Source organism: Paraburkholderia sp. IW21, from assembly GCF_041321145.1.
Lineage (GTDB): Bacteria > Pseudomonadota > Gammaproteobacteria > Burkholderiales > Burkholderiaceae > Paraburkholderia.
The window spans coordinates 115,343-171,966 of record NZ_JBGGWA010000009.1 but is presented as its reverse complement, the minus strand read 5'-3'; the positions used below and the strand labels follow the sequence as shown (position 1 = coordinate 171,966).

General features: G+C 62.5%; 52 protein-coding genes and 1 tRNA gene (2 of these 53 running past the window's edge). 23 read left to right on the top strand and 30 right to left on the bottom strand.

The features are described 5' to 3' along the window. Positions 1–612, top strand: partial view of a chromate transporter gene (locus tag ACAX43_RS21750; RefSeq protein ID WP_370710482.1) — the 3' portion only. The gene continues 597 nt to the left of window position 1, outside the view; 612 of the gene's 1,209 nt are visible here — the last part of the coding sequence; its start codon lies off the left edge, out of view; its stop codon occupies positions 610–612. A 28-nt stretch (positions 613–640) separates the two neighbouring features. On the opposite strand, the gene ACAX43_RS21745 is transcribed toward ACAX43_RS21750, so the two are convergent. From ACAX43_RS21745 to ACAX43_RS21725, 5 genes are all read right to left on the bottom strand, one after another. Further along, on the bottom strand, positions 641–1,099 hold the full coding sequence (locus ACAX43_RS21745) for a CopD family protein (protein WP_370710481.1): 459 nt from the start codon (positions 1,097–1,099) through the stop codon (positions 641–643). Between the two features lie 251 nt (positions 1,100–1,350). Next, positions 1,351–3,675: a DNA topoisomerase IV subunit A gene (gene parC, locus ACAX43_RS21740; protein ID WP_370710480.1), complete on the bottom strand. Its 2,325-nt coding sequence runs from the start codon at positions 3,673–3,675 to the stop codon at positions 1,351–1,353. A 66-nt stretch (positions 3,676–3,741) separates the two neighbouring features. Further along, on the bottom strand, positions 3,742–5,727 hold the full coding sequence (locus tag ACAX43_RS21735; RefSeq protein WP_370710479.1) for a DNA topoisomerase IV subunit B: 1,986 nt from the start codon (positions 5,725–5,727) through the stop codon (positions 3,742–3,744). Between the two features lie 420 nt (positions 5,728–6,147). Then, positions 6,148–8,070, bottom strand: coding sequence for an ATP-binding cassette domain-containing protein (locus ACAX43_RS21730; RefSeq protein ID WP_370710478.1), 1,923 nt, complete (start codon positions 8,068–8,070; stop codon positions 6,148–6,150). Positions 8,071–8,243: 173 nt separating this feature from the next. Beyond that, complete coding sequence (locus tag ACAX43_RS21725; RefSeq protein ID WP_370710477.1) at positions 8,244–8,645, bottom strand: DUF4399 domain-containing protein; 402 nt, start codon at positions 8,643–8,645, stop codon at positions 8,244–8,246. 326 nt (positions 8,646–8,971) lie between these two features. Between ACAX43_RS21725 and ACAX43_RS21720 the strand changes: the two genes are divergently transcribed. Both ACAX43_RS21720 and ACAX43_RS21715 read left to right on the top strand, forming a co-directional pair. Beyond that, complete coding sequence (locus tag ACAX43_RS21720; protein WP_370710476.1) at positions 8,972–9,163, top strand: rubredoxin; 192 nt, start codon at positions 8,972–8,974, stop codon at positions 9,161–9,163. A gap of 230 nt (positions 9,164–9,393) precedes the next feature. Further along, positions 9,394–9,468: transfer RNA gene (locus ACAX43_RS21715), tRNA-Arg, on the top strand. 178 nt (positions 9,469–9,646) lie between these two features. Here ACAX43_RS21715 and ACAX43_RS21710 read toward each other — a convergent pair. The 9 genes from ACAX43_RS21710 to ACAX43_RS21670 form a co-directional block, all read right to left on the bottom strand. After that, positions 9,647–11,092, bottom strand: a complete 1,446-nt coding sequence (locus ACAX43_RS21710; RefSeq protein ID WP_370710475.1) for an NAD-dependent succinate-semialdehyde dehydrogenase — start codon at positions 11,090–11,092, stop codon at positions 9,647–9,649. Between the two features lie 189 nt (positions 11,093–11,281). Continuing rightward, complete coding sequence (locus ACAX43_RS21705) at positions 11,282–12,196, bottom strand: LysR family transcriptional regulator (protein ID WP_370710474.1); 915 nt, start codon at positions 12,194–12,196, stop codon at positions 11,282–11,284. A 9-nt stretch (positions 12,197–12,205) separates the two neighbouring features. Beyond that, positions 12,206–12,541 carry a ferredoxin gene (gene fdxA, locus ACAX43_RS21700; protein ID WP_370710473.1) on the bottom strand — a complete coding sequence of 112 codons (336 nt, stop codon included), beginning with the start codon at positions 12,539–12,541 and terminating at the stop codon, positions 12,206–12,208. Next, positions 12,541–13,314 (bottom strand): enoyl-CoA hydratase-related protein, encoded by a 774-nt coding sequence (locus tag ACAX43_RS21695; protein ID WP_370710472.1) that lies wholly within the window; start codon positions 13,312–13,314, stop codon positions 12,541–12,543. The genes fdxA and ACAX43_RS21695 overlap by 1 nt, the downstream gene beginning before the upstream one ends. Further along, positions 13,311–14,492, bottom strand: a complete 1,182-nt coding sequence (locus tag ACAX43_RS21690) for a CaiB/BaiF CoA transferase family protein (RefSeq protein WP_370710471.1) — start codon at positions 14,490–14,492, stop codon at positions 13,311–13,313. Before ACAX43_RS21690 ends, ACAX43_RS21695 begins: the two co-directional genes overlap by 4 nt. Continuing rightward, positions 14,489–15,874 carry an FAD-dependent oxidoreductase gene (locus ACAX43_RS21685; protein WP_370710470.1) on the bottom strand — a complete coding sequence of 462 codons (1,386 nt, stop codon included), beginning with the start codon at positions 15,872–15,874 and terminating at the stop codon, positions 14,489–14,491. Before ACAX43_RS21685 ends, ACAX43_RS21690 begins: the two co-directional genes overlap by 4 nt. A gap of 37 nt (positions 15,875–15,911) precedes the next feature. Next, positions 15,912–16,751, bottom strand: a complete 840-nt coding sequence (locus tag ACAX43_RS21680; protein WP_370710469.1) for an ABC transporter permease — start codon at positions 16,749–16,751, stop codon at positions 15,912–15,914. Then, entirely contained in the window at positions 16,751–17,584 is an 834-nt protein-coding gene (locus ACAX43_RS21675; protein ID WP_370710468.1) for an ABC transporter ATP-binding protein, read from the bottom strand. The genes ACAX43_RS21680 and ACAX43_RS21675 overlap by 1 nt, the downstream gene beginning before the upstream one ends. Positions 17,585–17,587: 3 nt before the next feature. Then, positions 17,588–18,619 (bottom strand): ABC transporter substrate-binding protein, encoded by a 1,032-nt coding sequence (locus tag ACAX43_RS21670; protein WP_370710467.1) that lies wholly within the window; start codon positions 18,617–18,619, stop codon positions 17,588–17,590. 527 nt (positions 18,620–19,146) lie between these two features. On the opposite strand from ACAX43_RS21670, the gene ACAX43_RS21665 reads away from it, so the two are divergent. After that, positions 19,147–20,274 (top strand): porin, encoded by a 1,128-nt coding sequence (locus tag ACAX43_RS21665; RefSeq protein WP_370710466.1) that lies wholly within the window; start codon positions 19,147–19,149, stop codon positions 20,272–20,274. A gap of 137 nt (positions 20,275–20,411) precedes the next feature. Here the strand turns inward: ACAX43_RS21665 and ACAX43_RS21660 are convergent, their stop codons facing one another. The 3 genes from ACAX43_RS21660 to ACAX43_RS21650 all read right to left on the bottom strand — a co-directional run bounded on the left by ACAX43_RS21660 (position 20,412) and on the right by ACAX43_RS21650 (position 21,913). Further along, positions 20,412–21,119: a glutathione binding-like protein gene (locus tag ACAX43_RS21660; RefSeq protein ID WP_370710630.1), complete on the bottom strand. Its 708-nt coding sequence runs from the start codon at positions 21,117–21,119 to the stop codon at positions 20,412–20,414. Positions 21,120–21,352: 233 nt separating this feature from the next. Beyond that, positions 21,353–21,574 (bottom strand): hypothetical protein, encoded by a 222-nt coding sequence (locus ACAX43_RS21655; RefSeq protein ID WP_370710465.1) that lies wholly within the window; start codon positions 21,572–21,574, stop codon positions 21,353–21,355. Between the two features lie 147 nt (positions 21,575–21,721). Continuing rightward, a complete protein-coding gene (locus ACAX43_RS21650; RefSeq protein WP_370710464.1) occupies positions 21,722–21,913 on the bottom strand; it encodes a CsbD family protein in 192 nt (63 codons plus the stop codon). Between the two features lie 167 nt (positions 21,914–22,080). Between ACAX43_RS21650 and ACAX43_RS21645 the strand changes: the two genes are divergently transcribed. The 5 genes from ACAX43_RS21645 (at position 22,081) to ACAX43_RS21625 (ending at position 26,719) form a co-directional block, all read left to right on the top strand. Further along, a complete protein-coding gene (locus ACAX43_RS21645) occupies positions 22,081–22,407 on the top strand; it encodes a hypothetical protein (RefSeq protein WP_370710463.1) in 327 nt (108 codons plus the stop codon). Positions 22,408–22,674: 267 nt separating this feature from the next. After that, positions 22,675–23,913, top strand: a complete 1,239-nt coding sequence (gene dcm / locus ACAX43_RS21640; protein ID WP_370710462.1) for a DNA (cytosine-5-)-methyltransferase — start codon at positions 22,675–22,677, stop codon at positions 23,911–23,913. A gap of 86 nt (positions 23,914–23,999) precedes the next feature. Continuing rightward, positions 24,000–24,446, top strand: a complete 447-nt coding sequence (locus ACAX43_RS21635; protein ID WP_370710461.1) for a very short patch repair endonuclease — start codon at positions 24,000–24,002, stop codon at positions 24,444–24,446. A 185-nt stretch (positions 24,447–24,631) separates the two neighbouring features. After that, positions 24,632–25,135: a YbhB/YbcL family Raf kinase inhibitor-like protein gene (locus ACAX43_RS21630; RefSeq protein WP_370710460.1), complete on the top strand. Its 504-nt coding sequence runs from the start codon at positions 24,632–24,634 to the stop codon at positions 25,133–25,135. A 135-nt stretch (positions 25,136–25,270) separates the two neighbouring features. Beyond that, positions 25,271–26,719 (top strand): MFS transporter, encoded by a 1,449-nt coding sequence (locus ACAX43_RS21625; protein ID WP_370710459.1) that lies wholly within the window; start codon positions 25,271–25,273, stop codon positions 26,717–26,719. A gap of 154 nt (positions 26,720–26,873) precedes the next feature. Here ACAX43_RS21625 and otsA read toward each other — a convergent pair whose 3' ends face one another. The 6 genes from otsA to ACAX43_RS21595 form a co-directional block, all read right to left on the bottom strand. Next, positions 26,874–28,310, bottom strand: a complete 1,437-nt coding sequence (gene otsA / locus ACAX43_RS21620) for an alpha,alpha-trehalose-phosphate synthase (UDP-forming) (RefSeq protein ID WP_370710458.1) — start codon at positions 28,308–28,310, stop codon at positions 26,874–26,876. A 220-nt stretch (positions 28,311–28,530) separates the two neighbouring features. Continuing rightward, positions 28,531–28,743 carry a hypothetical protein gene (locus ACAX43_RS21615; protein WP_370710457.1) on the bottom strand — a complete coding sequence of 71 codons (213 nt, stop codon included), beginning with the start codon at positions 28,741–28,743 and terminating at the stop codon, positions 28,531–28,533. A 147-nt stretch (positions 28,744–28,890) separates the two neighbouring features. After that, positions 28,891–29,133, bottom strand: coding sequence for a hypothetical protein (locus tag ACAX43_RS21610; RefSeq protein ID WP_370710456.1), 243 nt, complete (start codon positions 29,131–29,133; stop codon positions 28,891–28,893). Positions 29,134–29,286: 153 nt separating this feature from the next. Further along, a complete protein-coding gene (locus ACAX43_RS21605; RefSeq protein ID WP_370710455.1) occupies positions 29,287–30,687 on the bottom strand; it encodes a sigma-54-dependent transcriptional regulator in 1,401 nt (466 codons plus the stop codon). A 301-nt stretch (positions 30,688–30,988) separates the two neighbouring features. After that, complete coding sequence (locus ACAX43_RS21600; protein WP_370710454.1) at positions 30,989–31,258, bottom strand: hypothetical protein; 270 nt, start codon at positions 31,256–31,258, stop codon at positions 30,989–30,991. A 48-nt stretch (positions 31,259–31,306) separates the two neighbouring features. Continuing rightward, the gene (locus tag ACAX43_RS21595) at positions 31,307–31,624 is read right to left on the bottom strand and encodes a YqjD family protein (protein ID WP_370710629.1); all 318 of its coding nucleotides are present in this window, start codon (positions 31,622–31,624) and stop codon (positions 31,307–31,309) included. A 382-nt stretch (positions 31,625–32,006) separates the two neighbouring features. Between ACAX43_RS21595 and ACAX43_RS21590 the strand changes: the two genes are divergently transcribed. From ACAX43_RS21590 to ACAX43_RS21580, 3 genes are all read left to right on the top strand, one after another. Continuing rightward, positions 32,007–33,068, top strand: coding sequence for a sigma-54 interaction domain-containing protein (locus ACAX43_RS21590; RefSeq protein ID WP_370710453.1), 1,062 nt, complete (start codon positions 32,007–32,009; stop codon positions 33,066–33,068). Positions 33,069–33,411: 343 nt separating this feature from the next. After that, entirely contained in the window at positions 33,412–34,008 is a 597-nt protein-coding gene (locus tag ACAX43_RS21585) for a hypothetical protein (protein WP_370710452.1), read from the top strand. Further along, entirely contained in the window at positions 34,005–34,625 is a 621-nt protein-coding gene (locus tag ACAX43_RS21580; RefSeq protein WP_370710451.1) for a hypothetical protein, read from the top strand. Before ACAX43_RS21585 ends, ACAX43_RS21580 begins: the two co-directional genes overlap by 4 nt. Before the next feature lie 63 nt (positions 34,626–34,688). Here ACAX43_RS21580 and ACAX43_RS21575 read toward each other — a convergent pair whose 3' ends face one another. Together ACAX43_RS21575 and ACAX43_RS21570 are read right to left on the bottom strand one after the other, a co-directional pair. Continuing rightward, positions 34,689–36,035 (bottom strand): AAA-associated domain-containing protein, encoded by a 1,347-nt coding sequence (locus ACAX43_RS21575; RefSeq protein ID WP_073430735.1) that lies wholly within the window; start codon positions 36,033–36,035, stop codon positions 34,689–34,691. A 155-nt stretch (positions 36,036–36,190) separates the two neighbouring features. Next, positions 36,191–37,942: an ABC transporter permease gene (locus ACAX43_RS21570; protein ID WP_370710450.1), complete on the bottom strand. Its 1,752-nt coding sequence runs from the start codon at positions 37,940–37,942 to the stop codon at positions 36,191–36,193. A 710-nt stretch (positions 37,943–38,652) separates the two neighbouring features. Between ACAX43_RS21570 and ACAX43_RS21565 the strand changes: the two genes are divergently transcribed. Both ACAX43_RS21565 and ACAX43_RS21560 read left to right on the top strand, forming a co-directional pair. Further along, a complete protein-coding gene (locus ACAX43_RS21565) occupies positions 38,653–40,344 on the top strand; it encodes a diguanylate cyclase (RefSeq protein WP_370710449.1) in 1,692 nt (563 codons plus the stop codon). A gap of 191 nt (positions 40,345–40,535) precedes the next feature. Next, positions 40,536–40,802 carry a hypothetical protein gene (locus ACAX43_RS21560; protein ID WP_370710448.1) on the top strand — a complete coding sequence of 89 codons (267 nt, stop codon included), beginning with the start codon at positions 40,536–40,538 and terminating at the stop codon, positions 40,800–40,802. A 105-nt stretch (positions 40,803–40,907) separates the two neighbouring features. Here ACAX43_RS21560 and ACAX43_RS21555 read toward each other — a convergent pair whose 3' ends face one another. Both ACAX43_RS21555 and ACAX43_RS21550 read right to left on the bottom strand, forming a co-directional pair. Continuing rightward, positions 40,908–42,224: an ATP-binding protein gene (locus ACAX43_RS21555; protein ID WP_370710447.1), complete on the bottom strand. Its 1,317-nt coding sequence runs from the start codon at positions 42,222–42,224 to the stop codon at positions 40,908–40,910. After that, positions 42,208–42,933: a response regulator gene (locus ACAX43_RS21550; protein ID WP_370710446.1), complete on the bottom strand. Its 726-nt coding sequence runs from the start codon at positions 42,931–42,933 to the stop codon at positions 42,208–42,210. Before ACAX43_RS21550 ends, ACAX43_RS21555 begins: the two co-directional genes overlap by 17 nt. A gap of 220 nt (positions 42,934–43,153) precedes the next feature. Here ACAX43_RS21550 and ACAX43_RS21545 point away from each other — a divergent pair, with 220 nt between their 5' ends. Further along, on the top strand, positions 43,154–43,681 hold the full coding sequence (locus ACAX43_RS21545; RefSeq protein WP_370710445.1) for a periplasmic heavy metal sensor: 528 nt from the start codon (positions 43,154–43,156) through the stop codon (positions 43,679–43,681). Between the two features lie 191 nt (positions 43,682–43,872). Here the strand turns inward: ACAX43_RS21545 and ACAX43_RS21540 are convergent, their stop codons facing one another. After that, positions 43,873–44,583, bottom strand: coding sequence for a pirin family protein (locus ACAX43_RS21540; protein WP_370710444.1), 711 nt, complete (start codon positions 44,581–44,583; stop codon positions 43,873–43,875). Positions 44,584–45,391: 808 nt separating this feature from the next. Between ACAX43_RS21540 and ACAX43_RS21535 the strand changes: the two genes are divergently transcribed. From ACAX43_RS21535 to ACAX43_RS21520, 4 genes are all read left to right on the top strand, one after another. Then, on the top strand, positions 45,392–46,081 hold the full coding sequence (locus ACAX43_RS21535; RefSeq protein ID WP_370710443.1) for an ABC transporter permease: 690 nt from the start codon (positions 45,392–45,394) through the stop codon (positions 46,079–46,081). Beyond that, the gene (locus ACAX43_RS21530) at positions 46,078–46,791 is read left to right on the top strand and encodes an ABC transporter permease (RefSeq protein WP_370710442.1); all 714 of its coding nucleotides are present in this window, start codon (positions 46,078–46,080) and stop codon (positions 46,789–46,791) included. Before ACAX43_RS21535 ends, ACAX43_RS21530 begins: the two co-directional genes overlap by 4 nt. A gap of 46 nt (positions 46,792–46,837) precedes the next feature. Further along, positions 46,838–47,617 carry an ABC transporter ATP-binding protein gene (locus ACAX43_RS21525; RefSeq protein WP_370710441.1) on the top strand — a complete coding sequence of 260 codons (780 nt, stop codon included), beginning with the start codon at positions 46,838–46,840 and terminating at the stop codon, positions 47,615–47,617. A 591-nt stretch (positions 47,618–48,208) separates the two neighbouring features. Then, positions 48,209–49,360 carry a porin gene (locus ACAX43_RS21520; RefSeq protein WP_370710440.1) on the top strand — a complete coding sequence of 384 codons (1,152 nt, stop codon included), beginning with the start codon at positions 48,209–48,211 and terminating at the stop codon, positions 49,358–49,360. Between the two features lie 266 nt (positions 49,361–49,626). On the opposite strand, the gene glnK is transcribed toward ACAX43_RS21520, so the two are convergent. Together glnK and ACAX43_RS21510 are read right to left on the bottom strand one after the other, a co-directional pair. Then, a complete protein-coding gene (gene glnK / locus ACAX43_RS21515) occupies positions 49,627–49,965 on the bottom strand; it encodes a P-II family nitrogen regulator (RefSeq protein ID WP_006048444.1) in 339 nt (112 codons plus the stop codon). 141 nt (positions 49,966–50,106) lie between these two features. Beyond that, entirely contained in the window at positions 50,107–51,795 is a 1,689-nt protein-coding gene (locus tag ACAX43_RS21510; RefSeq protein ID WP_370710439.1) for an NAD+ synthase, read from the bottom strand. Between the two features lie 132 nt (positions 51,796–51,927). On the opposite strand from ACAX43_RS21510, the gene ACAX43_RS21505 reads away from it, so the two are divergent. From ACAX43_RS21505 to ACAX43_RS21490, 4 genes are all read left to right on the top strand, one after another. Beyond that, complete coding sequence (locus tag ACAX43_RS21505) at positions 51,928–53,097, top strand: GNAT family N-acetyltransferase (protein ID WP_370710438.1); 1,170 nt, start codon at positions 51,928–51,930, stop codon at positions 53,095–53,097. Between the two features lie 10 nt (positions 53,098–53,107). Beyond that, the gene (locus ACAX43_RS21500; protein WP_370710437.1) at positions 53,108–53,434 is read left to right on the top strand and encodes a GIY-YIG nuclease family protein; all 327 of its coding nucleotides are present in this window, start codon (positions 53,108–53,110) and stop codon (positions 53,432–53,434) included. Between the two features lie 170 nt (positions 53,435–53,604). Continuing rightward, positions 53,605–55,908, top strand: coding sequence for a type VI secretion system Vgr family protein (locus tag ACAX43_RS21495; RefSeq protein ID WP_370710436.1), 2,304 nt, complete (start codon positions 53,605–53,607; stop codon positions 55,906–55,908). Between the two features lie 55 nt (positions 55,909–55,963). Then, positions 55,964–56,624 carry the 5' end (the start) of a lytic transglycosylase domain-containing protein gene (locus ACAX43_RS21490; protein ID WP_370710435.1) on the top strand. The gene runs 1,304 nt beyond the window's last position, so the window shows 661 of its 1,965 coding nt (coding positions 1–661); its start codon is at positions 55,964–55,966; the stop codon falls past the right edge of the window.

The following is a 56,624-nucleotide window of genomic DNA, read 5'->3' as shown; positions in this document are numbered from 1 at the left end:
GTCGGACGCGGGGACTGGCAATTGCTGGGCGCCCTGGGCGTGTTGCTGGTGCTGTTCGCGCTGCCATTGCCGCATCGCTACGAACTGGCGCTGCTGTGGCCGCGGCTCGCCGGCGCGGGTATGACATTGTTCGGCGGCGGCTTCTCGGCGTTGCCGGTGCTCAAGACGTTGTTCGTGACGTCGGCGATCGGCGTATCGGATAACGATTTCACCTTGGCGTTTTCGCTGTCGCCGCTGTCGCCCGGGCCGCTCCTGAACGTGGTGCCGTTCTTCGGCTATCTGGTGGATGGCTGGGCAGGCGCGCTGATTGCCACCCTTGCGCTTTTTGTGCCGTCGGGTTGCCTCGTGGTGCTGGCACAACGGCATCTACATCAGTTGAAGGCCAATCCGCGTTTCGAGCATGGCATGCGTATCTTGCGCGCGGTCACCACTGCGTTTCTCGCGGTGGCCGTGCTGCGCATTGCGGGGCATGTGCCGCTCAAACCCGTTTATCTGGTGACCGCGCTGTTCTCCGGCATGTGCTTCGCGAAGCTCAAGGTGCCGGTGTACGTGGTGTACGGAACAGTGGCGATCGTGTGTGGGCTATGGCTTGCCTACGGCGCCATGGCGTAGGCTGCAACCGGCATTCAAAATGCCGATTTCAAAACCCGCGCGACAGCACCGCGACACCGATCGTCACCACGCCCAGCACGATATTGACCAGCACCAACCGCCGGATCGTGCCGACTGCCCGCGCGCCGTCCGGCCATTTCTGCGCCTGCACCGCACGGCGAATGCGCGGGAAGACGGCGAAGCGAATGTGGCCGAAGATCAGCATCATCACGATGCCGAGGCCGGCCATGGCGTGCAACGGCCATATGGCGTGACCGCCGCCGAATTGCATCAACAGAAATCCGCCGGTAAGGAGAATCACCAGCACTGACGCGGCGACCCAATTGAAGAAGCGGCCGAACACCGATTCCCACAAGGGCAAGCGCAGTTGCGGCGAAAGATCGGCAATGGCCGGCCGCAGACAGAAATGCGCGAATACCATCCCACCAACCCACACCGCGACCGCGAGCAGATGTAGAAACAGCGCGAGTTCGACAGCTTTGTTCATTTTGTTTTCCTCTCCCGACGACGCCACACCGCTTATGACGAGTGATATTAGCAGCGGCTATTGAGCGCATTCGACCGCGCGCTATGCATGCAGTTCCTGCACCCGCGATTTTCCTGCCATTCTTTGTAGCGATTATTGCAGCGCCCCCGATGCCGCGACGGCGCTGCTCCTCCTATTTTCTACTTCCCATGGCGTGCGCTTGAAGTGCAACTCAAGCTAAAGCGCACGCCGCGTTCCTACGTTCGCTTTTGTTAAGCGGCCAACACCGGACGCATGCCGTCGAGCTTCATCTTGCTCTCAGGCGCACGCCCCTTGCGCGCCCGCTTGCCGAGGTGCGGCGTGATTGCGGCGCCGCTCAACTTCTCCTCGTCGACTCGGCCACCGCGACGCGTGCCGATCAACACGACGCCCGCTTTGTTGATGGCCAGCGCCTGCACTAGCGTTTCGTTGTCGTCGAGCGCCATCAGCGTCACGCCGCGTCCGCCGCCCGAGAGCGTCTTCATCTCGTCGAGGCCGAACACCAGCAGCCTGCCGCCCGAAGACAGACACGCGATGTGCGCCGCGTCCGGCAGCATCGGCATCGGTACGAGCGGCGCGGCGCCGGCATCGATCGTCATGAACGACTTACCGGCCTTCACGCGGCTCACCATGTCGCCGACCTTGGCGATAAAGCCGAAGCCGTTGCTCGACGCGAGCAGCAACGCCTGATCCGCGGAGGCCGCGTAGTAATGCATCAGGTGGCTGCCCGACTCGAGTTCGATCAGCGACGTGACCGGCACGCCGTCGCCCCGGCCGCCCGGCAGTATCGCAACTGCAACGGAATACACGCGGCCATTGCTGCCCCACGCGACCAGCGTGTCAGGCGTACGGCACTGGAACGCTGCGTAGAGCCCGTCGCCGGCCTTGAACGTGAAGCCGGCCGCATCCAGACCGTGGCCCTTCAGCGCGCGCACCCAGCCCTTCTGCGACACCACCACCGTGACCGGCTCGTCGACCACACGCGCTTCGAACGTGGCGCGCTTTTCCTGCTGGATCAGCGTGCGGCGCTCGTCGCCGTATTGTTTGGCGTCGCCTTCGACCTCCTTGATGAGCAAACGCTTCATCGCCGATTCGTTGCCGAGCAGTTCCTCGAGCTTGGCCTTCTCGTCACGCAGTTCGGACAGTTCCTTCTCGATCTTGATCTTCTCGAGCCGCGCCAACTGACGCAGGCGGATTTCGAGAATGTCCTCAGCCTGACGATCGGACAGGCTGAACGCGGCCATCAACGCGACCTTCGGTTCGTCCGATTCGCGAATGATGCGGATGACTTCGTCGATATTCAAAAAGACGATCATCCGGCCTTCGAGGATGTGAATCCGGTCGTCGACCTTCATCAAACGATGACGCGTGCGACGCGTGACCGTCGCGAAGCGGAACGCGACCCACTCGTGCAGAATTTCGCTCAAACCTTTCTGACGCGGACGGCCATCGCCCCCCACCATCACCAGATTCAGCGACGCGTTCGATTCGAGGCTCGTATGCGCGAGCAACGTGTTGACGAAATCGGTCTGATCGATGCGGCTCGACTTCGGCTCGAAGACCAGACGCACCGGCGCGTCCCTGCCTGACTCGTCACGCACGGCATCGAGCAGGGCGAGCAGGGTCTGCCTGGTCTGCAGTTGCTCGGGCGTGAGCGTCTTCTTGCCGAGTTTGATCTTCGGATTGGTCTGCTCTTCGATTTCTTCGAGCACCTTCTGCGAGGACGTATTCGGCGGCAATTCGCTGATGACGAGTTGCCACTGGCCGCGTGCGAGATCCTCGATCTTCCAGCGGGCGCGCACCTTCAGGCTGCCGCGACCGCTTTCGTACGCTGCCGAAATCTCGGTGTCGCTCGAAATGATCTGGCCGCCGCCCGGGAAATCCGGACCCGAGATGTGCTGCATCAGTTCAGCATGCTCGATCTTCGGATTGCGGATCATCGCCACCGTGGCCGCCGCGACTTCGCGCAGGTTGTGCGAGGGGATTTCTGTTGCAAGACCCACCGCGATGCCGGATGCGCCGTTCAGCAAGGCGAACGGCAAGCGCGCGGGCAGCAGCCTCGGCTCATCTTCCTTGCCGTCATAGTTCTTCATGAAATCGACCGTGCCCTGGTCGATTTCGTCGAGCAGCAGCTTCGCGATCGGCGTGAGGCGCGCTTCGGTGTAGCGCATTGCCGCTGCGCCGTCGCCGTCGCGCGAACCGAAGTTGCCCTGGCCGTCGATCAGCGGATAGCGCATCGAAAAGTCTTGCGCGAGACGCACGAGGGCGTCGTACGCCGATTGGTCGCCGTGCGGGTGATATTTACCCAACACGTCGCCGACCACCCGCGCCGACTTGACCGGCTGCGCGTTGTTACCCAGGCCCATCTCGTTCATCGCGAACAGAATGCGGCGTTGCACCGGCTTCTGGCCGTCGCATACGTCAGGCAGCGCGCGGCCCTTGACCACGCTCACCGCATAGTCGAGGTACTGGCGTTCCGCGTAGTTGCCGAGCGTCAGGAAGTCGCCTTCCGGAGGCGGCGGCTCGGTAAAAAGGTCGAGAGTGTTGTCGTCGTCCATCTAGATTCCGTATCCGTGTTTGGCGTGAAGTGTTCGTGCGAAGGAGGCGCGCAATCTCAAGCGCGCTCAGATATCCGCTTCCACGTCATTGCCCTTTTCTTCGAGCCAGCTGCGCCGCGACGCCGCTTCGCCCTTGCCCATCAGCATCGTCATGCGCGCCACCGTGGCGTCATAGTCGAGCTCGCCGAGCGCCACCGGCGTCAGACGCCGCGTGTCGGGATTCATCGTGGTGTCCCACAACTGCTCCGCGCTCATTTCGCCCAGACCTTTGAAGCGGCTGATGGACCATTGCGTGTCGCGCACGCCGTCCTTGCGCAGCTTGTCGATGATCGCTTCGAGTTCGCCGTCGTCGAGCGCATACAGCTTTTGTGCCGGCTTCTTGCCGCGCGCGGGCGCATCGACCCGGAACAGTGGCGGACGCGCCACGCACACATGCCCACGCTCGATCAACTGCGGGAAGTGCTTGAAGAACAGCGTGAGCAGCAACACCTGAATGTGCGAGCCGTCCACGTCAGCGTCCGACAAGATGCAGATCTTGCCGTAGCGCAGATTCGACAGATCGACCTTGTCGTCCGGGCTATGCGGATCGACGCCGATCGCCACCGAAATGTCGTGCACTTCGTTGTTGGCGAACAGGCGATCACGTTCGGTTTCCCACGTGTTCAGCACCTTGCCGCGCAGCGGCAAAATGGCTTGATATTCCTTGTCGCGGCCCATCTTCGCCGAGCCGCCCGCCGAGTCGCCCTCGACCAGGAACAACTCATTACGGCCGATTTCCGTCGATTCGCAATCGGTCAACTTACCCGGCAGCACGGCGACACCGGAACTCTTGCGCTTCTCGACTTTTTGTCCGGCACGCGTACGTGCTTGCGCCTGCTTGATGACGAGGTCGGCGAGCTTCTTGCCGTGCTCGACGTGCTGATTCAGCCACAGCTCCAAAGCCGGCCGCGAGAACGACGACACCAGCTTCACTGCATCGCGGCTATTCAGGCGCTCCTTGATCTGCCCTTGGAATTGCGGATCGAGCACCTTCGCCGACAGCACGAACGACACGCGCGCGAACACATCCTCAGCAAGGAGCTTCACGCCCTTCGGCTGCAGGTTATGCAACTCGACGAAGCTCTTTACCGCCTGGAACAGCCCGTCACGCAAACCGGACTCGTGCGTACCGCCGGCAGGCGTCGGGATCAGATTGACGTACGACTCACGCATGAGCGTACCTTCTTCGCTCCATGCGACGACCCACGCGGCGCCCTCGCCTTCCGCGAACGTTTCCTCGCTGGCGCGCGAGTTTTCGACATAGCGCTCGCCTTCGAATAACGGGATCAGCAGATCGCTGCCGTTCATGCCTTCGAGCAAATAGCCGCGCAAACCGTCTTCGTATTTCCAGGTTTGCGTTTCGCCGGTTTTCTCGTTGATCAGCGTGACTTCGACGCCCGGCAGCAGCACCGCTTTCGAGCGCAGCAGACGCTGCAATTCGCCGAGCGGCAAGTTCGGCGAATCGAAGTATTTCGGATTGGCCCACGCGGTGACGCGCGTACCGGACTTCTTGTCGCCGCGCGCGGCGGGCCGCACTTCGAGTTCCTTGGCAACGTCGCCGTTGGCGAAACTCAGTTCGGCGATTTTGCCCTCGCGCCACACCGTGACGTCGAGGCGCGTGGACAGCGCGTTGGTGACTGACACGCCGACGCCGTGCAAGCCGCCCGAGAACGTGTACGCACCGCCGGCGGCTTTATCGAACTTGCCGCCCGCATGCAGGCGCGTGAAGACGATCTCGACGACCGGCACGCCCTCTTCCGGATGCAGGCCAAATGGAATGCCGCGGCCGTCGTCTTCGACCGAGACCGAATGGTCCGCGTGCAGCGTGACCGTGATTTGCCGGCCGTGGCCACCGAGGGCCTCGTCCGACGCGTTGTCGATAACTTCCTGAATGATGTGCAGCGGATTTTCGGTGCGGGTGTACATCCCGGGCCGTTGCTTGACCGGCTCCAGGCCCTTCAACACCTTGATCGACGCTTCGCTATACGCGGCGTTTGGCTTTTTCGTAGACATGGTTGACTCGGGTGCGTCGGTTCATCGTTGTCCACAGGTCCTGTGGACAGGTCCGTGGACAATGCGTTGAGTTTTCAAAAAAAGCGAAACGAAACAACGGGGTTAGGTGGAGTGCCCGCGATGCGGGCAAGCTGTTTTGCCGCCTGGCTTCCCGTTGGCGCGCTCGACGGCGGATCGTTGCCGGTTCTACAGACCGGTGTAACGACAACGCCGGTGCGAACGCCAAGGGAAGCCTGTTCGCGGGGTATTTTACTGATTTCGATACAGGCGGCAATTCACGGCGTGCGGGATTGGCCGTTTGGATAAGGGGCAGTGCTCGGATGCGGCCTGATATGAGACCGGGATGAGACCGCGGTGCAGCCCCGGCCTCCGACCTCGACGTGACATCGGCGCAACTTCGGATCGCGCCGCCCCCGCATGTCACTTGCGCTTGTTTTCCAGTTCGTCCCAACGTTCCAGCGCGATCAGCAGTTCCTCGTCGATCGCAGCGTAACGCGCGGTCAGACGCGTGCCTTCCTGCGGGTCTTTCGCGAAGACCGAGCCGTCTTCGAGTTGAGCACCGATGGTTTTCTGCTCGGTTTCGAGCGCGGCAATCTTCGCCGGCAAAGCCTCGAGCTCGCGTTGATCCTTGAACGACAGTTTGGCGGCGCGCTGCGTGTTGCGGCCTGCGCCGCTGTCCTTCGACGCCGTTTCTTTGGCCGCTTCTTTCTGCACATCCTGCGCCATCTGCTGCGAGCGGTCGCGTTGGATCTGCCAGTCGGTAAAGCCGCCGACATACTCGCGCCACTTGCCCGCGCCTTCCGATGCGATCACCGAGGTCGCGACGTTGTCCAGAAACGCGCGATCGTGGCTGACCAGCAGCACGGTGCCGTCGTATTCGGTGAGCAGTTCCTCGAGCAGTTCGAGCGTTGGGATGTCGAGGTCGTTGGTCGGCTCGTCGAGCACCAGCACGTTGGCAGGCCGCGCGAACAGACGCGCCAGCAAGAGGCGATTCCGCTCGCCGCCCGACAGCGACTTGACCGGCGAACGCGCGCGCTCCGGCGCGAACAGGAAGTCGCCGAGATAGCTCATCACGTGCTTTTTCTGGCCATTGACTTCGACCCACTCGCTGCCTGGGCTGATCGTGTCGGCAAGGCTCTTGTCCAGGTCCAATTGCGCGCGCATCTGGTCGAAGTACGCGACCTGCGGATTGGTGCCGACACGCACTGTGCCTTCGTCCGGCGGCAATTCGCCGAGGATCATCTTTAGCAGCGTGGTCTTGCCCGCACCGTTCGGACCGACGAAGCCGATCTTGTCGCCGCGCATTACCGTGGCCGTGAAGTTGTCGACCACCGTACGCGAACCGTAGCGCTTGGTGACGTCGGTCAGTTCGGCAACGATCTTGCCGGACTTTTCACCTTGGCCCACGTCGAGCTTCACGTTGCCCAGCACATTGCGGCGCTCGGCGCGCTCATTGCGCATCTGCACGAGCCGCGCGATCCGGCCGACGCTACGCGTACGGCGCGCTTCCACGCCCTTGCGAATCCACACTTCTTCCTGCGCGAGCAGCTTGTCGAACTTGGCCGCTTCCACTTGCTCGACTTCAAGCTGCTGCGCCTTTCTGGTCTGGTAGGCGCTGAAATTGCCCGGATACGACAGCAGACGCCCGCGATCCAGTTCGACGATGCGCGTGGCGACACGGTCGAGAAACGCGCGGTCGTGGGTGATGAAGAGCAAACCGGCGCGCAGCGACACCAGCAGTTCCTCGAGCCAGCGAATGCCGTCGAAGTCCAGGTGGTTGGTCGGTTCGTCGAGCAGCAGCACGTCAGGCTGCACGACCAGCGCGCGCGCCAGCGCGACGCGCTTTTGCATGCCGCCGGACAGCGAACCCACCCGCGCCTCGCCATTCAGACCGATCTGCTGCAGCGTGGTGGCCACGCGCGTGCTCCAGTTCCAGGCGTCTGAATGATCGAGCGCCGATTGCAGCGTGTTCATACGCGACATCAGCGCGTCGTGCTCCGCGCCTTCCGGCTCGTCGGCAAGCTGATTGGCGACCACGTCGTATTCGTCCAGCAGCGCGCGGGCGTGAGTCAGGCCGGCGGCGACCGCATCGAACACGGTGTCGTCCGTATCGAACTCCGGCTCCTGCGGCACGTAGACCGAAGTCAGACCCTGCTGACGCGTGACGAGACCGTCGTCAGGCTTGGTCAGATCCGCGACGATCTTCAGCAGCGACGACTTGCCCGCGCCGTTGCGGCCGATCAGCCCAACGCGCTCGCCCGCTTCGAGAGAGAAATCCGCGTGATCGAGCAACGCGACGTGACCGAACGCCAGTTGGGCCCCGGTAATGGTGTAAAGCGACATGGAGAATTGGAGAAGACAGCGATGAGTCGGAACTGCTCATTGTACCGGGCGCGCGGGCGGGTGCCTGTATGCCGGAAGAGATAGGCCGAATGGCCGGCTTGCAAAACGGATTCCGAGCGGGAAAACGCGGCCGGGCGGTGCTTGCACAGGCCCGGCCCTCGTGGGTGTGCAGGTTACTTCACATGCACCGTGATGGTCTTGCTCATCTCCGGACCATACGAACGATGCGCGCCGTCGCCGAATTGCAGTGTCAGCGTATGGTCGCCCGGCGGCAGCGTCAGATCGGTTTCGGTCTGTCCCTTGCCGAAGTGGAGCGATTTGTCGCTGGCGGGAATGACTTCGCCCTTCGCAAGCGGCTTGCCGTCGATCAGCAGATGATGATGGCCTGTGCCTTCTGTCATCGTGCCCGCCGGCGCGATCTTCATCCCGTCGACGCCGAACACCACGTGCACGGGATCGCTGACGGTTGCGCCGTCCGCCGGTTGCACGAACGACACGCTGGCGGCCTGCGCCGCGCCCGATACGGCAACCAACCCGGCCAGGACCGTACCGGCCAACCATTTGTTTTTAAACATCGTTTTTCTCCTTGTTAGGAAACGAGAGTCATGCGCGGGCGATGCAAGCGGCGATCGCGGCCCCAGTCTCATGAGGCGGATCGTCGCAACCCATGCCAGGCGCCCGGCGCACCAGTCCAAAGATGAGCTGCGGATCAGAGCATACACGGTGTGTATGGCTGGGACCGTCACGCGGGTCCGGACACGTCTCAGGCACTTTACGTGCGACGCCGCATGGGTAATTAGCGGTCCATTTGACAAATTCCGGTAATATTGCGGGTCGCCGCCGTGCCCAAAAAAGGGGCAGACTTGGCGGATCAATGCATTGAACCAAAGAAGAGTACGTCGTGAGCGAAGTCATTGAAGTGATTGAATATAAGAGCTGGGTCTGCCTGATTTGCGGCTGGATCTACAACGAAGAAGAAGGCCTTCCCGAAGACGGTATCGCCCCGGGCACGCGCTTCGCCGCGATTCCGGACGACTGGCGCTGCCCGCTGTGCGATGTCGGCAAAGCGGAGTTTGCGGTGGTGGAATTCTGAGTCAGCTCGATTGAGCCGGGGTGCGCCGCTTCAGGTAGCGCACCGGGTGGTTCGCGCGGCCCAGCGGGTAATATCCGCTGGGCCGTTTGCTTTGTGGGACGGGCTTCGCAGCCCTCCTCGCGGCTGGGCGGGTTTGATATACTCTGCGCTCGCCGGCGAATTTGGACTCGCCCGATTCTGCCTGGGGTTGTTCGTCGGCAGGAATGCAGCGATCATTTTGGTTCGGTCCTCTCCCCGTAGTTCAATGGATAGAACAAGTGCCTCCTAAGCGCTAGATACAGGTTCGATTCCTGTCGGGGGGACCAATATCAGTCTCGTACCACGTCACAACATCTCACAAGGCCCCACTAGCCTTACGCAGCGGGGCTTTGTGCAATATAGTCAGCCCATCCCTCCAACTGGCCTGAACTGACCGAAAAGGCGGCGAGGGAGTCACCTCGAATGCACCCTCTTCGGCCGTCGCGATGCCGGCTGGCTGCGCGGCTACACCGCCATCACCGAAACCGCCTTCGTGACCAGATAGCCATCCATCGCTTCCGGCCCCCCTTCCGAACCGTAGCCCGAATCCTTCACGCCGCCAAACGGCATTTCCGGCGAAGGCGTGGCAGGCTGGTTGATCCACAGCATGCCGACTTCCATCTGTTGCGACAGCAGATGCACGTTGCGGAACGACTTCGTGAACGCATAACCCGCGAGACCATACGGCAGGCGATTCGCTTCAGCGATCGCTTCTTCGAGCTTGTCGAAACCGCGGATCGCCGCGATCGGGCCGAACGGCTCGTTGTTGAACACGTCTGATTCGAGCGACACGTTGGTCAGCACGGTGGGCGCGAAGAAGTTGCCTTCCGAGCCCACGCGTTCGCCGCCCGTCTCGACCTTGGCGCCGGTCTTGCGCGCGTCGTCGAGCACTTTGCTCATCGCGGTGAGACGGCGCGCGTTGGCGAGCGGCCCCAGGGTGGTGCCTTCCGCGAGACCATCGCCAAGCTTCAGGCTCTCGGCGTGCTTGACCAGCGCGGCAGCGAATTCCTCGCGAATGCTGTTGTGCACCAGAAAGCGCGTCGGCGAAATGCAGACCTGGCCGGCATTGCGGAACTTCGCGCCACCGGCCGCTTTAACCGCCAGCGCCACGTCGGCATCCTCGGCCACGATGACCGGCGCATGACCGCCCAATTCCATCGTCGCGCGCTTCATGTGCGCGCCGGCGAGTGCCGCCAGCTGCTTGCCGACCGGCGTCGAGCCGGTGAACGTGACCTTGCGGATCACCGGATGCGGAATCAGGTAGCTGGAAATCTCCGCCGGATCGCCGAACACGAGGCCGACCGTGCCCGCCGGCACGCCGGCTTCCACGAACGCCTGCAGCAGCGCGGCCGGCGACGCCGGGGTTTCCTCCGGCGCCTTGACGAGGAACGAGCAGCCGCTCGCGAGCGCCGCGCTCAGCTTGCGCACGACCTGGTTGACCGGGAAATTCCACGGCGTGAATGCCGCCACCGGGCCGATCGGCTCCTTCAGAACCAGTTGCTGCGCCGCCAGGTTGCGCGACGGCACGATGCGGCCATAGACGCGGCGGCCTTCATCGGCAAACCATTCGATGATGTCGGCCGCGGCCAGCACTTCGCCCCGTGCTTCGGCGAACGGCTTGCCCTGTTCCTGGGTCATCAGGCGGCCGATGTCGGAGGCGCGCTCGCGTACCAGTGCGGCGGCTTTGCGCATGGTGCTCGCGCGTTCGTTGGCCGGGATCTTGCGCCAGGCTTCGAAGCCGCTTTGCGCGGCGGCCAGCGCCCGGTCCAGGTCGGCAATGCCGGCATGGGCCACCTTGCCGATGGCCCGGCCGGTGGCCGGATTGATGACGTCGAGGGTTTTGCCGCCGGCGGCGTCGCACCACTCGCCGTTAATCAGAAGTCGGGTATCGGTATAGCCTGATGTGACCATGTTGTGTTCCGGATAGTTAGAGGACGATCAACCGCGATGCGGATACGGACAGGCGGCCAATAGCGGGCTGCCGCAATGCGGTCGATCATTTAGGATTACTAGAATGTGTCCGCGGCGAAGTCGTGCAGACGCTACCGAATGCGACCTCACCGTGCCCACGTCAAAGTGCGATCGGCGGCATCAAGGAAATCAGGCGTCGCGAAGCGCCAGTTCGACATGCTTCAGGCGTCGCACAATACGTTCGATGAACTCCACCGTAACATGGGGCAGCACGCGCTGATTAGGTGCGATGACACCGACGGTGAGCGCATTCACGTTCACGTCGTCGAGCGGTCTCCACACCACTTCGCCACGCGCCAATTCGTCAAGGAAAGCCAATTTGGAGAAAAAGGAAATGCCCCGGCCAGACGCAATCAGCCGCTTGAGCAGCGTTGTCGAGTTGCAGGTGACGCTCGGCCGCAACGACTCGCAGTACTCGGGAAAGTCGGCCGTGACGACGCCCTGGATCGGCGATCGTCCCTCCAGCCGCAGAAACGCGTGATTGCGGCATTCGTCGAAGCTGATGCGGTCCATCTTCGCCAATGGATGCGACGATGCCATGATGACGCCCGGCGGCAGCGCGACCTCGGTCACGACATCGAGACCGGCTGGCAGCTTCGTGATGTACGAGATACCGACGTCGTACTCACCACTGACAAGCCGCATGGGTACTTCGTGCGGGGGCACCGCTGCGATCGAATAGGTGACAGCCGGATAGGCGTCTGAAAATTCCTCGACGGTCGACGGCAGAAAATCGACGAAAAGCGAATCCATTGCCGTCACCGTCACATGCCCCTTGCGCTCCCCCTTCAGGTCATCCAGTTCGCTGCGCATCAAGTGGAAGTCGTTCAGCGTCGCGCGAATGTGCTGCAGCATGCGCTCGCCAGCCGCGTTCAGCCGGATGCCGTTCGGCAGCCGGTCGAACAACTCTGTCCCCATCTCCGCTTCGAGCTTGAGGATTTGCCGGTTGACCGCGCTCGACGCGACATAAAGATTCTGCGCGCCCTTGCGGATCGAACTGCATCGAGCGACTTCGACAAAATATTTCAGGACATTCGCGTGCATCGTCTTGCCTCAGTTCATCGGCCGCACCGTCCAGGTCGCGACCACGGGATGATCGCAGGCTATCTTACCCACGTCGCATGCGCCACCCGGGGAACCGAGCGCACTGACGTCCGGCCCGAAGAAATCCCGGTTCACGGCGGCGAACATCGCCTCCGATTGCGGCAGTTCTTCATCGTGAAAGATCGCCTCGGTCGGGCACACTGAGACACACACCCCGCAGTTGATGCATTCCTCGGGGTGGATGTACAGCGTGCGGCCACCCTCGTAAATACAGTCAACCGGACAGCATTGCACGCACGCACCGTCTTTGACGTCGATGCACGGCGAAGTGATGACGTAGGCCATCAGCGTCCGCTCCAGGCCGGTTTGCGCTTTTCCTGGAAGGCGCGCACGCCTTCATGCGCGTCCTCGGATTGCAGCGCGGCAACCACAGCGGGCAGCCGCAACGCCTGGGCGTCCGCCGGCGAGAGTGTGGACGTGCGCCTCACCACCTGCTTGATCGCCTGCAGCGACAGCGGAGCGCACGCGAGCAGTGCCTGCACCCAGCGCTCGACGGCGTTATCCAGTTCGGCACGCGGCACGACTTCGTTGACGAGGCCCATGTCGAGTCCCTCGCGTGCCGAAATTCGACGGCCCGTCATCAGCATCGCCATCGCCTGGCGATAGGGAATCTGGCGTTGTAGCAGCGTCATGCCGCCGTCGAGCGGCATGCGCCCGACGAGCGCCTCGGGCAGCCCGAAGCTCGCCTCGTCGCAGGCGACCACCAGATCGCACCCGAGCACCATTTCGAAGCCGCCACCCAGCGCATAACCGTTGACCCGCGCGATCACCGGCACGTTCAGCGTCTCGCGAAGCGCGATGCCGCCGAAGCCGCCCGGGCGCGGCGCCGCCCAGTATTCGAGGCCGCTCACTGAGGGATTCTTCAGGTCAGCGCCGACGCAGAACGCGCGCTCGCCCTCGCCGGTCAGGACGACGACGCGCACGTCGCGGTTATGCTCGAGTTCGGTCCACACGCGTTGCAGTTCGGCTTCGGTGGCCAGGTCCACGGCGTTGAGCGCTTCCGGCCGCGCCAGCGTCACCGTGGCAACGTGCTGATTGATGGCAAGACGTACGCTCATACAGCCTCCGTGGCGACCTTGCCGCGCAATTGTTGCAGGACCTCTTCGGTATGCTGGCCGAGGCGCGGCGGCCCACGCCGCAAGCCCACAGGCGCAAGCGAAAGCTCGATCGGGCTGCCGATGAAGCGCACCGGCTGACCCTCGCCCTCGCCTTCCAGAATCAGCCGGTTATGCAGGGTCTGAGGATCGACCAGCGCTTCACGCAGATCACGCACCGGTGCACACAGCAGGTCCTGCTCTTCGAGCCGGGCGAGCCAGAAGTCGCGCGTGTTGCTCGCAAAGCGCTCCCGGAAAATGCGCTGCAATTCGGTCTTGTGAGCGAACTGCTGGGTGAGATCGCAAAAACGCGCGTCCAGCGACAGATCTTCAATGTCCAGTGCGGCACAGATGTCGCGCAGCGGATTCGCCTTGAACGCGCCCACGAGTACCAGCGCACCGTCCTGGGTATCGAAGACACCCGAGAGCGGCATCGCCGCCCAGTTCACTTCCGAGTCGGCCATCATGATCATGGCGGCTTCCTGCATCTGCATCGCGAGCATCGAGTTGTAGAGCGACACGTTGACCTTCTGCCCCTCGCCCGTGCGCTCCCGATGCAGGAGCGCGAGCAGGATGCCCTGCACCATGTGCATGCCCGCCGAATAGTCGGCAAGGGCGGTTGGGTACACGGAAATCGGCAGCGACTCATCCGCGCGGCGCGCCATCGCACCGCTCATCGCCTGGGCAAGCACGTCCTGCCCCCCTTTGTGCGCGTAGGGTCCGGTTTCGCCGAAGCCCGTGCCCACCGCGAAGATGACCCGCGGATTTAATCGACGGCAGTCTTCATAGCCGACACCCATGCGGTCCATCACGCCCGCGCGGAAATTGCTGACGACCACATCCGCGTCCACGATCAGGGCCTTCAAATCGGCCAACTGCTGCGCGTCGCGCAAGTCGAGTGCCACGCTGCGCTTGTTGCGGTTCAAGCTGCAGAAGATCGGATTGTCCGCGCCGGCCACCGGCTCGAACGTCGAGCGGCTCAAGTCGCCCGCGCCCTTTCTCTCGACCTTGATCACGTCGGCGCCGTAATCGGCGAGCATCTGCGTGCAGACCGGGCCCATCATGACCTGCGTGAGATCGACGACACGCACGCCGGCAAGCGGCAGATCCGGCGTCTTTGCCATGTTGTCTGCGGCGCTCATGCGGCCTCCCGCTTATTGATGTGCACGGCAAGCGGCGGGACGTCGGCGTTGCGGCCTGTCTGGTCGCCCGGATCGGCGCCTTGCACCCGCAAGGTCTTCTGCAGCGCCTGCACGTCGACGTCGCGCACCCGCACGCCCGCACCGAGCGCGAGCGCGGCAGCCACCCCGGCGGCTTCGCCCATCGCCATGCAAGGCGGGATTTCACGCGACATCTTCTGCGCCTGCGAGGTCGCCGAATAGTGGCGGCCGGCGACCAGCAGGTTGTCGATCTGCTTCGGCAGCAACACGCGGTACGGCATGTAGTAGTCACGGCCACGCGCGATGCTGTCGTCGAAACGGGTACGCTGCGCGAGGTCATCCTTCGTCATCACGTACTCACCTTCGAGCAGGCGCGTCTGGCGCACGCCGGTTTGCGGCGCGACATCGATCACGTAACACTGCTGGAAGCCCGGCAGCTTGTCGCGCACGAAATCGACCACCGCGTGAATGTGCTGCCGGCCCTGCACTTCCGCACGGGTCAGGTCCTCGGGCTTGAGGCCGTCGAGACCGGCCATGTGCGGGCAGTTGCACCACACCACGCCGGGCAACGGTGTCTTCAGCCACCAGTAGCCCCACGAGCCGCCGAGAATACGCTTGATCTGACGATCCAGTGCCGCAAACGCCTCGGGCTCTTCGGCTTCGAAGCGCTCGGCCGCCTCCGTATCGACGCCGCCGAGTCGAAATACCGTCGTCGTGATGTAGGTGCCGCCGACATGCGGCACACCCGCCGACGCCGCGACATCCAGGTCTCCCGTCGCGTCGATCACCACGTCGGCGAGGATCGCTTCACGGCCGCTCTTCGTCTCGCAGATCACGCCCTTCACCTGACCGTCTTCGACCAGCGTGCGCGAGAACCATGAATGCAGACGCAACTTGATGCCGAGCGATTCCACCATCTCCAGCGCGACGCGCTTCATCGCATCCGGATCGAACGCCGCGGCGAAACACACCGGATGAGGCGTCTTCTGGCTGTGAAAGTCGAAGGCGCCCCAGCGTCCCCACTTGCGATACGCCGCGGGATCCTCGCCCCATTCGTCCGAGCGCGGGAACATCGCCAGCTTGCGCGCCGCCATCCGTTCGATGAAAGTCATGCAGACGCCGCGCACCGAAATTTCCTGCAGGTGGTTGTCCCACATGTCGTCGAGCACCAGCACCATGCCGCCGGATGCGAGGCCGCCCAGGTGGTTGTAACGCTCCAGCAGAATCACCTCGGCGCCGTTGCGCGCCGCCCCAATCGCGGCCGACAGGCCTGCGGGACCGCCGCCGACCACCACGACGTTCGTTTTGGCCGCGACGCGCACATCGCTTGCGCTTTCCTGAATCCAGTCGCTGATCATGTTCATTTGTTTCCTCTGAAAATTCGGGTGTTTCGTGTGCGATTCAATGCGTGCTTTCGGGCTGCCATCTGACCACCAGGCGCTCGATGATCGCGATCACCAGGAAAAACAGGCCGGACAGCACGGCGCTCATGATGATCGCCGTATACAGCAAGGCCGAATCGAAGCTGTAGGTCGCCTGAATGATCATGGCGCCGATACCTTGCGTGGCACCGATCCATTCACCGACCACCGCGCCGATCACCGACATCGACGCGGCAATGCGCAAGGCGGAGAAGAGATAGGGCAGCGAAGCGTAGAGGCGCAGCTTGAAGAAGATTTCGCGCTTGCTTGCCGAGAGGATCTGCATCAGTTCCATGGCTTGCGGGTTCACCGCCTGCAGTCCGCGGACCATGTTCACGAGCGTCGGGAAGAAGCAGACAATCGCCGCGATCGTGATCTTCGGCTCAAGACCGTTACCCATGATGAGGACGAGGATCGGCGCCTTCGCGACCACCGGAATCGAGTTGATCATCACGGCGACCGGATAGAAAATGTCCTGCAGCGTCTTGTTGTGCACGAAGACGGTGGCGAGCAGGATCGCCGCCAGGTTGCCGAGCAGAAAACCTCCGCATGCCTCGATCGCAGTCGGCACCATGTTCTGCAGCAGCACATCGCTCTTGCTGAAAAGCGTCTGCAGCACCATGAACGGCGACGGCGCGATAAACGGCTTCACATGAAAGCCCGCCACGACCGCCCACCACGCGAACAGCAAGCCCGCGACGCCAAGCACCGGCAGGAGCCGGGCGCGCCACAGGCGCTGACGGCGACGCGCAAGCCATGCCTGCGCTTCAGGATCCGCCGCTTGAGACGACAGACTCAATTGCATTTCGGACGTGGTCATCAGCAGGTCTCCAGTACGCGTCGCAGATAGGCAGCGAGCTCGACGAATTCGCGGGTTTCGCGGATGTCGAGCGTTCGATCTTCCGGCAACCCGACCGGGACGATCTCTTTCACACGTCCGGGGTTGGCGGCCAGCATCAGCACCCGCTGACCGAGAAACGCCGCTTCATAGATGCTGTGGGTCACGAAGAGCGTCGTGAGACCCATCTCTTTCCAGACGCGGCGCAATTCTTCGTTCAGACGGTCACGCGTGATTTCATCGAGTGCGCCGAACGGCTCGTCCATCAGCAGGACTTTTGGGTCGCTGACGAGCGCGCGCGCAATCGCGACACGCTGGCGCATCCCGCCCGACATCTCGTGTGGGTAAGCGTCCTCGCGGCCCTTGAGGCCGACAAGCTCGAGCAGCTCGCGCGGCGTTGCCCGGCCCGCGCGGGCGTTGCCGCCCCCGACTTCAAGCGGCAACTGCACGTTCTGGATCGCCGTACGCCACGGCAGCAACGCCGCGTCCTGGAACACGAAGCCGATGTCCCGATGCTCGCGCGCGACACGGGGCGCCGCGCCGAGCACGCTGATCTCGCCGAGGCTCGGCTGGATGAGGTCTGCGACGACTCGCAGGAACGTCGACTTCCCGCAGCCCGACGGACCGAGGAGCGTGAGGAATTCACCGGCCGCGACGTCAAGGCTCAAACCCTCAAGCGCGGTGATGCTGCGCCGATCGGTGAAGAAGCGCACATTGATATTGCGGCAGCTGATAGACAGATTGGAGTCCTCAAGCGCGGCAACGGATGAGCCGGCCCCGTCCGCGCGCGGCGGATTGACAGTGGCAGCATGCATGAATTACACCTTGAGGCGAGAAGATCGGGTAGCGTTGAGAATGTCCAACGTCATCACGTCATCGACTTTTGGCGGCTTCCCAACGAACTGACCCAGATTTGCATACATCGCAATCTGCTCTTCCCAGACTTTCGCATCCATCGTTCCCCAGCCCTGCGTCTGCGTTGTCTGATCGAACGCGTAGCCCATCAGCGAGTCGATCGCGACGCGCTCATCGGCGCGGTTCAGGTTGGGATATTCCTTGATGAGCAGATCGACGGCCTGGTCGCGATGCGCGTTCGCATAAACCCAGCCACGCGCGGTAGCGCGCAGGAAACGCACAACCGTGTCGTTGTGGTCCTTGAGGGTCTCGGGGGTCGTGTAGTACGGCAGCGCGTAGAGGCGCACGCCCGTGTCCCACAGACGCAGATCGACGCGATCCGCCCCGAGCGGTTTGAGTGCCGTGGTGTTGGTTTCCCAGCCGGTCACCGCATCGACCTGCCCACTCAGAAGCGGCATCATGTCGGCGCCGATCGGCACGATGTCGACCTGGCTTTCCGAAATTTTGTTCTTCGCGAGCAATGCCTTGAGCAACACCATGCCCGTCGACTGAATACCGATACGCTTGCCGATCATGTCGTGTGCCGAGCGTATGGGTTTCTTCTTAAGTGAAAAGAAACTGTAGGGATGCTGCTGCAATCCGACGGCGATGCACTTGATGGGCAAGCCTTCCGAGACTGCAAGCATGATCGACGGACTCGACGAAATCTCACCGACCTCGAATCGCCCCGAAGCGACAATCGCTACGCCATCAATGTTCGGGCCGCCCGGCTGGATGTGGAAATCGATTCCTTCCTGCTCGTAATACCCGAGCCGCTTCGCCGTCACCTCACCGACCTGGTTGCCGCCCGGGATCCAGCCCAGTTGCATGTTGACGGTTGCCCTGTCGCCAGCAAAGGCGCGCACCGACAGCAGCGCGCCCGTAGCAGCCATGCCGCCCGCCGCGAGTGTCATCCGCAGCAAACGCCGACGTCCGGCATTTTCGATTACTGACATCATCTCCTCCTTTGGTCCTTCCTGGATACAAGGGGCCGGTCTTCAAACACTTAGCGCTGCCGGTCGAATCGATTATTAAGAGCCAAAAGTGTCCTCGCAAGCATCAATTTTGAAGATGAGCGATGCTGAAATTAGAGCGGTGTTCCCAAGCGAGCTTTCTGACAAAGCGCCTACAAGCGTGCGCGATTCGTACACCCATTCGATCTTGACGCGCTAAAAATTCGATCACTGGTAGTCAAATTCGGTGCTAGCTGTCGCGAATTTTGTTCCGCAAGAATCGCCAGCAATCGCACCAGATTCGCCACGGCGTGCAGGACAACGACCGAAAGGCGGATGTAATGGCATCCATCTCGATGCGGGAACGCAGCGTTGAGTTGCCTATCGACCAGAGAAAGTCAGGACCGTGATCGCAGCAACAACGATTCCGCTACACAACGTATTTGCTTCGTGATCCTAATGACAAAGCCGCATCAAGCCTGCTTCAAGCATTCGCTTTCACTTTCCCAAACCAGCGCTCAAAGGAAATCATGAATCGACGCATCTTTGCTCTCGCCGCGATGGCTCTGTTCTGCCAGACGGCATCCGCCCAAAGCAGCGTGACCCTGTACGGCCTGATCTCGACCGGTATCGTCTATGCGAACAACCAGAAAGGAGCCGACAATCAAGGCCACTCGACATGGCAATTTGCGAGCGGCCCGATGCAGACGCCTCGCTGGGGGATGAAGGGCGTGGAGGATCTGGGCGGGGGCCTGCAAGCCATCTTCACGCTGGAAAACGGCTACAGTCTCGCGACTGGCTCACTGTCGCAAGGCGGCCGGGAGTTTGGGCGGCAGGCTTTTGTCGGCTTGTCGTCGAAATCCTTCGGGACGGTAACGCTAGGCCGTCAATACGACGAGGCCGTCACGCTGTGTGCCTTCGAGTCGGCCTGTCAGTTCGCGGCCTACGGTGCGCACATTGGCGACAGTGATAACGTGTTCGACACATTCCGGATCAACAACGCGGTCCAGTACAAGAGCGTCGACTACAAAGGTTTTCAGTTCGAAGGGCTCTACGGCTTCTCGAATAAAGCGGGCGGCTTCTCCGACAACAATGCTTATAGCGCTGCGGCCCAATATCACAACGGACCGCTGAAAGCCGGCGTGGCGTTCCTTCAGGTCAACACACCGAACGACGTCAATAACACGAACGGCGCGGTCGTGAATGACTATGGCTTCACGTCACCGTTCATCACGAATCCGGCGTCCCACGCTGGCGTGAGCAAGCAAAGGATGTTTGGAGCGGGCGGCGCCTACGCATTGGGCACGGCGAGCCTGTCGCTGCTTTATACCAACGCGCGATTCGACTATCTCGACACGTCGCGTCTGACGCTGCAGAATTTTGAGGTTTCGCTCACTGACTACGTGACGCCGCAACTCGTGCTGGGCGCCGCGTATATCTTCACCACGGGGCAATATCATCCGCAGAACAATAGTCCGAAATGGCATCAGGTGAATACCGGCGTGGACTATCTGCTCAGCAAGCGCACGGATCTCTTTCTCGTCGGCATCTTTCAGAAAGCGGCGGGTGACGCGCAGTACGCGCAGATCTATTCGCTCTCCCCGTCCAGCACCAAGTCGCAAGTCTCGGCGGTGATCGGACTCCGGCACAAGTGGTAGGCCCGTCGCTGTCGACCGTTGACCGTTGAGCACTAAGATCGGGAGATTGCACGGCAATCTCCCATCAGGTTCGGCGGTGGTTCGAATGGACGTTTGTACGTACTCCGAAAACCTTGCTTGCCGTCCGCACTAATCCGTCAGGAAGGCCGCTTCGGAATATCCAAACCCTTCACCACCGCCGGACGCGCGACGAACGCCGCCAGCACCCGCTTCACATTCGGAAAGTCTTCAATCCCGACCAGATCCCCTGCTTCGTAAAAGCCGATCAGATTACGCACCCACGGAAAGGTCGCAATGTCAGCGATCGAGTAGGTGTCGCCCAGAATCCAGTCGCGTCCTTCGAGTTGCTGCTCCAGCACACCAAGCAGCCGTTTCGACTCGGCGATGTAACGATCGCGTGGCCGCTTGTCTTCGTATTCCTTGCCGGCAAACTTGTGGAAGAAGCCGACCTGACCGAACATCGGCCCGATACCGCCCATCTGAAACATCACCCACTGGATCGCTTCATAGCGGCCCGCGCCATCCCGCGGGATCAATTTGCCCGTCTTGTCCGCGAGGTAAATCAGAATCGCGCCGGATTCGAACAGCGGCAGGGGTTTGCCGTCCGGGCCGTGCGGATCGATGATCGCCGGAATCTTGTTGTTCGGATTCAGCGACAGAAACGCCGCGGACATCTGATCGTTCGTGTCGAAACGCACGAGATGCGGCTCATAGGGCAGACCGGTCTCTTCGAGCATGATCGACACCTTCACGCCGTTGGGCGTCGGCAGCGAGTACAGCTGAATCCGGTCGGAATGCTCGGCAGGCCATTTCTTCGTGATCGGGAAGGCGGATAGATCGGACATGGTGATCGTGTAACCCTTATGCGAGAACTGCGGCTGGAAATCGGAAACGGGCATCGGCGATCGGTCAGAAGACCGAAAGAAAAGACCCGAACGCGCGACCGCCAAATATAAACCGACTCAGCGCAACGCGTACGATCTCGCCTCGAAACCCCCTCGCACGACGTCGGCACTCGATTCGAACGTAACCACGCAGCGCTCTTCCCGAACGCACAACCGCGTCAGGGCACCCGGGCTCACCACAAATCCTTGGTCGCCGTAGCGGCGCGCAGGTTATACCCTTCACGCCACAACGCTGCGCCGACCGTCAACAGAAGCGTCTTCTGCTCGCCGTCGAGTTGCTCCCACGTCGCTGCCAGCCAACTGGCGAAACTCGCACAGGTGGGCTCGAGGTCGACGGGCGCTTTGCCCTCCAGGTACTGCCGTTCGAACATCGAAAGCACTTTTTCGGGTGTCATGGGCGCCTCTTCCGGGTTGGATGCGCCAAGTCTAAAGGCGACGCACGGCGCACGGAGCGTCCGCGGCGCCGAACCCGGGTTACTCCCAGGCAAAACGAAAAAAGGCGCCGAAGCGCCTTTTCCCATCAAGCTACACCGCGAGCCGAATTACGGCGCGTTGCGCTTTGCATTGTCCTTGGCATCTTCCTTCGCGTCGCCATAGGCTTTCTCCACCTTGCCGGCGCCTTGCTGCAGGTCGCCCTTCAGCTCCTTGCCCGGGTTGTTCGTGGCTTTACCAACGGCTTCATTGACCTTGCCCTTGATCTGCTCGCCTACACCCTTCACCTGGTCCTTGTTCATGTTCGGCTCCAATATTTGGAATGCCGGCGCGACATTACGCCAGTAATCCCTGTTGAGCAACGGGTGTGCCCGAGCGGTTTCCCCCCAACCAGGCCAGCCGCAAAAAATATTTTAAAAAAGCCCTAAAGTCCCGGCTCAGCTTGCCGTTATGCAGCCATGGAGGAGCCATGGACCGCACACTCATTACGCTGAAGGGGTCATCCCAGGCGGCGTTGATCGATCAGGATATCGCGCATATCGGGCGCGTGATGCGGCCGTCTTTACACGGCGATCTGGGCGGCCCGATTTTGCCGGCTGCCTACTGGCGCAAGCGTCTGTACCAGTTGCTCGACACCGGCCACCTCTCCCACGCGCAGCTGTGCGCTGTCGACAGCCTGTTGCTGCAGATCGATGAATTCGACGCGGCGTATCAGCGGGCATGGGACCCGCTGATGCCGGCAGTCTCCTCCTGGGCCCACGCGCCGCGGATTGCGGTCGCCAGCCGCCATTTCTGACGCGCCGCGTGTTTTATCGGCGACCTTCGCGTCGCGGCCGCCATCCCCATGCATAAAAAAAGGCCGCGAACCATGCCGCGGCCTCAAACACGTCGCAACGCGGGGAATTCGCGTCACGCTTAAAGCCTACACGTCCACCTGTGACAGCCGCATTTCGGCGTAGGTCGACGTTCGTCGCGGAAATTTTCTGCCCGTTCTTTGCGAAAATCGGGGAAATGGGACGACCTTAGGTCATAATGTCCGCAAAAATTCCCAGCAAGGACCTCCGTGACCCTCGCCGCACCGCTCGAACTGCTCAAACAGGCGCGCGCCCGCTTCACACAACGCGAAATCGCCGCGCATGTCGGCAAGGACATCAAGACGGTGCGTCGCTGGGAAAAAGGCGCCACACCGTGCCCGGCCATGCTCGAACCGGCCTTGCGCGATCTGCTGCGCAGCAGCGGGCGGCCCCGGGACGGCGCGGTCATGGGCGACGCCCAATTCCGCTTCATCGATCTGTTCGCCGGCATCGGCGGCATTCGCATGGGCTTCGAGGCCCACGGCGGCGATTGCGTCTTCACAAGCGAGTGGAACGATTTTTCCACCAAGACCTACCGCGAGAACTACCCCGCAGGCGGCGAACATGCGCTGATCGGCGACATCGTCTCCTTTCCCGCCGAAGACGTGCCGAGTCACGACGTGCTGCTCGGCGGTTTTCCATGCCAGCCGTTTTCGATTGCCGGCGTCAGCAAGAAAAACGCACTCGGGCGTCCGCACGGCTTCGAGTGCACCACGCAAGGCACGCTGTTTTTCGATGTCGCGCGGATCATCGCGGCGAAGCGGCCCGCCGCTTTCCTGCTGGAGAACGTGAAGAATCTGCTGTCGCACGATAAAGGCCGTACCTTCGACGTGATCCTGCAAACCTTGCGCGACGAGCTCGGCTACGAAGTGCATTACCGCGTGGTCGACGGCCAGCATTTCACGCCGCAGCACCGGGAGCGCATCATCATCGTCGGTTTTCGCGGCAGGACGTCGTTCTCCTGGGACGATCTGCGTCTGCCGGAAAGCGGGCCGCGCCTCGGCTCGATCCTGCACCGCACGGACGGCAGCGAACCGGTGCTGCCGTGGGACCATGATCGCTTCTTCGACCACGCCGCCAACCGCGTACAACCGAAGTACACGCTCACGCCGAATCTCTGGACCTATCTGCAAAACTACGCGGCGAAGCATCGCGCGGCGGGCAATGGCTTTGGCTTCGGCATGGCCTATCCGGACAGCGTCACGCGCACACTCTCCGCGCGTTATCACAAGGACGGCTCGGAGATTCTGGTCCATCAAGGCGAGCAATCGCGGCCGCGACGCCTCACGCCGCGCGAATGCGCACGGTTGATGGGCTTTCCCGATACCTTCAGGATTCCGGTCAGCGACACGCAGGCTTACCGGCAATTCGGCAATAGCGTCGTGATGCCGGTGATGCGGGAAGTGGCGCGCATCATGCTGCCGCATGTGCAAACGCTGCTTGCCTAGGAGATGCACAATGGTTCGAAGCAAGCCCTTTCGCTCTACACCTGAATGGCCTGATCGGCTACATGTGCGCTACGTAGGCTTTAACGATGGTCGATATCGTCGATAGCGCGACGCGCAGCCGGATGATGTCCGGCATTCGCGGCCGCAATACGAAACCGGAAATCCTGATCCGCAGCCTGCTGCACGGCCAGGGCTTTCGTTTCCGTCTGGACGCGCGCGATCTACCGGGGCGCCCCGACATCGTGCTGCCGCGCTACCGCGCCGTCGTGCTGGTGCATGGCTGTTTCTGGCACGGCCACGACTGTCATCTTTTCAAATGGCCGCAGACGCGGCCCGAGTTCTGGCGCGACAAGATCGGCCGCAATCGCAGCAACGACGACAAGGTTCGCGAGGCGTTGCTCGCGAACGGTTGGCGCGTGGGGGTGGTGTGGGAATGCGCTTTGCGTGGTGCGAATCGCGATATCGAGGGCGTGTTGCAGCGGCTCGTCGAGTGGCTGAAGAGCGACGCGCCCCGCTTCGAGGAGCGCGGCTGAAAGCCGCTTGTAGTTTGCCTCGCTGGAGCGAATCCCGACGCCGCTGGTGATACACTCGATTGGCTAGCTCGGAGCATTTTTGCATGCCAACGCTGCAACAATCCCGCTGGCAATTCAGTGGCAAGGCGGCAGCAAAAAAACACACCCCGATCATCCCAGAACCCACTCAAGAAGGGAGGCACACAATGGCTGATTTCCGTCTCTGGTCCGACGAATTTCCCACCAACGGCTTCATGCCGAAAGCCCACGAATACCACGACAAAGCATTCGGCGTGGACGGCGAGAACATCTCGCCCGCGTTGCAGTGGGACGCGCCGCCGCCCGACACCCAAAGCTTCGCACTCACCGTTCACGATCCCGACGCGCCCACGGGCAGCGGCTTCTGGCACTGGGTGGTCGTCAACATTCCGGCCGAGGCCCGCTCACTGCCGCGCAATGCCGGCAAAGCCGACGGCTCGCTGCTGCCGCAAGGCGCGCTGCAGGTACGCAACGACTACGGCACAGTCGGCTTCGGTGGCGCCGCGCCGCCGCGTGGCGACAGGGCGCATCGCTACATCTTCCGCCTGCATGCGCTGAAGGTGCCGCACCTGCCCATCAACGCGGACACCACCAATGCGGTCGCGCGCTTCATGACGCATCTGAATGAACTCGACTCGACCACTCACACCGGTCTGTACGAACTCAAATAATGCGTGAGACGCGATGCGGGTGCGCTGTGCGGCGCCGGCATCGTCGCGGTTGCCGCCGGTTTGCCCACGGCGGCCGTCAGCACGCGTGGATGATCGTGTAGCGGACCAGCCGCCCCACTTCAATTCAAAAGAACGATGCACGCACAACCATCGCGCAAGGACGGTTCGATGCCCGCCGAAGCCGCCGACACCCTTGCCGTCGGCACGCCGCTCGCGGATAGCACCGAACAGGGCTTGCCGCTTCCGCAACGCTACTGGGCGATGCTGGTTATCGCGCTTGGCCTCACGCTGGCGGTGCTCGACAGCGCGATCGCCAACGTAGCGCTGCCGACCATCGCGCGCAATCTGCACGCCAGCGCGGCCGGCTCGATCTGGGTCGTCAACGCGTACCAGCTCGCCGTCACCATTTCGCTACTGCCGCTCGCGTCGCTCGGCGACCGCATCGGCTACCGGCGCGTCTATCTGGCCGGGCTGATCCTGTTCACGGTGGCGTCGTTCGGTTGCGCGCTGTCCACCTCCCTGCCGACGCTCGCGCTTGCCCGCGTGATTCAGGGCTTCGGCGCGGCGGGCATCATGAGCGTCAACACCGCGCTGGTGCGCATGATCTATCCGCCCGCGCAACTCGGGCGCGGCGTTGCGATCAATGCGATGGTGGTCGCGGTGTCGTCCGCGGTCGGGCCAACGGTCGCCTCCGGCGTGCTCGCCATCGCCTCGTGGCCCTGGCTGTTCGCGATCAATGTGCCGATCGGCATCGCGGCGATCGTCGGCGGCTTCAAGGCGCTGCCGATGAATCCCGGCCACGATTCGCCATACGACTATCTGAGCGCGGTGATGAACGCGTTCGTGTTCGGCCTGCTGATTTTTGCGGTCGACGGTCTCGGCCACGGCGAAGGCTTCGGCTGGATCGCCGCGGAAGCGCTCGGCGCAGTGGCGATCGGCTACTTCTTCGTGCGCCGTCAGCTGACCCAGGCCGCGCCCTTGCTGCCGATCGATTTGCTGAAGATTCCGGTGTTCGCGCTGTCGATCGGCACCTCGGTCTGTTCGTTCTGCGCGCAGATGCTGGCCTTCGTGTCGCTGCCGTTTCTGCTGCAGGACACGCTGGGTTTTTCGCAGGTGGAAACCGGCTTGCTGATGACACCCTGGCCGGCGGTGATTATCATCGCGGCGCCGATTGCGGGCGTACTGGCGGACAGGATTTCGTCCGGTTGGCTGGGCGGCGTCGGACTCGTTGCAATGACGGCCGGCCTGCTGCTGCTCGCGACGCTCGGCGCGCATCCGCAGCCCCTGCAGATCGCGTGGCGCATGGCGCTATGCGGCGCGGGCTTCGGAATCTTTCAGTCGCCGAACAACCGGACCATGCTGTCGGCCGCGCCGCGCGAGCGAAGCGGCGGCGCGAGCGGCATGCTCGGCACCGCGCGCCTGACCGGACAGACGCTGGGCGCCGCCCTGGTCGCGCTGATCTTCGGCATCGCGCCACAGCATGGGCCGATCGTGGTGCTGTATGTGGCCGCGGGTTTTTCGGCGGTCGCCGCCGTGGTCAGCACGCTGCGGGTGATGCCCCGGGTGAATGTCGCTGCTGCCTGAGCACCCTCTGAGCGCACCATCACTCACCTGAACCCTCCATAAACGAAGGGCGCGAATCGCACCACGCGATCCGCGCCCTTCTCTTTTCCCTCGGCCCTGCTCGAATCAGTTTCGACGTGACCGGCACGCGCGGGTCGACCGCTCTGCTCCGCCGCTACCGACCCGGCGAGGTCGCCCTTACGTCAGCGAGTTTCACCGCCTTGGCCGTCACCGAAGATGCCGTCGCGACGTTGCGCAAATCGCCGAGGAAGGTATCGCGCCACACCGACAGATTGTTCTCGCGCATCGGCGCCATCATGTCCGCATGACGTGCTTGCCGTTCGGCGAGCGGCATCGACAGCGCGCGCTCCAAGGCCTCGGCCATCTGCGACAGATCGAACGGATTCACGACCAGTGCGCCCGGCAGTTGCTCGGCCGCGCCCGCGAATTGCGATAGCACCAGCACACCAGGATCGGCCGGATCCTGCGATGCGACGTACTCCTTCGCCACGAGGTTCATCCCATCGCGCAGCGGCGTCACATAGCCGACCTGCGATTGCCGGAACAGCGCCATCAGCAGGTTACGTTCGTATTTGCGGTTCAGATACTGAATCGGCGTCCAGTCGAGTTGCGCGAACCGGCCGTTGATGCGGCCCGCTTCGCCCTCCAGCGTCTGACGAATGCGTTGATAGGTCTGCACATCCGCGCGCGTCGGCGGCGCGATCTGCACCAGCGAAACGCGTCCGTGCCAGCCCGGTGCGTTCAGCAGCAGCCGTTCGAATGCCTGAAAGCGCTCCACCAGACCCTTTGAATAATCGAGCCGGTCGACACTCATGATCAGCTTGCGCCCGCGCATGCCGTCACGCAGGCTGCGTACCGGCTTGCGATCGGTGAACTGCTCGGCGGCCTTGGCGATCGCATCGGGATAGATGCCGATCGGGTACGCGCCCACTTTCAGGAAGCGGTTGTAGGCGTGCACCATGCCGTCTTCGCTCGAGGTGCCATGCTGGCCGCGCTCGATAAAATCGACGAACGACTGGCGATCCGCGTCGGTCTGGAAGCCGACCACGTCGTAGCTGCACATCGCCTTGACCAATTCCTCATGCGGCGGAATCGTGCGGAGTACTTCTGGAACCGGAAACGGAATATGCAGGAAGAAGCCGATCGGGTTCTTCACGCCGAGCTCGCGCAGGCAGCGCGCAAACGGCAGCAGGTGATAGTCGTGCACCCAGATGATGTCATCGGGTTGGAGCAGTTCCTTGAGCTGCTTGGCGAGCGTCGCGTTGACGCGCTGATAGCCCGCGTACTCCTGCCGGTCGTAGCGCGACAGGTCATTGCGATAGTGGAACGTCGGCCACAGCGTTGCGTTCGAAAAGCCGCGATAGTACTGATCGTAGTCGCGCTTGGTGAGGCCCACCGTCGCGTACGTCACATTGCCCTGCTTTTCGATGACCGGACGGGACGGTTCACTCACCGTCTCACCACTCCAGCCGAACCAGACTCCGCCGGTTTCCTTCAACGCGTCCAGCACGCCGATCGCGAGGCCACCTGCGGCGGGACGGCCTTCCTGGGTCGGCGCGACACGATTCGATACCACGATCAGTCTGCTCATTGGTGCTCCACCTGGTCAGTTGCTTCGTTGCATACGGATATGTGCCAGAACGCTGCATGCAAGTCGCGTGCCGTTTTTTTAGATGCTGGAAATAAAAATGTATGCAAATGTGACGAGCGAGCAGAAACACGCGGCACGGACGCGCCGCGAAGAAGTTTTTTCTGCTTTGTATGACGAACCCGAACCTTACCCGAACCTTCTTACCGGCCGTCAAACCCGTTCAGGCGTCCTGTTCCGAGCCGAGATCGCGCTGGTATTCCAGCCCTTCCGGACGCACGCCGCCCTGGTTGTGATCGCCGTCCGGCGGCGCATGAGGCGCGACGCGGTTCTGCGCGGCCGGATCCGGGGATTCGGGCGGCCCGCTCTTACTGCTGCCCGGCCGGGAATCGCGCTTCGAGTGGCGCGCGGAACGGCGCAATGCTGGATGTCTCATGATCGATGCCTCCACGGGAAGCCCGCCGCAATTGAGAGCGGCATCAATACAGTCTAGGTCACGACGGTAAATTGCCGGTAAAAGATGCGTCGCCCTTGTAACAAGTTCATAAAACCGCTGCGCCGGTGGCGCAGCGCACGGAAGGCATCAGAGTCGCATGCCTCGCGGCTGCGCGGGCCGACGCTGACTGGCTTGTGGCGTTTGTGTGGGCTGCGGCGGCGGATCGCCGATCGGCGGAGCAACGGGTTCGATCGGGTCCGGAGTCGGACCGGGGCTCGGAATCGTGTCAGGCTCGCCGGGATCTGGCGGCGGTGATGGCGGTTCGATCGGCTCGGGACGGTGAGCGTGCTGTGGAAGGGGAAGCGCGGGTGCGGCAGCGTATTCCGGCATGTCGGTTATCCTCGTTTTTTGCGTTCCCCTGGACCGCAGCAAGGCCTGTGCCGTTACCGATGCGCACCCGGCTGGATGGCGTTTTGTTGAGAGGGCCGAGGCGAGCCCGGCGCTGTATCGCGCGCCAGGCCACCGAGCGTGCGTTAAGCCACGTTAAGCATCCGCACCGCGCAATGCGCGCGATTCGTCGGCGGAATCACCGTCCTCACGCGCGTCGTTGCCATACTCGACCAGACGGTTGTACAGCGTCTTCAAACTGATGCCGAGAATCTCCGCGGCGCGCGTCTTTACACCGCCGCATTGTTCGAGCGTCGCCACAATCAGCTGACGGTCGGCTTCGGCGAGCGACGTGCCGAACGGAATCGTGATCGCCGTGCCGGCCGCGGGTTTCGACAAGGTGATCTGCAACGGCACCGTCGCCGTGCTGTCCGAATCCGAACCCGACATGATGTGCGCGCGCTGCACATAGTTCTTCAGCTCGCGCACATTACCCGGCCATGGATACGACATCAGCATGTCCTTCAGTGCGGCGGGGAAGTGCTTCTTCGTGCTGTGACGCTCGTTGAGTTCGTCGAGGAACGCTTGCGCGAGCAGTTCGACGTCCTTACCCCGGTCACGCAGCGGCGGCAAGCTGATCGGAAACACGTTCAGGCGGTGGTACAAGTCGAGCCGCAGCTTGCCTTCGAGCACGGCCTGCTCCGGATCGCGGTTAGTGGCCGCGATCAGGCGTACATCCGTTTCGATTTCCTTGGTCGTGCCGACCCGCATGAACATGCCGGTTTCCAGCACGCGCAGCAGTTTCACCTGCAACTCGATCGGCATTTCGGTGATTTCGTCGAGAAACAGCGTGCCGCCGTTCGCGCGTTCGAAATAGCCTTTGTGCTGACGGTCCGCGCCGGTGAACGAGCCACGCTCGTGGCCGAACATTTCCGATTCGATCAGGTTCGGCGAAATCGCGCCGCAGTTCACCGCGAGGAACGCGTGCTTACGACGCAAGCTGAGCTGGTGCAGCGTCTGCGCAGCGACTTCCTTGCCGGTGCCCGACTCGCCCACCAGCATGACCGAGGCCGCCGTCGGCGCGACCCGGCTGACCTGGTCGTAGACCTCCTGCATGGCCGGCGAATTGCCGAGCATCAGACCGAACCGTCCCATGCGGCGCAACTCGCCGCGTAGCGTGCCGATTTCCGCCTTGAGGTCGCCGGCGCGCGGCAGGCGCGACAGGATCGCCTTCACGCGCTGCATGTTGATGGGCTTCACCAGATAGTCGGTGGCGCCCATTTTCAGCGCGTTGACCGCCGACTCCACCGTGGCGTGGCCGGTAATCACGATCACTTCCACGCCGGAGCGCGGATCGAGATCTTCAAACAGATCGACTCCACTGCCGTCGGGCAGCTTCAGGTCGGTAAAGACGACGTCCGGCATCTGCCGAACCAGTTGAATGCGCGCTTCGCGCAAATCCCCCGCGGTGGCGGTGGTCAAGCCGTCTTCCCCAATGATGGCGGAAAGCGCCTCGCGGGTACTCGCATCGTCGTCGACAATCAGTACGTGTGGCATCGCGTCTCGAAAGCCCGAAAGCGTAAATGGGGAAACATGCAAAACCGCATGCTGAAAAAGCCGGCCGACGGCTTGTTGCTGCGCCCTGGCGCGCCCAGATGTGAGCACACGCTAACGTTTTGCAAAAGCGCCGAACCTTTGACTTGATTCAATACCGCAACAATCGATAGGGAAACTATCAATCCAGATGCGGCATTGTTGTCTATTTACCTATTATACGGCGTTATCGAGACAAATTTATAGTTCGCGCGAGGCGCCTCTCGTCAAGGCGACACGTCGACGCAGGGGGACGCCGGCGCCATCAACTGCGCGGAAATGGCCATGCACGACCTTGGCCGTTCAAACGCGCTGAGCCATCGGCGCCGTGCGCGGCACCGGGCGTCGAGGGGTTGGCGCTCGCCGCCGTCACGCTGCCGGACGGCGTAGCCGTCTTGCCGCCCTCATCCTCCCAGCGGCTCAGTTCTCGCGCCGCCGGAACCTGCGCAGCGCGATTTCGCTGCGCGTAACGCACCGCCAGAACGGCGCCCAGCGCCATCAGCGCACCGAAGATGCCAATTTTTGGTCGTGCCATCGTTAACTCCATGTGATTGTCAAACAGGTTGGCGTCGAGATCTGCGCGTTAGCGCGCGCTCAGCACGCCAAGCAGGAAACCGACGCTCGCGGCGATGCCGATCGCGCGCCAGGGGTTGTGACGCACGTAGCGTTCGGTGTTGACGGCCGCGGCCCGATAGCGCCGCTGCGCGTTCTGCTGCGCATCGCCGAGGGCCGATTGCAGGGTTTCGACATGCGAGCCCAACCGGTCGCGTAGCGCGCCGACGCCCTCTCCCGGCACATTGGCGGCAAGCCGCAGCATTTCTTCCGAGTCTGTCAGCAGCACCCGCAGATCATCGACGATCTTCTGGCCGCCGAGCGCAAGCTGTTGCGTGGTGTCAGTCATCATTCACTCCTGGTCTGAGTTCGGCGTTCGCGTGTTTTTCGCGAGTTGTTTCCGGCGCTCAACGAGCGGCGTCACGAGCGGTGGACAACCGCGTCCGCCGCGCGGCTCGCTTTGAACGGTTCGCTCAAAAGCAAACGCGTGTCGGATCAATTTTGCAAACCCCGTGCCCGGTAAATATGCCTTTTAGGGTTGTTCACACCACTGCCTCAGGCACTTTCGACCGACTCCGCGCCCGGCTATTTCGCCGACAGCCACATCGATTGCCGGAAACCGTATCAAAGTGGTTAAATCGACATTTGTGAGATAGTGGCCGCACGGGTCCGTTTCACTCCTAGGCCTGCGCCCCGCGACACCGAACCCATTTGCACAGGACTTCCCGTTTATGGCGTCAATCGATCTGGACTCGCCCCCCGTCTCCGCCGGCGGCAATGCTTCGGCACAGGCCAAGCAGCGCGTCGCGGACGGCATCGCGGGACTGAAATCGTACGGGCTGCTCTACGGCTCCTCGCCGGTGATGCTGGATTTGTATGAGCAGATCGCGCGCGTCGCCAGCACCGACGCGACCGCGCTGATCATCGGTGAATCCGGTACCGGCAAGGAACTGATTGCCCGCACGATTCACGATCAAAGCAGCCGCAAGGACGCCGCGTTCGTCGCGGTGAACTGCGGCGCGATTCCCGATGAACTCATCGAAGCCGAGTTGTTCGGCCACGAAAAAGGCAGCTTCACGGGCGCGGTCCAAGGCCGCGTCGGCTACTTCGAACATGCGAACGGCGGCACGCTGTTCCTCGACGAAATCACTGAAATGGCACCGGTGCGCCAGGTCAAACTCCTGCGCGCGCTCGAGACCGGCACGTTCTTTCGGGTCGGTGGCAGCGAACTGATTCGCGGCGACGTGCGCGTGATCGCCGCGACCAATCGCGACCCCGCGGTGGCCGTGAAAGAAAACGGTCTGCGAGAAGATCTTATGTACCGACTCGCGGTTTTCCCGTTGCGCGCGCCGCCGTTGCGCGAGCGTGAGAGCGATCGCGAACTGCTCGCGCAACACTTCCTTGCATTGCTGAATCGGCAGGAAGGCGCGAGCAAGAGTTTCAGCAAACGGTCGCTCGAAACATTGCGCACCTGGTCGTGGCCAGGCAACGTGCGCGAGTTGAAGAACGCGGTGTATCGCGCGTTCATTCTCGCGGAGAAGACGGTCGAGTTGCCACATCCGCATCTCGCCTCGCGCGTGAAAAAGCCCATCACCCAAGGCGATGCGATGAGTGTGTGGATCGGCACACCGCTCGCCGATGCGCAAAGGCAGATCATTCTCGGAACGCTCAAGTATTGCGGCGGCGACAAACGGCGCGCGGCCAAAGCGCTCGGCGTGAGTCTGAAAACGCTGTACAACCGCTTGAGCACGTACGGCGAAGACGCCGCCCTGGACGACGAAGCCGAGCAATAAACTGTGCTATTCGCTCACGCGTTCCGCGTCGCGTGAGCGTGAGTGTGGTGCCTGTGAGTGATGCGTTCGTTGTACGTTTTGCCCTGCTAGAAGGCACGCTTCGCGCGCCCGCAATCTCAAATTTGATCCCTTCGCACCACCAATCAAATCGACTGCTGCTCAGCAGAAACCGATTCGTCTCGCATCATCTTTTGCAATTGCTTGCACTTTCCCACTGCCAATTACAAATGCCATCCTGCAAAATGCGACAGCGCATGTTGCAACGATGAGCAAGACGTGCCGCTCGTTTACACACGTGTTTCGCGTGGCAACGACAGGCACTTGCAGGAGCAGAGACAGGGAAATGAAAAAAAGTATGGTGTGGGCCGAATGGACAAAGCAGGCGGCTAACGTGGCCAAACCCGCGAACCCGCGACGTCCCAAGGCAACGACGCTCGCCGTGTTGGCAGTGGCGATCTCGGCGGCATTGAGCGGCTGTAGTTCGCTCTATACGGAAGGCGCCACCGCCGGAGCCGGAATCGCAGGCGCCGCGCTCGCGGCAAAAGTCACCAGCAATGCGGCAGTGGCCACCGGCATCGGTCTCGGCGCGGTGGCCGCGGCCCGTGCCGGCGTGCAGTACTCGGAGCGCGTGGCGCACACGAAGACGCAGGACGGGATCGCCAAAATTGCCGGACCGCTCGACGTCGGCGCGATTGCACCGTGGAGCGTGACCCACTCGGTGCCGATCGAAGACGACGAACACGGCCGCGTCACGGTGAGCCGTACGATTAGCGACGGCGCACTCGACTGCAAGGAAATCGTCTTCTCAGTCGATCAGACCGCCACCAAGAATGTGCCGGCGAGCAGCGCGTTCTACGTCGCGTCGATTTGCCGTGATGGCAACAACTGGAAATGGGCGTCGGCCGAACCCGCCACCGAACGCTGGGGCGCGCTGCAATGAAGGCGCCTTCGCTTCCACGCGGCGCGGCTGAACGCGGTCTGTCCGAGCCGCGGTTCGCCGATGGCGCGCGTGCCGCCCTGGTCCCGCGCCCCCCTGCAGCCGCGCTTTCCGGCAACCGGTTGCGCCTCGTACTGGCCAGTGCGCTCTGTGTCGGCGCCAGTCTGCTGACGAGCGGCTGTTCGTCGGTCGGCGCGGCCAGCGGTGCTGCGGCCGGCGTCGCCTCAGGTCTCGTCACCGCCAATCCGGCAGTCGGCATCGGCGTCGGCATTGCGGTGCAGGCTGCGACAGACGAAGCTGTCGGCCGCTACATGCGCACCATGCACACCGATCAGCAAAAAATGATCGCCGCGCTGGCCGGCGCCATGCCGGTCGGCGAGACGCGGCCCTGGGTGGTCAAGCACACGCTGCCGATCGAGAACGGCCACGGCCAGGTGCGCGTGACGCGCGCGTTTGGTTCGGCGCTCGCGCTATGCAAGGAGTTTGTGTTCTCGGTGCAGGACGGCGACGGCCCGAGCGCGCACGAAGACTGGTACTCGGCAAGCGCCTGTCGGCAGGACAAGGGCTGGAAGTGGGCATCGGCGGAACCGGCGGTCGAGCGCTGGGGCAATCTGCAATAAAAAAGCGGCGGGGTCTCCCCTGCCGCTTTTTTGCCTGCACAGTCTTATTCAACTCGTCCTGACTTAAGACTCCACGTCTTCCAGGCTGAAGATTTCAGTCTGGTCGTTGTACGAGAAGATCTCGCCATATCGGCCCCAGTTGATGACCGCGTCGAGGGTCTCTTCCGCGGCGCTGTCCGACAGAAAATCCTCCAGCTCCTGCTCAAAACGCACCCGCGGCGCACGATGCCCCGGCCGTTCGTTCAACACCTTCTTGATCCGCGCGGCGAGCGGCACATGTCGCAGCAGATGCTCGGCGAACATCATCTTGCGTTCCTGGGTGCCGAATTCGGCGAACACGCGCGCCGGCGGCGTCAGGAAAATATCTCCTTCGCGCACGTCGGCAAACCCCAGGTGCTGCAGCACTTCGGCAACCGGGAACAGATCGTCCACCTCCAGATGCAGCGAGCGGGCGATTTCCGGCATGTCCGCGCGGCCGTGATACGGCGCGGCGGCCAGCGTCTCGATCAGACCGGCCATCAGGTTGGTGGACACATGCGGCAGCCAGCTGTGCAGCTCGAGACCCTTCTTGGTCTTTTCGTCGGTCTGACGCGCGGTCATCTTCGCGTAGATCTCGTCGACCAGACGCCGGAACGCCGGGTCCAGGCGGTTGCGCGGATGCTTGAACGGCACCTTGATCTCGGCGATCACGCGGCCTGGATTCGACGACAGCACCAGAATCCGGTCGCACATGAATACGGCTTCTTCAATGTTGTGCGTGACGATCAGCACCGCCTTGATCGGCATGCGGCCTTGCGTCCACAGATCAAGCAAATCGGTACGCAGCGTTTCGGCGGTCAGCACGTCGAGCGCGGAGAACGGCTCGTCCATCAACAGCAGCGTGGGGTCGACCACCAGCGCGCGGGCAAAGCCAACGCGCTGACGCATGCCGCCCGACAACTCGCGCGGATAGGCGTTTTCGAAACCGTCCAGACCGATCAGATCGATCGCGGCGAGTGCGCGTTCGCGGCGCTCGCGCGCCGCCACGCCCTGCGCTTCGAGGCCGGCTTCCACGTTCTGCAGCACGGTCAGCCATGGGAACAGCGCGAAGGTCTGGAACACCATCGCGACGCCCTTCGCGGGGCCGTCGAGCGGCTTGCCCATGTACGTGACTTCGCCGTCGGTCGGCTCGATCAGACCGGCGATGATGCGCAACAGCGTCGACTTGCCCGAGCCCGAACGGCCCAGCAAACCGACAATCTCGCCTTCGCGCAGCGACAGATTGGCGTCGTCGAGGACGAGCAGCTCGCCCTGCGACTTGTTGAAACCGCGGCACACGTCCTTGACGCGCAGAATCTCTTCGCCGAGGCGCGGCGGCTTCGGCGGCGTCTGGATCGGCGCGGCGGTCATAGCAGCTTTAGGATTTTGCATCGCGTTTAGCCTTCATTTCTCTCAACAAAAACGCCGGGCCGCCCCCAGGTTTTCCGCTCCGCGGGAGGTCCCCGGCCCCGAAGGAAGTCCCTTTGGCGGACTGGGGGAATTACCCCCTCGGGGCGCCTCGCGCGAAGCGACAGGTTCGGGGGCGCTCAATCAAGCCGGAGCTTGGCTTCGGCATAGGCGTACATCGGACGCCACAGCAGGCGGTTGAACAGGGTCACGAACAGGGACATCACGGCGATGCCCATGATGATCTTCGGATAGTCGCCCGCCGCGGTAGTCTGTGCGATATAGGCGCCCAAACCGTGCGCGGCGACCTTGGTATCGCCCCACTGGACGAATTCCGCGACGATGCTCGCGTTCCACGCCCCGCCCGAGGCGGTGATCGCGCCCGTCACGTAGTACGGAAAAATGCCCGGCAGCATGATCTGGCGCCACCATTGCCAGCCGCGAATGTGGAAATTCTTGGCGGCTTCGCGGTAGTCGTTCGGATAGGAACTCGCGCCGGCAATCACGTTGAACAGGATATACCACTGAGTGCCGAGCACGATCAGCGGCGACAGCCAGATGTCCGGGTTCAGATGAAAGCGCACGATGGCGATGACGAACACCGGGAACAGCAGGTTCGCCGGGAACGCGGCGAGGAACTGCGCAACCGGCTGGATCTTCTCCGCCAGCGCCGGGCGCAGCCCGATCAGCACACCGATCGGCACCCAGATCACCGAGGCGATCGCGATCAGCAGAATCACGCGCAGCAGCGTGATGAGCCCGAGTATGAACACGTGGCCGACTTCCTCGAGCGTCACGCCCGTACGTACGTAGATGAATACGCGGTACACCACATAGACCGTGGCGAGCAGCACCAGAATCGCCCAGGCGATGTCGCCCAGGCGTGAGGTCTTTTCGCGCTGCGGAATATGGAAGCGCGGGCCATGGAATGCCGGCAACCGGAACGGCATCCGCGCGGCCTTCGCAAACAGCCAGCCGAGCGGCACCAGCAAGCGGTGAATCAGCCGGGTGCGGCGAATCAGGTCGAGCAGCCACGATTCCGGCGCATTGCCGGAGCTGGTGGTTTCCATGCGGAATTTGTCGGCCCATGCGACCAGCGGGCGGAACAGAAGCTGGTCATACGCGAGAATCACGACCGTCATCGCAAGGATCACCCAGCCGACCGCATGCAGGTTCTTGTCGGAGATCGCCTGCGCCAGATAGGCGCCGATACCTGGCAGCGTGATCGTGTTGTTGCCGACCGTGATCGCTTCCGACGCAACGACGAAGAACCAGCCGCCCGACATGGACATCATCATGTTCCAGATGAGGCCCGGCATCGAGAACGGCACTTCCAGCTTCCAGAAGCGCTGCCATGAAGTCAGATGAAAGCCGCGCGAGACTTCGTCCAGATCGCGCGGCACCGTGCGCAACGACTGATAGAAGCTGAACGTCATGTTCCACGCCTGGCTCGTGAAGATCGCGAAGATCGCCGCCAGCTCGGCGCCGAGCACACGGCCCGGGAACAGCGCGAGGAAGAACGTGACGGTAAACGAAATGTAGCCCAGCACCGGCACCGACTGCAGGATGTCGAGAATCGGCACCAGCACGAGGCCGGCGCGGCGGCTCTTGGCCGCGAGCGTGCCGTACACCAGCGTGAAGATCAGCGAGGCGACCATTGCCGCCAGCATGCGCAGCGTGGTGCGCATCGCGTACTCGGGCAGATTCGACGGGTCGAGCGAGATCGCTTGCGTCTTGAGCGACGACATCGGCGCCAGGGTCTCGTGAAAACCGATCGCCGCCATCGCGATGATGCAGATGATCAGCGGAAAGGCAACGAAGTCCCAGCGATTGGGCAGCACCCGCCATGCCGACGCATTGGCGGTGCGCTTCAGGTTGAAGCTGAAATCCATCAGACGCGCTCCCTATTCATATAGGCGTTCAAACGCACGACGGGTGCCGCGGCTTCAACGCGGCGGTCTGAGGATCGGTCCGGAAAACGGAAATCAGGCATGGCAAAACGCGTGTGTGCAGTAAATCGTTAGCGTTGAAGACACGTGGACCGGCAACGGAGGTGTCCGGGGGAGAGCCGCCCTGGACCGCAACCATCAAGCCGGGCTCCTGTCGCCGCAGGCGCCGCCCGAAGGCTGGCGAGTTTTCCTTGTTTTGGACGGCACGACACTACACCATCCTATGTTTCAGGCACAACCTTTCGCGGTAAATCGTGGCGAACGCCCAGGCAACGGCCTTCGGCCGGCGCAAGCGAACCGCGCCGCGAGCCACTTAACCGCGTGCACCGACCCCATGCTCCATAGCCGCGGCGGCGGCCGAAATCGCCCTGGAGTCCACTCGAAATACCCGCATGGCCATTCAGAAAGCGGACGCGCTGCCGTTAAGACCGGTAGGGCAAGACGCCTGCACTTCGCATTCCCGCAATAACGGTAGCGTCAGGCCCCATGACAGTTAAAATCAAGAGACGACGCGCCGGCTTACGGTTATGCCGGGCCTCGACGCAGCCCACCGCGGCGACGTATCACACCCGCTCGCGCGGGGGCGAAACAGCGTCAGCGCGCTGCCACGAATGAACCAGTTGCATGTCACAGCCAGACGGATCAGAGGGTCGATGAACAGGACAACCTTGCGCCAGGCAGCCGGACCGATCAGCTTCGTGCTGGTCGTGCTCGTTTGCTGGTTCGTGGCCGGCATGGTCGCGGACCGGATGGTACAGCAAGAGCTGGACGCGGCCATGCGCACGCAGCGGCAAATGTCCACCTCGATCGTCGACAACATGGCGGAGGTGATCGCCAGCGACCTCGCGATGTCCCGGGCCATTCCCGCAACCATGGCCGAAATGGACGTGATCCAGCACGCGCTGGTGCAATCCCAGAATTATGCCGTGAACGGCGAAACGACGGAACCCGCGCTGCACGCCGCGTTGTTAAAAGACCCGCACATGACCGCCGTGAGCGCCTTCCTGCATGACGCGCAAGGCTTCTCCGGGCTCGACCAGGTCTGGCTCGTCAACGCCAACGGCATCTGCGTCGCATCGAGCAATGCCATCAGCAGTCCGCTCGCCGGGGCGCGCTCCTTCGTCGGCATCGACATGCACACGCGCACCTACCTGACGAACGCACTGCTCGGCGCGTTTTCGGAAGCCTACGGCGTTGGCCGCGCGAGCGGCGAGCCGGGCATCTTCATCGCCGCGCCGGTGTACGCCGACGGCCTGCTGGTCGGGGCGGTGGTCGCCAAGGTGGGGATCGCGCGGCTGCGCCACTGGGTCGCGCATGTCGGCACCTTCGTCGCCGACGATAACGGCGTCATCATCATGGCGCACAACAGCCAACTCGAAGGCCACGCGCTGCCGAACGCGCACGTCATGCAGATGAGTGCCGCCGAGCGCATGACCATCTATCGCCGCGAAATCCTCCCCGACATACGGATTCAGATCGACGCCCAGGTGCGCGAGCAGGCGCCCTGGGTGCCCGCAACCGTCGCCCAACAACTGTTCGGCATGAGCGAGCGGCCGGCGCCGTCACTGTATCAGGCACGCAGCGGGTTGAACTCGGGGCTGTCGGCGCATCTGGTCGATCCACTCGCGGCCTGGCCCGAGCTACTGCGAAATCACAAACGCGACCAACTGCTCGTGTTTCTGACGCTCGCCGGCACGGTCGCGCTCGCGTGGGTGATCACGGTGTCGTACGTACGCGAGCGGCGCCACCATCGCGCCACGCGCGATCTTGCCGAGCAATTGCAATCGGCCAATACGCTGCTCTCGGCCGAGGCGCGCCACGATGCGCTGACCGGCGCGCTGTCGCGGCGCTACTTTCTCGACCTGCTGCGCCGCGAGATCGAATGCGCGCATGCGGGCAACGAACCGCTGTGCATGGCGATCGCCGACCTCGACCACTTCAAGCAGATCAATGACCGCTTCGGCCACGCCGCCGGCGACCGCGCGCTTGAACATTTCGTCGACACCTGCCGGGCGGAGTTGCGCGGCGCCGATGCGGTCGGCCGGCTCGGCGGCGAAGAGTTCGGCTTGCTGCTGCCAGCCACGGATCTGGCCGGCGGCCGCGAAGTCGTCGAACGGTTGCGCCTGCGCCTGAAATCGATTCCTTCGCCCAAGTTGCCGGCCTCGGTGGGCTTGAGCGTAAGCATCGGCATCACTGAACTTTCGCCCGACGATCTGCCCGAGCGAATCATGAGCCGCGCCGACATGGCGCTCTACGCGGCGAAGACGGGGGGCCGCGACCGCACCGAAGCGCTGCCGCCCGACGACACCGCGCCGCCCGCGCGCACGGTGGCCACCGCGTGGTAAGGGGCGGCTAACCGCCCGACCACCGTTTGGACAGCGGCCTCGTCATCCCTTGCCCGCCGGCGTCCCGTCAGCGCGTCGACGAGCGCGGCTGATGACGCAGCGCAAGCCCCGGCCTCGGGCGTCCCGTAACGAAGCAGGTATCATCAACCTTGACACTCAGGTTGCCGCTACCGCTTTAACGGGAGATTCGCATGAAGGGAAATTTGGTCATCGTCTGTCGCGATCAGGATGCTGATGCATTCGACCATTTGCTGGCCGAATATGGCGCGTTCCAGACGCGCTTGTCGTCGACTGCGTGGTACCTGAAACTGGACGTCGCGCCGGAATTGATTCAGGAAGAGATCCTCGCACGTCTCGGCAAATACACCACGCACTACATCTTCGAAGCCGAGACAGTGACGTGGAATACCGTGGATAGCGACGCGGCGAATGCGTTGAACACGCTGTTTGCGGACTAACTAACGCGCCGGCTCTTGGCCGTGAATTCCGAACAGCGCGTTCGGAGCTCGCATTCCGGCGCACCTATAGCGGGGCAGGCGCGAGCCGCCCGCACCCCGCCCAACCTACCAGGCGCTTTCCGAGGCCGCCGCAACACGCGGCACCGCTGCGAACGGAAAGCTCATCAAGACCCGCAAACCACGGCCGCCGTGGTTGCCGATCTCCCACTCCCCGCCCGCCCGCCGCACTAGCCGCTCGACAATCGCGAGCCCCAGGCCGCTATGACCGTTGCCGCCGCGCGCCGGGTCGAGCCGCACAAACGGCCGGCTGGCATTGATCAGATCCTGCGCGGCGATGCCGCAGCCATTGTCACTCACCGACAGCGTGAAGCCTTGCGGCGTGGCCGCGGTGGCGACGATGACCGGTGGCGCGCCATAGGCGTGTGCGTTGTCAAGCAGGTTCGACAGAATCCGGTCGAGCGTGGCGGCGGGCAGCAGGAAGCCCGGCCCCGCGTTGAGTTCGGTCTGCACGGTGGGCGCACCGGCCGCCACCGCGCGATAACTACGCACGACCCGCTCGCACTGCTCGTCCACCTCGACCGCTTCGCTGCGATCGGCGCCGTCGTGCGCGAACACCAGAAACTGCTCGACGATATGGGTCATCGAATTGACGTCGCGCACCACGCCGTCACGCATCTTCACTTCTTCCATCATTTCGGCGCGCAGCCGCAGGCGCGCCAGCGGCGTTTTCAGGTCGTGCGCGACGCCGGCCAGCATCACGGCCCGATCGTTTTCGGTACGCGCCACTTCCTGAACCATCTGATTGAAGCCGTGCGTCAACTGACGCAACTCGCGCGGACCGCGCTCGGGCACCGGCGGCACCGGCAAGCCCCGGCCGAAGCGCGCGACTGCCTGGGCGAGCGAGCGCAATGGCTGCTGGAGGGCCCATGCGGCAAAGAGCGCCGCCATGACGGCGAACGAGAAGATGATCACGAGCCACAGCACCATCCGGTCGAGCGAGCGCGGAGGCCGCAGCGGCTGCACCGGCACGACGATCCAGTTGCGATCAGAAACGCCGCGCACCCACAGCGTGGGTGCGCGGCCTGGTACACCGACGCGCACCTGCGTACCGGTGGGCATGCGATCGCGCGCGTCTTCGATGAAACGCTCGAGCGGCGGCGGCAAAGCCGGCGCTTCGGCCGGCACGTCGGGGCTGGCCGGATCGACCAGCCTGACGCGCGACGGCAGCGGCTGCTCCGGCGAATTGGCGACGTGCTGGCGCACCGCATCGACCAGGAAAACAGCTTCCTCGACCGCGTAGCGCGTTTGCAGTTGGCTTCGCTCGAGCCGCATCAACGCGTACCACGCGAAATGCGACAGCAGCAGCACCGCGATAACTAGCAGTGCCAGCCGCCCGAACAGCGAATCAATGGGCCGACGCATGCTGATCGCCATCCGGCACGAACACGTAGCCGCGGCCGCGCACCGTTTGAATGAAACGCGGCGTGGACGGATCGGTTTCGAGAATGCGGCGCAGACGCCACACCTGCACGTCGATGCCGCGGTCGGTGCCGTCGTATTCCGGACCGTGCAGCAATTCGAGCAGGCGTTCACGCGTGAGCGTGCGCATGGGGTGATTGACGAAAATCTTCAGGAGCGCGAATTCGCTGCCCGACAGCGTGAGCGGCTTGTCTTCGAGATGCAGCGTGCGCGACTGGAAATCCAGCGTGAAGCGGCCGAAGTTGAACGGTTCGCGCTGCTCCGGCGCGGCCGCCGAGGGCAGCGTGCGCCGCCGCCGCAGCACCGCCTGCACGCGCGCCAGCAACTCGCGCGGGTTGAACGGCTTGCCGAGGTAGTCGTCCGCGCCGAGCTCCAGCCCGACGATCCGGTCGACGTCGTCCGCACGCGCGGTGAGCATGATGACGGGAATGTCGTCGCCCGACGCGCGCAGCTTGCGCAGCGCGGTCAACCCGTCGACGCCCGGCATCATCAGATCGAGCACGATCAGGTCCGGGCGCTCGCGTTCGAGCCTGCGCTCGAGCGAGCCCGCGTCGTGCAGCACCGAGACTTCGATGCCCTGACGCGCAAGATATTCGCGCAGCAGATCGCGCAATTCGACGTCGTCGTCGACAACCAGTATTTGAGTAGCCATGGGATGAAGTTTAACGCGCAGCAGGAAGGGTTTCAGATTTCAGGCGGCCCTCAAGGGTTACCGGGTGTTACGGTGAAAGGCGCACGTAATGACCCGTAATAGCCGCATCAAGCCACGTAACACAGCGCCGGACACAGTTCTCTACGCTGTGACTTACCGAATGCAGGCCGTCCTCGATTACCGGCTGCATCGTCGGCTATTCCATTACAGGGAGTCTTACATGTCCACCAAAAAAATGTCGCGCGTTCTCGCCGTTGCCGCCACCGCTCTCGCCATCGGCGCGGGCGCTGCCTATGCCGCACAACCCGCCGGTCACGGCGGCCCCGGCGGCTGGCATGGCCACTTCATGAAGGAACTGACGCAACTGCATGACCAGTTGAAGCTGAATGCGGATCAGGAAAAGCAATGGCAAGCCGCGCTCGACACCATGAAGCAGAACCACGAGGCCGAGCACGCCAATCATGAACAGATCAAGAACCAGTTCAAGGCCGCGCAGCAGCAGCCGATTCTGGATCTGAACGCCATGGCGGCGGCGCACCAGCAAGTCGAGCAGAAAGACGCGCAACTGCGTCAGCAAACCTCGGATGCGTGGCTCAAGTTCTATAACGGCCTGAACGACCAGCAGAAGACCACCGTCAGCACGGCGCTGAAGCAGCGTTTTGCGAAGATGGAAGCGCGTCACGAGAAGATGCATGAGCGCTGGGAAAATCATAACGGCGCAGCATCGGCACCGGCCGCGAATCAGTAAGCGTTGCGGCGTAGACCGGAGGCGGCCTGCCTGGCCGTCGTCCGAATGTAAAAACGCCACGGAAGATTTTCCGTGGCGTTTTACGTTGGCTTTCGCAGACTGCACGCAAAGCGGCGCACTGGTTCCAGACTCGTTGCGCTCTCAACTATCAGCCGAGGAACGGCCGGCCGCTTATGCGCGCAGATCCGCGCTCATCCGTTGAGCGGACCGAGATCGAACAGCAGCACCTCGGCGTTCTCGCCCTTTTCGAGCGTGACCGCATCGGTCTCGCTGATCTTGGCGGCGTCGCCGGCATGAAGCGCTTCGCCATTCACAGTCAACGCGCCCCGCGCCACGTGCACATACGCAAGCCGCCCTTTCGGCAGCGCGAACGTCGCCGCTTCCGCGCCGTCGATCAGCCCCGCGTAGATCGATGCGTCCGCATGAATCGTCACCGAGCCATCGCGGCCGTCGGGAGAGGCGACCACGCGTAGACGGCCGCGCTTGTCGGCGTCGTCGAAACGTTTTTCCTCGTAGCCCGGCTGGTCGCCGGCGCGTTGCGGGATCACCCAGATCTGCAACAGATGCGCGGGCTCATCCTGCGACGCATTGAACTCGCTGTGCATGACGCCTGTGCCGGCGCTCATGCGCTGCACGTCACCGGGACGGATGGTCGAACCGTTGCCCATGCTGTCGCGGTGCGCGAGTGCGCCCTCCAGCACATAGGTGACGATTTCCATGTCGCGATGGCCATGCGTGCCGAAGCCCTGCCCGCCGGCGATGCGGTCTTCGTTGATGACCCGCAGCGGTCCGAAGTGCACATGTTGCGCGTCGCGGTAGTCGGCAAACGAGAAGCTGTGATACGAATCGAGCCAGCCGTGATTGGCGTGGCCGCGTTCTTCGGAGCGGCGAATCTCGATCATGAGGATCTCCCGGTGAATAGATAGCGATGTCCAGAATGTATGGGCGCAAAGCGCGCTAAACAATCGGCAACGGCGCACCGGATCGTTTCATAAATCCGTGCAATGGGGCGTCGGCGCGGCGTGCGGCGCGGCCGGGCGCCTGTTGGCAGCCCTGCTCACGAGGCCAGCGCCGACCCATTCCTGGTGGACTCAGAAGCGAACACACCCCAAGAAAAAAGGGAGCAGCGGCCCAATACCGTCGCGCATGCACAACGCATGCGCCCGCCTACCGGCCGCCGCCTGCGTCCCGCACTGGCGCCCTGCTCCTGTTCGGGTAAAATACCGCCCTTTTCAAGACACGTGTGGGTTCCCGGCATGCTGGCGGGGCCGGCCGCCGGCGCCGCAACAGAACAGCCGCGGGCTTCAACCCTTCGCCAATCTCCCTTGATACGTCGGAAGACATGAGCGGGACCGAAGCGCAACCACACGCGGCGCGACAATTTTGACCGCCTAGAATAGCGACGGCCTGCCACGAGCCGGCAGTCGTCGAGACCGGCACAGCACGACGATCAGTTTGATCCGGGAGAAACATGAAGAAGCGTGTCGGGCTTCGCAATTCAGTCGGTCGTTGATTCAAACGCAGCGTCAAACCAGATTCAAACAGTAGTCGAAAAGCGCGCTGCAAGGCCGGCAACGGCCATGCAGTCATGATTTGCACAGCGGTGCGCTGTGCGCCGCGGGAAACGGCGAGCCCTCGCTCGCAGCAACCGCGGCGCAGAGTGGCCGCGTCTTTCGCGGTGCGTCGCAAACGCATCGTCGAGGACCCCCTATGTTCCTTCAAGGCTACGGCCCGCTGCTTCTCAACGGCACCTGGCAAACCGTCAAACTGGCGGTCTTGTCGCTGGTGTTCGCTTTCGTGCTGGGCCTGCTCGGCGCGGCGGCGAAACTGTCGAAGAACCGCTTCTCATATGGCGTCGGCACCGTCTATACAACGCTCGTGCGCGGCGTGCCCGACCTGGTGCTGATGCTGCTGCTGTTCTACAGCATCCAGATCTGGCTGAACAACCTCACCGACCTGCTCGGCTGGAACCAGATCGACATCGACCCGTTCATGGCCGGTGTCGCGGTGCTCGGCTTCATTTACGGCGCGTACTTCACCGAGACTTTCCGCGGCGCATTCCTCGCGGTGCCGCGTGGCCAGCTCGAAGCGGGCGCGGCCTACGGCATGACCGGCTGGCAGGTGTTCTCGCGGGTCATGTTCCCGCAGATGATGCGCTTCGCGCTGCCCGGCATCGGCAACAACTGGCAGGTGATGGTGAAAGCCACCGCGCTGGTGTCGATCATCGGTTTGGCCGACGTCGTCAAGGCCTCGCAGGACGCGGGCAAGGGCACGCTGCGGTTCTTCTTCTTCACCCTGTTCGCAGGGGCGATCTATCTCGTCATCACCACAGTGTCCAACTTCGTGCTGATGTACCTCGAAAAGCGTTACTCGACCGGCGTGCGAAAGGCGGATCTATGATCGAGATCATTCAGGAATACTGGCGCAACTATCTTTATACCGACGGCTACCGCCTCACCGGCGTGGTGATCACGTTGTGGCTGCTAGTTGTGTCGATCGGGCTCGGCTTCTGCCTCTCGATTCCGCTCGCGGTCGCGCGCGTTTCGAAGAAGAAGTGGCTTGCCGGTCTGGTGTGGCTGTATACGTATATCTTTCGCGGCACGCCGCTCTACGTGCAACTGCTGCTCTGCTACACCGGCCTGTACAGCCTCGAGATCATTCGCAATCACGAGCTGACCAACGCGTTCTTCCGCGACGGCATGCATTGCACGCTGCTCGCGTTCACGCTGAACACCTGCGCCTACACCACCGAGATTTTCGCCGGCGCGATCAAGGCCACGGCGTATGGTGAGATCGAGGCGGCGCGCGCGTACGGCATGTCGTCGTTCACGCTGTACCGGCGGGTGATTCTGCCGTCGGCGCTGCGCCGCGCGTTGCCGTACTACAGCAACGAAGTGATCCTGATGCTGCACGCCACCACCGTCGCGTTCACCGCGACCGTGCCGGACATCCTCAAGATCGCGCGCGACGTGAACTCGGCCACGTATCAGTCGTTCAATGCGTTCGGCCTCGCCGCCCTGCTCTATCTGTTGATTTCTTTTGCGCTCGTGTGGCTGTTCCGCCGCGCCGAGCGCCGCTGGCTCGCTTACCTGCGGCCGCAAGGCAAATAATCAAGAAGGGCACTGCGCCCCCAGCACGTAAGCCCGAAGGATTCTGATGAACACCAAGAAGCAAAAGCTCTTCGTTGACGAGCTTCATAAACAGTACGGCGACAACGAAGTCCTCAAGGGCGTGTCGCTAAAGGCCAACGCCGGCGACGTGATCAGCGTGATCGGCTCGTCCGGTTCGGGCAAGAGCACGATGCTTCGCTGTATCAACTTCCTCGAACAGCCGAACGCCGGGCGCATCTTCGTCGACGGAGAGGAAGTCCGCACGCAGATCGGCAAGGGCGGCGCATTGCGCGTATCGGATCCGAAGCAGTTGCAGCGCGTGCGCACCAAGCTGTCGATGGTGTTCCAGCACTTCAACCTGTGGACGCACATGAACGTGCTCGAGAACATCATCGAGGCGCCGGTCAACGTGCTGGGTCTGAAGCGCAAGGAAGCCGAAGAGCGCGCGCGTCAATATCTGGAAAAAGTGGGCCTCGCGCCGCGTCTGGAAAAACAGTACCCGTCCCATTTGTCGGGGGGTCAACAGCAACGCGTGGCGATTGCGCGCGCTTTGGCCATGCACCCGGACGTGATGCTGTTCGACGAACCGACCTCCGCGCTCGATCCCGAGCTGGTCGGCGAAGTGCTCAAGGTCATGCAGACGCTCGCCGAAGAAGGCCGCACGATGATCGTCGTCACCCATGAAATGGCGTTCGCGCGCAACGTGTCGAATCACGTCATGTTCCTGCATCAAGGCCGCGTCGAGGAAGAAGGTCATCCCGACGAAGTCTTCGGGAACACAAAGAGCGAACGCCTCAAGCAGTTCCTATCCGGCAGCCTCAAATAAAGACTGTCGTCCAGCCCGATATTTGGGCTGTAGTCAAAGTAGCATTACAAGGCGCTTACGAGCGCCTTTTTTGTTTCGCTCACCTGTGCATTCCGGTCATTTGGGCCGCGAAAACGGACCCGAGCCGGTCCGCCCCGCCTTCTTTTTGCCTTACTCTGCCGCGTTTGACGCGTCAATAGTGGCAATCCTTAACACTGCTTGTCCCAATCCGTGATTCCCTTACAGCATAAGGGTTTCCCACCTTTTTCGGGAAGTCGCAACGATTCCCCGTGCACATTCGTATTGCAATTTGGAGACACCGGCCTAGGCCGGTACTAATTTCTTCTCCCACTCCAGGGTATTTTTGATAAATTAGTAACCAGAGTAGCAAAACAAAGTTAATTAAAAGTAGTTTCACTTCAAAGCAACAGAGGAGAACCGGTCGGCGAGGGATCGGCATGACGCGAAGAATAGCCCACTGAGGCTATCCGTCACGGCAGGAGACCCAATCCGCCCGCTAATCTCCCTGGTACCGATTTCTGTTCGGCGCGCTTGCGTCCGAACACCATTCGAAGTACTGGGTTCACTTTTTGACAGGGTATGGAGGAGAAGATGAAGAAAGCTTTGCTCGCCGCTGCGCTGATGACAGCCGGTGTAGTTGCGCACGCCCAAAGCAGCGTGACGCTGTACGGCCGCCTTGACGCTGGCCTCGAATACATGACAGGCGTTCCGCAAGGCGGCGGTCCAAACGGCCCGGCAACTGGCAGCACGAACCGTTGGCGCGCAGAAAGCGGCGACTGGGGCACCAGCCTGTGGGGCATGAAGGGCGTCGAGGACATCGGTGGCGGCAACAAGGTCCTGTTCCAGTTGGAAGGCTCCTTCAACACCATGACGGGTACGGGCCCCGGCGGCGGCGGTCTCTTCAATCGCTGGGCAACGGTAGGCTTGTCGAACGACCAGTACGGTACGTTCACGATGGGCCGCATGCTCTACATCTCGAACGGCGTGTGGGACTTCGACCCGTTCGGTCAATCGAGCTGGTCGTCGGCATCGCTGGTGCGTGGCCGCAACTGGCCGCAATCGAGCAACAACTTCGCGTACCAATCGCCGAAGATCGCAGGCTTTGACTTCTACGGTCAATACGCCCTGTCGAACGCAACGAACTGGAACGGTAACGGCACGACCGCTCAAGGTCGCGAAGCCGGCGCACAAGTCACGTACACGAACGCGCTGTTCCAGGTTCGCGGCATTTACGACGAAATCCGCAACCCGGGTAACGGCGTCCTGTATGGTCCGAGCGTGGGCACCGTCAATACGGCCAACGTTGGCAACGGCGTTTTCGCGGCATCGCGTGAATACTCGGCGCTCCTGAACGTGTTCCTCGGCCAGTTCAAGATTCAGGCCGCTTACCAGGCTATCCGTTCGGCAAGTGCCACGGGCGTTCTGCCGGGTCAGCCGACCACCCTCAACCACGAATGGGGCGGCGTGACGTGGCAAGCAACGCCGGCTGCAGCGCTGATCGCAGCGGTCTATCACGTCAACGGCAACAATGGCGCAGGCAATGCGACGATCTACACGATCGGCGGCTCGTACAACCTGTCCAAGCGCACCCTGCTGGATATCCAGATCGCTACCACGCAAAACAGCAAGACGGCTAACTACGGCCTGAATGCGAACAATGCGGGTACGGCTGCCACCACGGACAATCCGCTGCCGGGTCATAGCCAGTCGGGCGTGTACGCAGGTATTCAACACTCGTTCTAATCCAACGATGTCCCCCAGGGGCATTTCCTTCGGGGCGCCCCCCAAGGGGACTTCCTTCGGGGCGTAGTAACAAGGTCTTCAAGAGAATCTTTTTCACGCTGCTGCGAGAGGCGCGTATCGGTGCGATGTCCGAAAGGGTATCGCACCGTTTTTTATTTGCGCGCGGTTTTGCCACTATTCCGGCGCACCTGATCGGTGCGCGGGTGCCCGCGGGGGCCAATACCGGCGCTTTAACGCTGTCTTTTTAACGGTGCGAGTCGAACCGCTTAAACCGCGGCTTCGTTTTCCTCGCCCGTGCGAATCCGGATCACACGCTCCACATCCGCGACGAAAATCTTGCCGTCGCCGATCTTGCCGGTGCGCGCCGCGCCGATGATCGCGTCGATCACCTGATCGCACTGGTTGTCCGCGACCACCACTTCGATCTTCACTTTCGGTAGGAAGTCGACCACATACTCTGCACCGCGATAGAGCTCAGTGTGGCCTTTTTGCCGGCCGAAGCCTTTGACTTCGGTAACGGTCAGCCCCGTCAGGCCGACTTCCGCGAGCGCCTCGCGCACTTCGTCGAGTTTGAACGGTTTGATGACTGCAGTGATGCGCTTCATGGCGGACCTCGTCTCGTGATTTGAAGTTCGAAAGGAAAAATGGATGATTTTTATTCTACGCCGCGCCGAATGCATTGCGGCAATCCGGCGGCCGCTTCTGGTTTGCCTTGGGTAAGCCCGCACCGTTCGTTCGCTTAAGGCTCACTCCACCGGCTCGGTATAGCGCGACGTGATCGGATAACGCCAGTCGCGGCCAAACGCGCGATGCGTGACGCGTATACCGATTGGCGCCTGACGGCGTTTGTACTCGTTGATCTTGATGAGGCGCGTGACGCGTTTTACGTCTTCGACCGCATAGCCCGCCGCAATGATTTCGGCGAGCGAGCGGTCCTCCTCCATATACATGCGCATGATCGCGTCGAGCACTTCGTACGGCGGCAAGCTGTCCTGATCGGTCTGGTTCTCGCGCAGTTCCGCCGACGGCGCGCGCGTCAGGATCCGTTCGGGGATCACATCCTGCTTGCCGAAAGTGGTGGCCTGGTTGCGGTAATGACACAGCTTGTAGACCAGCGTCTTGGCGATGTCCTTGATCACCGCGAAGCCGCCGGCCATGTCGCCGTATAGCGTGCAGTAGCCCACCGCCATCTCGCTCTTGTTGCCGGTGGTCAGCACGATCGAGCCGAACTTGTTCGACAACGCCATCAGCAAGGTGCCGCGGATGCGGGCCTGGATGTTTTCTTCGGTGGCGTCTTCGGCGCGGCCTGCAAATTCATCGGCTAGCGAGCTGCGGAACGCATCGAACATCGGCGCGATCGCGATCTCGTCGTAGCGCACGCCGACGCGGCGCGCCATCTCGGCGGCGTCGGTCGTGGAGATGTCCGCGGTGTAGCGCGACGGCATCATCACCGCGCGCACGCGGTCCGCGCCCAACGCGTCGCACGCGACAGCCAGCACCAGCGCCGAATCGACACCGCCCGACAGGCCAATCAGCGCACCCGGGAAGCCGTTCTTGTTGATGTAGTCGCGCACACCCATCACGAGTGCGGCATATACCTGCGCCTCCAACGAAAGCTCCGGTGCGATCGCGGCGGGCAGCGGTTTGCCGCTGTCGAACTCGACGATCGCATGGCCCTCTTCGAACTGTGCCATCTTCGCGACGAGCCGGCCTTCGCCGTCGAGCACGAACGAGCCGCCGTCGAACACCAGTTCGTCCTGTGCGCCGACCATGTTCACGTAGACCATCGGCAAACCGCTCTCGCGAATCCGCGCGCGCAGAATGTCGACCCGCACGACTTCCTTGTTCAGGTGGTACGGCGAGCCATTCGGAATCAGCAGCACTTGCGCGCCCGCGGCCTTCGCCATTTGCGCAGCCGACGCGTGCCACGCGTCCTCGCAAATCACCACGCCGTACTTCACACCATCCAGTTCGAACACGAACGGTTTCGGATCGGAAGCGAAGTAGCGCTTCTCGTCGAACACTTCGGTATTCGGCAAATCCTGCTTGCGATAGGTGCCGACCACGTCCCCGTCCACGATCAGCGAGGCCGCATTGAAGGTGTCGACCGGCGGCACGCCGCGCTCGATCGGCGCGTTTGCATTACCATGGCCGTGCGCCGCATCGCGCAGCGGATGGCCGACGATCACGTGCAAGCCGGCGAACGGCTTCAGTTGCGCGGCGAGGTCGGCAAGCGCCGCGGCGCTCGCGGTGTAGAACGCGGGACGCAGCAGCAGATCTTCGGGCGGATAGCCGGATAGCGCGAGTTCAGGCGCGATCAGCAGCTTCGCACCATCGTTGTGCGCGGCGCGCGCGGCAGCGACAATCTTCGCGACATTGCCGGCGAAGTCGCCGACGGTGACATTGATTTGAGCAAGAGCGATTCGGGTCTTCATGGCAGGATCGACAGGCAAGCCAGGCGGCTTGCGAGTACCGCGGCTGGTTAGCTCGACGGAAACGGACAAATCGGATAAACGAACGACGCATCGCTACAAGCCTGCGTCGCTCATTGGGAACAGTCACACAGATTGAACCAGGAACGCTTTGATTATCGCACGGGCATTCTGACGTCGCCTTCCGAGGTCGACGCCGCTGAATGGAACGCCCTCCTCGCACAGCAGTCGCAGCCCACGCCGTTTTTGCGGCACGAGTTCCTGAGCGCACTGCACGCAACCCAATGCGCGGTTGCCGACACCGGCTGGGCGCCGCAATTCGTCACGCTGACCGATCCACGCACGGGTAAGCTCGCGGCCGCCGCGCCGGTGTATCTCAAGGGGCACTCGTACGGCGAATACGTCTTCGATTGGGCCTGGGCCGACGCCTATAAGCGCAACGGTTTGCCGTACTACCCGAAGCTGCTGTGCGCGGTGCCTTTTACGCCGGTGCAGGGCAACCGGTTGTTATCGGCGGACACGCATGCCCTCAGGCATCTGGCCGCCACGCTGATGGCGTTCGCCGAGCAGAGCGACGTGTCGTCGCTGCACGTGCTGTTTCCGACCGAAACGGAAGGCGCTGCGTTGACCGACATGGGCATGATGCAGCGCGAAGGGGTGCAGTTTCATTGGTTGAACGACGGCTACCGCGACTTCGACGATTTCCTCTCCACGCTCGAACAGAAGAAGCGCAAGAACATTCGCGCCGAACGCCGCAAGGTCCAGGAAGCGGGCGTGACCCTGCGCAGGATTCGCGGCGAAGACATTCAGGATGCCGACTGGCGTTTCTTCAGCAAGTGCTATCGGCAAACCTACCGCGAGCACTTTTCGAGTCCGTATCTGAACCTCGATTTCTTCCGCATGATCGGCGCCTCGATGCCGGAGAATCTGCTGCTGGTGATCGCCGAATACGAAGGCAAGCCGATCGCCAGCTCGCTCGTGGTCTATCAGCGCGATGCGGAAACCGGCGGCACACTGTACGGCCGCTATTGGGGCGCGCTCGAACACGTGCCGTGCCTGCACTTCGAAACGGCTTACTACCAGCCGCTCGAATTCTGCATCGAAGAGAAACTCGGCGCGTTTGAAGGCGGCGCGCAAGGCGAGCACAAGATGGCGCGAGGTTTTCTGCCTACTGTGACGCGCTCGGCGCATTGGCTCGCGCATCCGGCCTTCGCCGATGCGGTCGGCCACTTTCTCGACAACGAAAAGAACAGCATCCACGCGTATGTGGACGAGCTGCGCGAACACAACCCGTTCAAAGGCTAAAAGCGCATCCATGGCGTGGTTTCTGTATCTGCTCGAATGCTCGGACGGCAGCGTCTATACCGGCATCGCCACCGATGTGCAGGCGCGCTTCGACAAACACATGACCGGGGCGGGCGCGCGCTATACGCGTTCGCGCAAGCCGGTGCAGGTGCTGGCGTCGTTCGCACTGGCCGACCGTTCGAATGCCTCGCGCGCCGAATATTGGGTCAAACGCCTGCCGCCTGCCGAAAAGCGTGCGCTGGCGGCAGGATTGCGCACGCTCGAATCGGTGCTGCCCTTGCCCGAGCCCGTTCCGGTTACCGCCGGGGCAACGGAAGACGAAGCCGACGCCTCCTGACGGCACGACTCCGATGGCACCGCTTCTAAAGCGCGCCGCCAGTTTCAGACCTCTTCAGCCTGTTTTCGCCACCCGCGGTTTCGGACAAGTCCTATTGCGCGCGTGAGGCCTCCTTATGCATTCTCGGCAGACGCTGATCTGTCGCGATATATAAGTGGGAGACGAGAAAAATGGAGAACCAAAACGGGCATGACATAGCCCGCCATGGCCAGCACTATTTCCTCGAAGTGCTGGGAGAGGAACGGATCAAAGATATTTCGGTCGTTTCGTTCAGCGCCCTCGAAAAGATGGGGCAGCCTTACCGGATCGATATCGTCGCGACTCATCCGGAGGAACTGACGCGAGACGTTATCCTGGGACATGAGGCAAAGTTCAAGCTCGCGCCTGAAGACAGCGGCGAGCCGCGCGTATTCTGGGGCCGCGTGACACGCTTCTCGCATGTGAAGACGACGAACGATTGCAGCACTTACGAGATCGTCGTCGAACCGCATATCGCCTGCCTCACCCTGCGCACCACGCAGACCTTTCAGCACCAGAGCGCGCCCGAGATTATCGAATCGATCTTGCGGCGCAACGGCCTCGCGGGGCATCAGTTCACATTCAAGCTACGTCGCCGATACCCTCAGCATCCGTTCCGGTTCCAATACCAGACAGGCGACTGGCGCTTCATCAATATCCTGATGCAGCAAGAGGGCATCTACAGCTACATCGTGCCAGGCGAGCACGGGGATGTCGTCGTGTTCGGAGACGACATCGATCACTACATCTACCAGCCCAGCCTGAGCGCTCCATACCGGCCAATGCCGGGGCTGGAGACCGACGCTGAATCCGTGTCGGCGCTGCGCACGCATACCGAACTGGTGCCCGAGTCGTTCACCGTGGCCGACTACAACCCCGATCAGGCATGGGAACGCTTCAGGGCAGCGGCCAATGTCGCCCTGAAGGACACGACGACATTCGGCCAGCCGTATATCTACGGCACGCATCATCTGAACGCTGATGGCGCGCGATGGGAAGCGCAGCTACGTCATGAGGCGGCGATTGCATGGCAGGTCCTCTACGAAGGTGAAAGCAACGTTCACAGCCTGCGTGTCGGCCGAATTCTGCGCACCGATGCGCAGCTACCCGACGCCCCAGACGGCCACGTCATGATCGAAGTCACACACACCGGCGCGCGTGACAAACCCTACCGCAACACCTATCAGGCGATCCCATCCGGCCGGCGCTTCCGCCTGAAGATCGACGATGACACGTGGCCGAAAATTGCCGGCTCATTGAGTGCCCGTGTCACGTCTCCGGGCCAGTACAAATATGCGTACCTGACGCAGCAGGGCTATTACGTGGTTCGTTTCGACTGCGATTTCGGCGAATGGCCTGCCGGTGGCGAAAGCGTGCCGCTACGCCTCGCGAAACCGTTCGCGGGCGGTCTGCAAACGGGATTTCACTTCCCTGTGGTTGAAGGAACTGAAGCCATCGTCGAATTCCGGGACGGCGATCCGAATAAGCCTTACATCGCTGCGTTCCATCACAACAGTCAGCAGATGGACCTGATCACCAATCAGGACCGCTGGATGTCCCGCAATGTCATTCACACGCAGGGCGACAACACGCTCCAGTTTGAAGACTGGGAAGGTCAGGAACACGCCAGGTTTTCTACCCGGCATTCGGGCAAAAGCCAGCTGACGTTGGGGTACATCGTCAATGGCAAGCGTGAACACCGCGGTAACGGCTTCGAACTGCGCACCGATGCCCAGGGTGCGGTGCGTGCTGGCGGCGGGCTGATGCTGTCCAGCAATATTCAGCAGCAGGCCGGCGGCAAGCACACGGACATGGCGGAAGCCATGCAGCAGTTTCAGACACTACAGATACAGGCGCAGGGGCTGGCCGACCTGGCGAACACGGCAAAGGCCGAGATTGCCGACCTGAAGGCCGAAGACGAATGGCTGAAGAACAGCGTGAACGAGCTGAAGCAGGCCGTCATGCTGCTGTCTTCGCCCCGGGGTATCGCTGCTTCGACACCTGATCGCGTGGCGATCGCTGCGGGCAAGGATGTGAATGTGACGACAGGCTCAGGCTTCAACGTGAGCGCCCTGAAGAGCATCGTCATGGCGGCCGAAAGCGCGCTGTCGCTGTTCGCGCATACCCTCGGCATCAAGCTGTTTGCGGCACGAGGGAAGGTCCAGATTCAGGCGCAGAGCGATGAGCTTGATGTGTCGGCCCTGAAGGATATCAAGATAACCAGCTCGAACGGCAAGCTCATCCTCTCGGCAAAGGATGAGGTCTGGATTGGTGCGGGCGGTTCATACGTCCGGATCACACCCAGCAATATCACTAACGCCACACCTGGCGAGTGCATCGAAAAGGCGGTGTTGTTTCAGAAGGACGGCCCGGATTCGGCAATGCTCAAGGAAGGCCTCCCGTGGACGACCGATCTGCCGGATACGGGCGCTCACGGTTCACGGTTCTCCGGCTGACCACGTTGCGTCGAGCCCAACTTACTGACCATTTCCACTACCACACCGTACAAGCATGCCCGCACAAGCTCATCCGCATCCAGCACCGACACCGGCCCCCGCGCCGACTCCAAAGACAGCGCCGCTGACGTGGCGTTATCCGTTTCCAGACAGGGACAACAAGGAAGTGACCAGCCCGCAGACCTTCTATCAGGCAGTGGCTGGAATGGATGACGGCTTTTTCCCGCTGGGGGTCAATGGGTTTCCGCACGGTGGTATCCACCTGAACAACAGCGTCGGTATGTTCGAGACAAAGGACGGCGTGCGCTGCATTGCTGACGGATACATCGTCGCCTACAAGATCGATGACGCCTATCCGCACCTGCAATTCAAGGACGGCAAGTGGGCCATGTACTCGACCGGGTTCGCGCTGGTACGGCATACGCTGACGCTGCCACCCGCACCCAACAGCACGGGTGTACAGCCAGCTGACGAGTCACACGATATCTACAGTCTCTACATGCACACGGCGGACTGGGCGACCTATCTGGCCGATGAGCAACTGAAGCGTCCGTGGTGGTGGCTGGATGTTGACGCGTACCGCGTTCAAAACAAGGATCATCAGATGGCCCCGCCTGAGGGAGGCTCGACCGGGGCGACGGGCGCATTTGTCTGGACGGAGCCGAAGGCGGGTAAGAAGGCCGGAAGCTTCACGGCGGGCGAGCAGGTCGGCTTCC

Excerpts from the sequence above, each read along its gene's own strand:
- ACAX43_RS21680 (WP_370710469.1), bottom strand. The coding sequence starts at position 16,751 with ATGACCACGTCCGAAATGCAATTGAGTCTGTCGTCTCAAGCGGCGGAT.
- ACAX43_RS21695 (WP_370710472.1), bottom strand. The coding sequence starts at position 13,314 with ATGAGCGTACGTCTTGCCATCAATCAGCACGTTGCCACGGTGACGCTG.
- ACAX43_RS21735 (WP_370710479.1), bottom strand. The coding sequence starts at position 5,727 with ATGTCTACGAAAAAGCCAAACGCCGCGTATAGCGAAGCGTCGATCAAG.
- ACAX43_RS21660 (WP_370710630.1), bottom strand. The coding sequence starts at position 21,119 with ATGTCCGATCTATCCGCCTTCCCGATCACGAAGAAATGGCCTGCCGAG.
- ACAX43_RS21600 (WP_370710454.1), bottom strand. The coding sequence starts at position 31,258 with ATGGCACGACCAAAAATTGGCATCTTCGGTGCGCTGATGGCGCTGGGC.
- ACAX43_RS21645 (WP_370710463.1), top strand. The coding sequence starts at position 22,081 with ATGGACCGCACACTCATTACGCTGAAGGGGTCATCCCAGGCGGCGTTG.
- glnK (WP_006048444.1), bottom strand. The coding sequence starts at position 49,965 with ATGAAGCGCATCACTGCAGTCATCAAACCGTTCAAACTCGACGAAGTG.
- ACAX43_RS21560 (WP_370710448.1), top strand. The coding sequence starts at position 40,536 with ATGAAGGGAAATTTGGTCATCGTCTGTCGCGATCAGGATGCTGATGCA.
- otsA (WP_370710458.1), bottom strand. The coding sequence starts at position 28,310 with ATGAGCAGACTGATCGTGGTATCGAATCGTGTCGCGCCGACCCAGGAA.
- ACAX43_RS21510 (WP_370710439.1), bottom strand. The coding sequence starts at position 51,795 with ATGAAGACCCGAATCGCTCTTGCTCAAATCAATGTCACCGTCGGCGAC.
- ACAX43_RS21595 (WP_370710629.1), bottom strand. The coding sequence starts at position 31,624 with ATGACTGACACCACGCAACAGCTTGCGCTCGGCGGCCAGAAGATCGTC.
- ACAX43_RS21535 (WP_370710443.1), top strand. The coding sequence starts at position 45,392 with ATGTTCCTTCAAGGCTACGGCCCGCTGCTTCTCAACGGCACCTGGCAA.
- parC (WP_370710480.1), bottom strand. The coding sequence starts at position 3,675 with ATGGACGACGACAACACTCTCGACCTTTTTACCGAGCCGCCGCCTCCG.
- ACAX43_RS21555 (WP_370710447.1), bottom strand. The coding sequence starts at position 42,224 with ATGCGTCGGCCCATTGATTCGCTGTTCGGGCGGCTGGCACTGCTAGTT.
- fdxA (WP_370710473.1), bottom strand. The coding sequence starts at position 12,541 with ATGGCCTACGTCATCACTTCGCCGTGCATCGACGTCAAAGACGGTGCG.
- ACAX43_RS21605 (WP_370710455.1), bottom strand. The coding sequence starts at position 30,687 with ATGCCACACGTACTGATTGTCGACGACGATGCGAGTACCCGCGAGGCG.
- ACAX43_RS21520 (WP_370710440.1), top strand. The coding sequence starts at position 48,209 with ATGAAGAAAGCTTTGCTCGCCGCTGCGCTGATGACAGCCGGTGTAGTT.
- ACAX43_RS21625 (WP_370710459.1), top strand. The coding sequence starts at position 25,271 with ATGCACGCACAACCATCGCGCAAGGACGGTTCGATGCCCGCCGAAGCC.
- ACAX43_RS21540 (WP_370710444.1), bottom strand. The coding sequence starts at position 44,583 with ATGATCGAGATTCGCCGCTCCGAAGAACGCGGCCACGCCAATCACGGC.
- ACAX43_RS21570 (WP_370710450.1), bottom strand. The coding sequence starts at position 37,942 with ATGGATTTCAGCTTCAACCTGAAGCGCACCGCCAATGCGTCGGCATGG.
- ACAX43_RS21575 (WP_073430735.1), bottom strand. The coding sequence starts at position 36,035 with ATGCAAAATCCTAAAGCTGCTATGACCGCCGCGCCGATCCAGACGCCG.
- ACAX43_RS21710 (WP_370710475.1), bottom strand. The coding sequence starts at position 11,092 with ATGGTCACATCAGGCTATACCGATACCCGACTTCTGATTAACGGCGAG.
- ACAX43_RS21630 (WP_370710460.1), top strand. The coding sequence starts at position 24,632 with ATGGCTGATTTCCGTCTCTGGTCCGACGAATTTCCCACCAACGGCTTC.
- ACAX43_RS21675 (WP_370710468.1), bottom strand. The coding sequence starts at position 17,584 with ATGCATGCTGCCACTGTCAATCCGCCGCGCGCGGACGGGGCCGGCTCA.
- ACAX43_RS21670 (WP_370710467.1), bottom strand. The coding sequence starts at position 18,619 with ATGTCAGTAATCGAAAATGCCGGACGTCGGCGTTTGCTGCGGATGACA.
- ACAX43_RS21690 (WP_370710471.1), bottom strand. The coding sequence starts at position 14,492 with ATGAGCGCCGCAGACAACATGGCAAAGACGCCGGATCTGCCGCTTGCC.
- ACAX43_RS21545 (WP_370710445.1), top strand. The coding sequence starts at position 43,154 with ATGTCCACCAAAAAAATGTCGCGCGTTCTCGCCGTTGCCGCCACCGCT.
- ACAX43_RS21565 (WP_370710449.1), top strand. The coding sequence starts at position 38,653 with ATGAACAGGACAACCTTGCGCCAGGCAGCCGGACCGATCAGCTTCGTG.
- ACAX43_RS21615 (WP_370710457.1), bottom strand. The coding sequence starts at position 28,743 with ATGAGACATCCAGCATTGCGCCGTTCCGCGCGCCACTCGAAGCGCGAT.
- ACAX43_RS21590 (WP_370710453.1), top strand. The coding sequence starts at position 32,007 with ATGGCGTCAATCGATCTGGACTCGCCCCCCGTCTCCGCCGGCGGCAAT.
- ACAX43_RS21685 (WP_370710470.1), bottom strand. The coding sequence starts at position 15,874 with ATGAACATGATCAGCGACTGGATTCAGGAAAGCGCAAGCGATGTGCGC.
- ACAX43_RS21635 (WP_370710461.1), top strand. The coding sequence starts at position 24,000 with ATGGTCGATATCGTCGATAGCGCGACGCGCAGCCGGATGATGTCCGGC.
- ACAX43_RS21580 (WP_370710451.1), top strand. The coding sequence starts at position 34,005 with ATGAAGGCGCCTTCGCTTCCACGCGGCGCGGCTGAACGCGGTCTGTCC.
- ACAX43_RS21495 (WP_370710436.1), top strand. The coding sequence starts at position 53,605 with ATGGAGAACCAAAACGGGCATGACATAGCCCGCCATGGCCAGCACTAT.
- ACAX43_RS21665 (WP_370710466.1), top strand. The coding sequence starts at position 19,147 with ATGAATCGACGCATCTTTGCTCTCGCCGCGATGGCTCTGTTCTGCCAG.
- ACAX43_RS21655 (WP_370710465.1), bottom strand. The coding sequence starts at position 21,574 with ATGACACCCGAAAAAGTGCTTTCGATGTTCGAACGGCAGTACCTGGAG.
- ACAX43_RS21705 (WP_370710474.1), bottom strand. The coding sequence starts at position 12,196 with ATGCACGCGAATGTCCTGAAATATTTTGTCGAAGTCGCTCGATGCAGT.
- ACAX43_RS21530 (WP_370710442.1), top strand. The coding sequence starts at position 46,078 with ATGATCGAGATCATTCAGGAATACTGGCGCAACTATCTTTATACCGAC.
- ACAX43_RS21650 (WP_370710464.1), bottom strand. The coding sequence starts at position 21,913 with ATGAACAAGGACCAGGTGAAGGGTGTAGGCGAGCAGATCAAGGGCAAG.
- ACAX43_RS21610 (WP_370710456.1), bottom strand. The coding sequence starts at position 29,133 with ATGCCGGAATACGCTGCCGCACCCGCGCTTCCCCTTCCACAGCACGCT.
- ACAX43_RS21745 (WP_370710481.1), bottom strand. The coding sequence starts at position 1,099 with ATGAACAAAGCTGTCGAACTCGCGCTGTTTCTACATCTGCTCGCGGTC.
- ACAX43_RS21550 (WP_370710446.1), bottom strand. The coding sequence starts at position 42,933 with ATGGCTACTCAAATACTGGTTGTCGACGACGACGTCGAATTGCGCGAT.
- ACAX43_RS21730 (WP_370710478.1), bottom strand. The coding sequence starts at position 8,070 with ATGTCGCTTTACACCATTACCGGGGCCCAACTGGCGTTCGGTCACGTC.
- ACAX43_RS21525 (WP_370710441.1), top strand. The coding sequence starts at position 46,838 with ATGAACACCAAGAAGCAAAAGCTCTTCGTTGACGAGCTTCATAAACAG.
- ACAX43_RS21585 (WP_370710452.1), top strand. The coding sequence starts at position 33,412 with ATGAAAAAAAGTATGGTGTGGGCCGAATGGACAAAGCAGGCGGCTAAC.
- ACAX43_RS21725 (WP_370710477.1), bottom strand. The coding sequence starts at position 8,645 with ATGTTTAAAAACAAATGGTTGGCCGGTACGGTCCTGGCCGGGTTGGTT.
- ACAX43_RS21500 (WP_370710437.1), top strand. The coding sequence starts at position 53,108 with ATGGCGTGGTTTCTGTATCTGCTCGAATGCTCGGACGGCAGCGTCTAT.